Origin of the sequence: Lachnoclostridium sp. An76 (genome assembly GCF_002161355.1) — a bacterium.
Lineage (GTDB): Bacteria > Bacillota > Clostridia > Lachnospirales > Lachnospiraceae > Mediterraneibacter > Mediterraneibacter caccavium.
Genome location: NZ_NFHL01000002.1, coordinates 403700 through 460140, shown reverse-complemented (window position 1 = coordinate 460140; position 56441 = coordinate 403700). Strand labels below are relative to the sequence as shown.

Sequence of the window (56441 nt, the reverse complement as noted above, 5' to 3'; positions counted from 1 at the left end):
AGGCAAAGGGCATGGCGGATATGATCTCCCAGCTTTTATTCCTGTCGCGGGCGGATCAGGGCAGGCAGCCGCTGAGCCGGGAGCTGATCGACCTGAGCGGGCTTACGGAAATGACTGTGGAGGAAGGGCAGCTGCTCGCGGATTCCCAGAGGCGGGGGATCCGGATCGAGTCGGAGATCGAACCGGGGATCGAGGCATGGGCGGATGAAACTCTATATATCAGGATGCTTGTCAATCTGATCTCAAATGCAGTGCGGTATAGTTTTGACAATGGGACCGTAACTGTGGGGCTGAAAAGAGAGGGGGCAAATGTAGTCGGGACTGTCATGGATCAGGGAACAGGGATACCGGCGGATTCGCTGCCCCATATCTGGGAGCGCTTCTACCGGGCAGACAGTTCCAGGACAGGAGAAAACCATTCCGGGCTTGGGCTTTCCATGGTGAAGTGGATCGCGGAGGCGCACGGGGGGAGTGTGTCAGTGACGAGCCGGCCAGGGGAAGGAAGCACATTTACATTCCGGCTCCCGGCGGGAAAAAGAGAAGAAAATTGAAAAAATCCGAATTTATTAAGTTTTTTAATCTTGTTTTAATCTTTCTCCCGTATATTCATATCATCGAAAACAAAATATGTATCATAAATGAAAGAGATGGAAGGAGAAAGATGAGTATGAAAAAGAGAGTGATCGCAGGATTAGCAGCAGTGCTGGCAGTTGGAGTATTTACAGGATGCGGGGCGTTTGGCGGCAAGGATATCGGCAGGGACGCAGCTCTGGAGGCAGCGCTGGGAGATGCAGGTGTGGATGAATCAGATACAACAAGGCTGAAGGTTTCCGAAGACTATGATGATGGAAGGAAGACTTATGAGGTCCGCTTTGATGCAGACGGAAAAGAATATGATTATGAGATAGCAGCAGCGGATGGCAAGATCTTAAGTGCCGACGTGGAAGTGCTTAATAATGGGACTTCCGGGCAGGGTTCGGCAGGCGGGCAGGGATCCGGAACGCAGGCAGGCTCGGCGGATGGCTCAGCGTCGGGGAACGCGGGGAATACAGCCGGTCAGGACCAGCAGACACAGAATGGCGCGGGGAATGCAAATGTGGCGGTGACCATGGAGCAGGCGATCTCGATCGCCCTCGAGAGAGTGCCGGGAGCGACGGAGAAAGACGTGAAGATCGAGCTTGATTATGATGACGGCGTATACAAGTACGAGGGGGATATCATCCACGAGCAGCGGGAGTATGATTTTGAGATCGATGCAAATACAGGCACGATCCTCGAGTGGAGTGAGGAGAGAGCATAGGAGAGGAGGATCCATCCGATTGGGATAGGGATATGGCAGCAGGCACGGACCAGCATCTGTGCCTGCTGTCCCTGTGTATAGCTCCGGCACAAGTATATGTGGAATGTGCTTACTGCGGCTGCCGCCGCTGTTTTCCTCATAAACGGGCGCTCAGCTCATCGGACTGCCGCTCGAAAAATCATGCGAGCATGATTTCCTCTCCCGCGCAGCCCGATGGCTGAACTGTTATGTTGAAAGTGCAGAAAACGTTGAAAATACTTGACGTATGCTATAACTTTTGGTATAATCTGAAAGATTCGTGAGTAAGATAAACAGTAAAAATACTCTCAGAATGGCGCAGTAGCCAAGTGGTAAGGCGTGGGACTGCAACTCCCTGATCACCGGTTCAAATCCGATCTGCGCCTCTCAAACAGCCCGGAAAGTCAATGGTTTCCGGGTTGTTTTGTTAATACAATAAATGAATGTTGACAGCAGAAACGGAACATGCTAAAGTGTAGAAAACCTTTGAGGAAGAGCAAGTAGCTTTAATGGACGCTTTACAGAGAGCCGCAGGCGGTGGGATCGCGGTAAGCCGGACTTGGAGTGAATGGGCTTCTGAGGGCGGACTGAAAGGATGAGTAGGCGAGCCGGAGAACAGACTCCGTTATCAAAGAAAGCATATGTCAGTATGCATGAGTGGATACAGATAGAACGTATCAAGCCGGGTGGCACCGCAGGAGTTATTTTGAAATTACAGCTCTTGTCCCTGCAAATGTATTGTATGGGACGAGGGCTTTTTGTTTTGCCCGGATCCCGAAACAGAAAGGAGAAATGCATTATGAAACTGGAAAATTATGAAGTACATCTCCCGAATTATTCTATCGGGGACAGGATTTATGACAAGATCGGACCGGTCTGTGAATCCTACGGGAAGAAGGTCCTTGTGATCGGCGGAAGGAAAGCTCTGGATGCGGCTTATGAAAAGATCTGTTCTTATGTGGAGAAAACAGATCTTCAGATCATCGGAAAAGAAATCTACGGGGAGAACTGTACATATGCCACAGTGGAGCATCTGCGCAGCCTGCCGCTCTATCAGGAAGCGGACATGGTGTTCGGAGTCGGCGGCGGCAAGGCGCTGGATACGGTGAAATGTCTTTGTATCACGGATGACAAGCCGGTTTTTGCGTTCCCTACGATCGCGTCCAATTGTTCTGCGTGCACATCGGTCTCCATTATGTACAATGAGGACGGGACTTTCCTGAAACCGCACTTCTTTATCAGGCCGGTGATGCATTCTTTTATCGATACAGAGATCATCGCCAAGGCGCCTGCCCAGTATATGTGGGCGGGGATCGGGGATACCTATGCGAAGTATTATGAGGCTGTGATCTCATCCAGGGGGGAGCGGCTGGAGCATTTTACAGCTCTGGGAGCAGCGGTGAGCCGTATGTGCCGGGATCCGCTCCTGGAGTATGGCCCGAAGGCGCTGGAGGATCACCGGAACGGGCGCTGTACCTATGATGTGGAGCAGGCAGTGCTTGCCATTATCGTGACCACGGGGATCGCCTCCATCTTCCTGACAAAGGATTACACGCCGGACTATAACAGCGGTCTGGCACATGCGGTTTTTTATGCCCTGACGGCGTATCCGGTGATCGAAGAGCGGCATCTCCACGGAGAAGTGGTAGGATTTGGCGTTCTGCTGGCGCTTCTTGTGGATGGGCAGGAAGAGGAATTCGAGAAGATCTACCGGCTGAACCGCACATTAGGGCTTCCGGTATCCCTGGAAGAGATCGAGATCACAGAGAAACAGTGGGAAGAATGCAGGAAGCGGATCCCGGATATGTCGGACGTAGCCCACTATCCATACAGAGTAACGGAAGAAATGCTGACAGAGGCCATGGACAGGCTAAAAGAAAGGGTGAGAAAAGATGCAGGCAAAGAAGAATAAAAATACAGCCGTGATACTGGGGGTGGCCTTTGTATGGTTTACCACACATTTTGGCGGCGGCTTTGCCTCCGGGGCACAGATTTACAGTTATTTTGTAAAGTATGGGATCGCATGCCTGATCCTGCCGGTGCTGGCGATGGTTTACAACGGCATCTTTTTTGCCTACAGTCTCCGCTTTGCAAGAAAGCATGAAGTATATGATTACCGGTCCTATAACAATGCTTTTTACGGGCGGTTTGCCCCGGTGTTCTCCAACCTGTTTGAGGTCCTCTATATCTGTGTGATGTGTGTGGCGCCGGCGGTAGCATTTGCGACAGGCGGCGCTACGCTGAGCACCCTCACCGGGCTGCCGTATCTGCTGTGTACGTTTCTGATCGGAATTTTTATCTTTGTCGTGGCAGTGTTTGGGACAGACCTGGTACGGAAAGTGGCTTCGATCCTGTCCATATGCATCATTGCAGGCCTGCTGATCGTTTATATTCCCAATATCGTGTCGGGGATGGACGGGATTTCCAAAGCGGCAGAGAGCATGAGATCAGCAGAACTTCCGCTGGGGAGCGCGGTCTACTCCGCATTTCTGTACGGGACATTCCAGCTGTCCAACATCGCTGTGTTTGTCCAGCACGCCAGGTCTTTTGAAAAGCCTTCTGATGCAGGAAAGAGTATGGGCGCCGGCATTGTGGTGAATGCCCTGATGATGGTCATGGTCGTCCTGGGACTGATGACCGTATATACTGATCCGGGTATGGCAGACGCCAGCGTTCCCACACTCTTCATGGTGCAGAACGGCGTTGGGGCTTCTTTCATGACTCCGCTGATCTCCCTGCTGATCATCCTGGGGGCAGTGTCTACTGCAGTAAATATGGTTGCAGCCATGGTAAAAAGGATCTGCAAAGAACAGAAGGAACCAACAGGAGCTGCCCAGAAGCCAAAGATCGGGAAAAAAGAGATCGCCGCGGCGCTTATCTGCTGTATCGTAGATTTCGGCATTGCCCAGTTCGGGCTTCTGACACTGATCCAGAAGGCATACAGCCTGATCGCTTACCTCGCGATCCCGGTCATCCTGATCCCGTATATTGTCCATATGATCGCGACCAGGATGGATACGAAATCCCCCGGGAGGAAACCGGATCAGTCGTCTTCTTCCAACTGAGGCAGGATAGCAGCCATGGATGCATCAAATTCCGCATCGGAGGAATTGTGGAACAGGATCAGGTCGTGCCCTGCGTCCAGTCGTTCCAGCGGCTTCGGAATGGAGAAGTCAACGGTTTTGATATACTCATCCCAGTGCTCCAGTTTCCACGTATCCCGGTCGGAATTGCGCTCGACCATTCTCTGGTGGCAGACTTCCGGGTCTGTCACCACCCAGATGATCACAAGCTTCGCCCCTTTTGTCCGGAGCTTTGTGCGGAAACGCTCCAGAGTTTCCTCGTTGTGCACCTCTTTGGTAAAGGGAGCGTTGATCAGCACAATGTCGTCGTATTCCAGGGCTTCCACGCCGATATCCACGATGGCTTCATATTCGTAGTCCCGGATATTTTCTTCAAAGAACGGGGAACTGCGGTTTACCGGCTCATGGGCGGCTGCAAATACCCGGTTGGACAGAGGGATCAGAGTGTCTTTGTCAAGATACACCACATGTTTCAGATTTTTTGCAAGCTGTTTTGAGATATAGGTCTTCCCGCATGCAGGGGGAGAAGTGACAAGGATCATTTTTTTCATAGTTTTATCACGGCAGATCAGCCGTCTCCTTTCCTGAAAATATTTATATGGGTCACAGTTTTATACGGACCACAGGGACTTCAGGAAACGGATCCCGCTCTCTGTGCGGAAAACCGTCTTCAGCACATGGCGTACTGCTTCGTCGGAAGCATGGTCTTCCGCCAGATTGACGAGGAAATCCGCTTCTACAAGGATCTGATGATCCATGTCCTGGATATGGCCGTAAGCGTGGCGGCGTATGTGCTGATCGTGATGTTTATCGTCTTTAAGATCATTGACAAAACGGTCGGGCTGCGTGTGCCTGCCCAGATCGAGCTGGACGGCCTTGATATCCATGAGCATGGTCTGGCGTCCGCTTACTCCGGCTTTGCCATCAATGACATGACAGGGATGGATATGGACGTCAATGAGAATACAGATCTGGGAGAAGATGATTATGAGAAAGCATCGAAAGGACAGGTGGATGCGGCAGTGAAAGTCGTCCGCCAGAAGACCGTCGTAGACGGTGTGTGTGACACCGGGATGCATAAGGTCAGCATCATCTGCCGCCTGTCAAAATTCGACGCTCTGAAGACAGCGCTGAATACGCTGGGAGTGACTGGGATCACAATGACCCAGGTAATGGGCTGCGGGATCCAGAAAGGAGCAGGCGAGAAATACAGGGGCGTAGAACTTGACGCAAACTTGCTCCCGAAGGTAAAAGTCGAGGTCGTGGTCAGCAAGATCCCGGTAGATTCGGTGATCGAAGCGGCGAAGAAAGCATTGTATACCGGTCATATCGGAGACGGAAAGATATTCGTCTACAATGTGACGAGAGTGGTCAAAGTAAGGACCGGAGAAGAAGACTATGCGGCGCTTCAGGATGTAGAATAATTATATCAAAAAGGGCATCATTAGAGTGAAAATAATGTATTGCTATTGTATGGACAATCGCGTATAATGAAGAAAAAGACATGTACGAGAAAGGAGCGTTGCTTTTATGGCAAAGTCAGCAAATTTATACGCGAGAATAGAGCCTGAAATCAAAGAGCAGGCTGAAAAAATCCTGTCTGCACTGGGGATTCCTGCTTCTAACGCTATCAATATGTTTTATAAACAGATCATCTTACAGAGGGGACTCCCCTTTGAAGTGAAACTCCCGGACAGAACGCCAACGGATATAAGTATGCTGAGAGCAGAAGAACTGCACGCAGAGCTGGAGAAAGGATATGCGGATATGAAAGCAGGTCGGACCAAAGACGCAAAGACGGTTTTTGCTGATATTCGTAAAGAGTATGGCTTATGATTTTTAATGTCGTCACATCAATACAGGCTGAAGAAGATTTGCGAGGAATATTTGAGCATATCGCTTTTGAACTCTTCGTGTCATGTACAGCGGACGCAACATTGAAGAACAGTTAAGTGTCCATACAAAGCAATAAACAATTTCATATCCTGCATATAAGGCGGTTAGTCATTGAAGATTAACCGCCTTTTCTATACTCATATTATGCCTGGGCTGCCGGAGACTTTTCCAGGGTTTCTATCAGCTGTTTCACCTGATAAGTTTTCAGTTCCCTTTGCGGGTGTGTCATAAGTTGAGTTCCCCCGTAGAAGCCCGGAACTTCAGTGTTGTCCGCACATGTGTGATCCGGTAGGGTATATCCGGCTCGCTGATGCGGGAGAGCAGCATATCCGCTGCGATATATCCCATCTTTGAACTGGGGATGTCAACGGTCGTCAGGTGGGGCTCGATGATCCTAGACTCTGCCGAATTGTCAAAGCCGGTGACTTTTACATCGCCCGGCACATTTATCCCGCATTTTTTCAGGGCGCGGATCAGGTCGATGGCAACGAAATCATTTGCGCATATGAATACTTCGGGAAGCTGGAGCGTCCGCCGGACAGTCTCTTCCAGTGTTTTGGAGTCTGCGAAAACTGTCCTGCCGGTAAACTGGGCGGTACACGGATCAAGCCTGTTTGCGCTGAGTGCGTGCATAAAGCCCTGATATCTCTCGAAGAAGGAGCGGCAGTGTTCCGGATTCCCGGCAAATGCAAAGCGCCGGCATCCATTCTGGATCAGTGCATCCGTAAGGTTAAAGATGCTCAGATGATTTTCCATGAGCAGAAAATCCGCATTGATCTGTGTCATGTCAGTATCGGCGGCTGTATCGAGAAAGAGGAGCGGGATACCGAGAGTGCCCAGCATCTCGATATATTCCGGGTCAAACAGCTCGAGGCAGATGATCCCTGCTGTCTTTTCTTTATTAAAGCCCATGGGAAGGCTCAGCGAAGCGATCTCAGTGTCCCGTACCGGAAACATGGACAGCCGGTAGTTATTTTTGCTCATCCGCTCCTGAAACGTGTTCAGCGCGTAGGTTCCGAAATGGGAGCCGTAAGGCATATTCTGAGTGATAAGGGCAAGTTCTTTTACCTCTCCTTTTTCTGCGGGGGAAGGGTCCGAGATATAGATGACCCGGCGGTAGCCCATTTCCGCCGCTTTCTCAAGTATCTTCTGCCGGGTGTCCTCGGCGAGGACTCCCGTATTATTCAGTGCTTTTGATACGGTATTTCTGGAAAGACCTAAAGCGTCTGCAATGTCCTGGATCGTGATTTTCTTTTCCACTTATAGTACCTCCCAAATAATAGTAGTGATGCATTATAACAGTTCAGTACGCGCCATTCATAAAACCGCACTTCGTGCTTATTGCGGCTGTCGCCGCTGTTTTACTCATTGACAGGCGCTCGGCACATCTGATTATCAGCCGGCAGATTCTTATGCAGGCATAAATCTGCCGACTGATATCATATGGCTGGACTGTTACATTTAATGTAATGGAATTGTGCAGATTTGTCAAATGTAAAAGTGTTAAAGGCTCAATAGTGCCGGATTAAATGCGTGGAATTTTACAAAAAAATGTGAATAGTGCATTTGTAAAATAAAAATGTTATGCAAATGTAAAAACAATATTGACATTATGCACAATAAATGATACTATAATCACAACATATAACTATCTGTGCATAAAAAGATCGATCGAAAAATGCGGAGTGTGCAAATGTAAACACAGGAGGGGCTTAAAATGAGAGTTTTCCGTAAAAAGAATGCGGCGGCCGTCGTCAGGCAGACGCCGCGGGAAAAACTGAAGTATGTAAAAAAGAACTGGCAGCTGTATGTATTCTTTCTTCTGCCGGGGCTTCTGTTGACACTGATCTTCAAGTACGGTCCGATGGGCGGGATCCTGATCGCCTTTGAGGATTACAATGTGATCGAAGGCGTGCTCGGAAGTCCGTGGGTGGGACTGGAATATTTCCAGAGATTCCTTTCATCCCCGGATTTTATGAACTATCTGATGAATACGTTAAAGCTGAGTGTGTTCGGACTGTTATGGGGATTCCCCGTTCCGATCATCCTTGCGCTTCTGCTGAACCAGATCCGCAGGACAGGGATCCGGAAAAATATACAGCTTCTGATCTACGCGCCGAACTTTATCTCGGTCATCGTACTCTGCGGTATGGTCCGCATGTTCCTTTCTCCGGTGGGACCGATCAATTCATTATTCGGGATCGACACCAACTGGATGACAATGCCGGAAGCATTCCGGACGATCTACATCGCCAGCGGGATCTGGCAGACGGCAGGGTGGTCTTCCATCATGTATACGGCGGCGCTGTCCAATGCCAGCAAGGATCTGGAAGAAGCGGCGATCGTGGACGGAGCGAATATCCTGCAGCAGATCCGTTACGTGCAGCTGCCTGCGATCAAAAATATCATTGTGATCCAGTTTATCCTGCAGGCAGGAAATATCATGAGCATCGGATTTGAGAAAGCCTATGCGCTGCAGACAGATATGAACCTTCCGGCTTCTGAGATACTTTCTACATATGTATACAGGCTCGGTCTTCTCAACGGAGACTACGGATATTCGACGGCGGTGGGACTTTTCAATTCAGTGATCAACGTGATCCTTCTGATATTCGTGAACTGGGTTGTGAAGAAATTAAACGACGGCGAAGGATTATAAAAGGGGGATTTGATGATGGAAACGAGAAGAAAAATGAAACTCGGGACATCCGACAAAGTGATTCTCGGCGTCGGATATACACTGCTCGGCCTGTTCGTGCTGGCAGTCTTTGTGCCGCTTGTGTACGTAGTCCTCGCCTCCTTTATGGATCCGAACGTGCTGAACAATCAGGGGCTGAGCTTCAACTTTAAGGACTGGACGCTGGACGCTTACAGGCGTGTGCTTGAGAATGATATGATCTGGCGGGGCTTCGCCAACTCATTCTTTTATTCGGCGGCATTTACAGTGATCTCTGTATTTGTTACACTGCTCGCCGCTTACCCGATGTCCAAGAAGGAATTTGTAGGACGTAAGTTCTTTAACATTATTTTTGTGATCACGATGTTCTTCGGCGGCGGTATGATCCCCACGTTCATCCTGATCAATAACCTGCACATGGTAAATACGGTCTGGGCGATCCTTCTTCCGGGAGCGTTCAACGTGTGGAACATGATCCTCGCAAGAACATACTTCCAGTCGATCCCGACAGAGCTCAGGGAGGCGTCCGCGCTGGACGGGGCAAGCGAGATCCAGCATTTCTTCAAGATCATGCTGCCGGTGTGCAAGCCGATCATCGCCGTACTGGCGCTGTGGTCCTTCGTGGGAATGTGGAACAGCTATTTCGATGCCATGATCTACTTAAACGACGCGGATATGCAGCCGCTGCAGCTTGTGCTGAGATCGATCCTCGTACAGAATACTCCTCAGCCGGGTATGATCGCGGATATCCAGAGCACGGCGGAGATGGCAAAGGTGGCGGAGCTTTTGAAATACGCGACGATCGTTGTATCGAGCCTTCCGCTTCTGATCATGTATCCGTTCTTCCAGAAGTATTTTGACAAAGGGATCATGGTAGGTTCTGTAAAAGGTTAGGAGGCTGAGAATCGATGAAAAATAGGATCAAGAGACTGACAGGTCTTGGCCTGTCCCTCATATTGACACTGTCCCTGTTCGGGTGCAGCGGCGGGAATGCGCAGGTTGCGGATACAGATCCGGATACCCCGGTCGAAGAAGTGACATTTCCGCTCAAAGAGACGAAAGAACTTTCGTTTATCACAAGCGCTCCGGCGACGACCACGCAGGAGCCCAATGACAAGCTGATCTTCCAGAGGCTGGAGGAGCAGACCAATGTACATATTGACTGGACATGTTTTGTGGACGACCAGTTTGCAGATAAGAAAAACCTCGCGCTGGCACAGTTCGGAAACCTGCCGGATGGACTTTTCACGGCGGGCATGAACGACTATGACCTGCTCCGGTATGCAAAGCAGGGGATCATCATCCCACTGGAAAACCTGATCGACAAATATATGCCGAATCTTCAGGCTGTGTTTGAGAAATATCCGGAGTACCGGACCATGGTCACTGCGCCGGACGGGCATATCTACTCGTTCCCGTGGATCGAGCAGCTGGGCGAAGGCAAAGAAGCGATCCAGGCCATCGGCGATATCCCGTATATTAATAAGAAATGGCTGGATTTCCTCGGACTCGATGTGCCGACTACAACGGATGAACTGGAGCAGGCGCTGATCGCGTTCCGCGATAACGCGGACGCCCTTGAAGAGGAATTTGATATCGAGGGCGATGTGATCCCCATGTCGTTTATCATCAACAACGGCGACCAGGATCCCGCGATCCTGATCAACGGCTTCGGGGAAGGCTATGGTGATACCGGAGATCATTTCGCGGTGACAGACGATGGAGAAGTGATCTATACAGCAGTGCAGGAAGGCTATAAGGAAGGGATCGAGTGGCTCCACTCTCTTGTCGAACAGGATCTTGTAGACCCGGAGGCATTTACTCAGGAGTGGTCCACCTATGTGGCAAAGGGAAAGAACCACAGATACGGCCTCTGCTTTACCTGGGATATCGCCAATATCGACAACTATGAGGACTACGTGATGATGCCGGCGCTTGCGGGACCGGACGGCCTTGTCAATATCACAAGGCAGAATGGAAGCGAGACCAGCGGATTTGACCGCGGAAGATGCGTGCTCACCACAAGCTGCCGGGATACGGCTCTTGCGGCGGCATGGATCGACCAGATGTACGCTCCCCTCCAGTCTCCGCAGAACAACTGGGGCACCTACGGGGAGAAGGACGCGGATAACATTTTTGAGATGGGCACGAACGCCGAGGGCGAACCGATGCTCAAACATCTCGACCTGGGGGACGCTTCCCCGGTGGAAGTGCGCCAGGCGCAGTCTGTCAACGGCCCGCTGGCTGTGCTGAACGACTATTATGACGTCTATGTAACACAGCCGGACGATGCGAAGTGGCGCCTCGACAATATGCATGAGGTTTATCTGGACGATATGCACAGCAAGTATGTATACCCGAATGTATTTATGAGCATTGACGACACGAACAGAGTGTCGCAGCTGGATACAGATATTAAAAAGTACGCGGAACAGAAGAAAGCGGACTGGATCTTAAACGGCGGCATCGAGGAAGAGTGGGACGAGTATCTCCAGAAGATGGAAGATTACGGCCTGTCAGAATACCTCCAGATCAAGCAGAAATATTTCGACAGCTATCAGGAATCCCTTGCGGAAATGGAAGCGGGATCTGCTGGGGCTGCGGCAGAAAACTAAGCAGGAAAGGAATCGGATCGATATGACAAGTCAGACACTGCGTGAAGCAAGAAAATACGAAGAGGCATCTGAGAAAATGATAAAGCAGGAGGAACGCCCGGATTTTCATCTGTCAGTGCGGACCGGCTGGATGAACGACCCCAATGGATTCTCGTATTATAATGGACAGTACCATCTGTTTTACCAGTACAACCCATATGCACCGCACTGGGACTCCATGCACTGGGGACACGCGGTGACGAAAGACTTCCTGCACTGGGATTATCTCCCGGCAGCTCTGGCGCCGGACGAGGCTTACGACCGGGACGGCTGCTTTTCCGGGAGCGCGTTGACGCTCCCGGACGGCAGACAGCTGCTGATGTACACCGGAGTGCTGCGCGAGCGTAAGGAGAATGGAGAACACTGCGATACGCAGACCCAGTGCCTTGCCGTGGGCGACGGCGTGGATTATGAGAAGTGTGCGGGGAATCCGGTGCTGGACAAAAACGATATCCCGGAAGGAAGCAGTGTCCATGACTTCCGGGATCCGAAGATGTGGCAGGCGGAAGACGGCACCTACTGCTGCGTAGTCGGTAACCGGCCGGCGGACGGAAGCGGGCAGATCCTTTTGTACACCAGCCCGGACGGATTTCGGTGGAAGTTTAAAAGCGTGCTCGCCGCGAACAATAACCGGTTCGGCAAGATGTGGGAATGCCCGGATTTCTTCAGGCTGGACGGTAAATGGGTCCTGCTGACAAGCCCCCAGGATATGCTGCCGGAAGGGTTTGAATACCATAACGGAAACGGCACCCTCTGCCTGATCGGAGAGTATGACGAGGAGACAGGAACTTTCACAGAAGAACATGACCAGGCGATCGACTACGGGATTGACTTCTATGCGCCCCAGACAGTTCTGACTCCGGACGGCAGGCGCGTGATGATCGGCTGGATGCAGAACTGGGACGCCTGCAATCTCCGTGCTCCGGAGGAAAAGTGGTTCGGCCAGATGAGCCTGCCGCGGGAACTGTTCCTGAAAAACGGGCGTCTTTACCAGAGACCGGTGCGGGAACTGGACGAAATGAGAAGAAACAAGGTGGAATACCACAATGTCACATTCTCCGACGTGATCAGCCTGAACGGGATCAGGGGGAGAAAAGTGGACATGGAACTGACCCTGCGTCCGGCGGACGGAGAGAAGCTGTATCAGAAGTTCGCCCTGCGCTTCGCCCAGGATGAGAAGTACCAGACAGCGGTCAGCTTCCGCCCCCACGAGTCGGTCCTCAAGGTAGACCGGAAATTCTCCGGTTCCAGAAGGGCGATCATCCACCAGAGACGAAGCCTTGTGAACAGCACAAGCGGAGAGCTGAAACTGCGGGTGATCCTCGACCGGTTCAGCGTGGAAGTCTTCGTAAACGACGGCGAACAGGTCATGACAGCGACTATGTATACGGACCAGGCAGCGGACGGGATCTCGTTCTTCGCAGACGGAACAGTGAATATGGACGTGGTGAAATATGACCTGGTGTCTGAAGGATAGTCTGTATCCGACAAAGACAATTTATCATAGGAATGCTATAGGAGACTGACGAAACGGAGGCGAAAGAATATGGAGCATCTGCGCTCTGACGAAAGAACGGAGATAACTTTTATCTTACAGATGATTGAGAAGATCCTGAATGAATCAGGGGGTCTCGAAACAGCTCTGCAGCAGTTGGCAGATTTGGATGAGGCAGGAATCGAAGCTGCGGAAAAAATGATAGAACAACGGGAAATGACAATCCGGCGTATGCTCGATATTCTGGAATTATTAGTTCGGGAAAGAAATAAAAATGAGGGTGCGATCGATACCCGTGAATAAGAGAGAAAGTAACGAAGAGGTGGCAAGAATTCCCCTGCCGAAGGCGGGGGATGAATTGCCTTTAATTTTTTGTTCCCTGAAAAAAAGAACACTTGTTCTGCCTGGAGAAGTGTGGTATTCTGGGGACAGTCAGAAGGCGTTACAGTTTTATGGCAGAACAGGAAATCTTTTTGATACATACAAAATGGATCGTAGTCGTATCGATCTGCCTGACAGTTGTGGGACTGCTCGGCTTTTCTTTTGCCGGACAGTACTGGATGTTGTTTTTGTTCGCGGTTCCATATGGATTGGGAGCGGGTTCTGTTGATGCTGCGCTCAACCATTATGTTGCAAATAATTATCCGTCTTCCGTGATGAATTTTCTGCACTGTTTTTATGGACTGGGAGCGATCATCAGCCCGAATCTTATGGCGCTGGCGCTGAAATATGCGCATTGGAATGAAGGATACCGGTGGACGGCATATGTCCAGATCGGAATCCTTGCTGTCTGTATCCTTTCCCTGCCACTGACCGCTTTTTTCTCTTACTGCGCGGGAGAGACAACCAGCTTTTTGTGGACATCAAGCTATTTCGCGGGAACAAAACAGGGAATGAGCGATGGGCTTATTGCCTCGTTTGGCTCTCTGGTCTTTGGCGGGCTGCAGCAAACATTTGGCATATGGATCATGCCCCTGTATCTGGCAGTGTTTGCCTTCCTGAATCTGATCTTACTGGAGATCGCATACCGCAGGATCGACAAAGCGGACAGGGGCTGTGAATGAGCCAGGGGCGTTTCTTGACATATTGGACCGGGGTGTTATAATGCCTTTTGTAAAATAAGTTTCTTTAAAAACGGCTTCTCAGGGGAAAATCATGACAAAGACAGGGCAAAAACAGACAGAAGAAAAGCAGACAGGACGAAAACCGGCAGAAATGCAGACAGACAGTAACCGGAGCGAGAGCGGGGCAGCCCAGGATAAGGAGTTCCTGAGGACAGAGCCCCTGGGAAAACTGCTCCTTAAGCTGGCTCTGCCCACAGTGGCAGCCCAGCTGATCAATATGCTGTACAATATCGTGGACAGGATCTACATCGGGCATATCCCGGATATCGGCGCGACCGCGCTGACGGGAGTGGGCGTATGCATGCCGCTGATCATGATCGTTTCCGCATTCGCGGCGCTCGTCGGATACGGCGGCGCGCCCCGCGCGTCGATCTTTATGGGAAAGAAAGATAAGGGATCAGCGGAAAAGACACTTGGGAACTGCTTTGTACTGCAGATCATTATTTCCGTTGTATTAACTGCAGTGCTGCTGATCTGGAACCGGGATTTCCTCATGGCGTTCGGGGCCAGCGAGAACACGATCGGGTACGGTGTGTCCTATATGAATATCTATGCCCTGGGGACGATCTTCGTGGAGATCACTCTCGGGATGAATGCATTTATCACGGCCCAGGGATTTGCGAAGACAGGGATGCTCTCGGTACTGATCGGTGCGGTTGCAAATATCATCCTGGACCCGATCTTTATCTTTGGCCTTGATATGGATGTGAAGGGAGCGGCACTCGCGACGATCATTTCCCAGGCGCTTTCCTGTATCTGGGTGGTAAGCTTCCTGTGCGGGAAGAGGACGTTCCTGAAGATCAGAAAAAAGAACCTGGGGCTTACGCCGAAGATCATCCTGCCCTGCCTTGCCCTTGGTGTGGCGACGTTTATCATGCAGGCCAGCGAGAGTGTGATCTCCGTGTGCTTTAACAGCTCTCTCCAGAAATACGGCGGCGATATCGCGGTGGGAGCGATGACGATCCTTACGAGTGTGATGCAGTTTGCGATGCTCCCGCTCCAGGGACTGGGGCAGGGCGCCCAGCCGATCATCAGCTATTGTTACGGAGCCGGGGATACGGCCAGGGTGCGGTCTGCGTTTAAGCTGCTCCTGAAGGTCAGCATGACGTATGCTGCTCTTCTGTGGCTGCTTGTCATGCTGTTCCCGGGAGGATTTGCAGCCATGTTTACATCAGACGCGGAGCTGATGGACTACACCGGGACAGCGCTGAGGATCTATATGGCGTCCATGTTCCTTTTCGGGATACAGATGGCGTGCCAGATGACATTCAACGCGCTTGGAAAGGCGGTAGAGTCGATCGTTGTCGCGGTGATGAGGAAGTTTGTCCTTTTGATCCCGCTCATTTACATTATGCCGCAGATCATAAGGTCCGATCAGACGCTGGCTGTATATATGGCGGAACCGATCGCGGATCTGTTCGCTGTGACGTTTACGGCGATCCTGTTTACGGTCCAGTTTAAGAAGATCCTGGCAAAGATCCGGACGGGATCTTAAAAATAAATCCCAAAACAATATAGACGAAACGCCTGGCCATGGATTATAATGTATCAGGAATGATCAGATCAGAAACTGAAAAAGTCTGGAAAATGTAAAATTTCCCAGACTCTTTTTAATTGGTAAGGGAAACAGGATGTGGAGAAGATCATATGTGGATCGCGGATAAATTCACGGGCATGTGGTCATCGGCGCAGCCGGAGCGGCGGTGTACGCTCTGGAAAATGCGGGGCATGAGAAAGGTTTGAATGTTAAGGAAGGAGAGGCACGGGCAGGGGCCGGGTGCCGGCAGAAACAGAAGATGACGAGAAAACAGATGAAAAAGCAGGGGAAGGCATCCCTGAAAAAGCACTACTTTATTTTTGTGGCAGCCTGTCTGATCGCCGCGTTCCTGACAGCGGAGTTCAGGAGCTCGCTGAATTTTTCTTCGGCGCAGACGTATGAGCAGACATACGAACAGATCGGGGATGATCTGAGCGGCGGGGGAAGTTATAATGTGAAGACAAATATGCGCAGCATCGGCTGGGCGGATGTGCTCCGGACTATCGCGGAAGGGGATACCCAGATGGGCAGAGAGATGTCAGAGCAGATCAAGGAGAATGCGATCGAGCACGCGAACAGCGGAAATCCTGCCTTCGGGCGCACAAGAGGCGTGTTCTCAGGCATTGTGAACCAGGTCACATCCGGATCCATTATCGTGACGGCAGTGGCGGCGATCGCCTCGGTCACGGGCTCGGAAAATGCGGGCGTTATGATCCTGATCGTGCTGGGAGCGCTGCTGATGTTCTTTTTCTGGTTCCTGGTCCAGAATACGTTCCCTGTAGTTATAAGGAGAGTTTTTATGGAAGGCCTCCTCTATGACCGGGTGACAACACAGCGGTTCGTATTCCTGCTCCGGGTAAAGAAATGGATGAAAGCTTCCTGGACGATGTTTGTGAAATATGTGTTTTATTCTCTGTGGTGCCTGACGATCGTGGGGATCGCGGTAAAGCATTACTCGTATTATCTTGTGCCGTATATCGTGGCGGAGAATCCGGATATGACCGCGCGTCAGGCGGTCACTCTGTCACGGCGGATGATGAAAGGGCACAAGTGGGAGTGTTTTGTCTTTGAAATGTCCTTTCTCGGCTGGGAGTTCCTGGGCCTGCTGACGATGGGCGTTTTCAACGTGCTCTTTACCAATCCTTATAAGACGGCGGCGTTTACGCAGTATTACGCGGCGATCAGGGCGGAGGCAAAGGCGAAGGGCATCCCGGGAGCGGAACTCCTTTTCGACAGGTATCTCTATGAAAAACCGGCGGAAAGCCTGCTCAGAGAGCGGTATGCGGACGTGCTGGAAGTAGTGGCCCATGCGCCGGAAGAAAAGAACGGCCTGACCGGCTGGAGAGGGTTCCTGGCGCGGAATTTCGGTGTGCTCTTTATGCGCAGGGAGGAAGAACGGGAGTATGAACGCCGGCAGGCGGAGATGGTGAGGGTTTATGAACTCATCGATGACACACAGGGAGAGGCATATCCTGTAAGGCTCTATCCGATCCCGGAGGAGAACCGGCGGAAACTGGTGCAGTCATTAAATTACATGCGCCATTACTCTGTGTGGTCTCTGATCGTGATTTTTCTGGGGCTGTCCTTCTTCGGATGGCTGTGGGAAGTGGGGATGCACCTGGTGAGCTATGGGGATTTCGTGAACCGCGGCGCCCTGCACGGCCCGTGGCTCCCGATCTACGGGACAGGGTCTGTGCTGATCCTTACGCTCCTGTACCGACTGCGGAGAAATCCTGCGCTGGAATTTACCGCTACGATCGTGGTCTGCGGATTCCTGGAGTATATGACTTCCCTGGTCATGGAGATCGTGACAGGCGGCATGAAGTGGTGGGATTACAGCGGGTATTTCCTGAACCTGAACGGCCGGATCTGCGCGGAGGGACTCCTTGTATTCGGCATCGGAGGGCTGGCGATCACGTATGCCATCGCGCCCATGGCGGACAACCTGGTGAGCCGGGTCAGCGAAAAGCGGCTGAAGATCGTTTGCACTGCGCTCCTGGCCGTGTTCTTCGCGGACGCGGTCTATTCGCAGATCCATCCCAATGCGGGCAAAGGGGTGACGGATATCAGCGCGTCTTTCGCGTCGCCACATCCTGGAACTGAAAATAGTCCGGATGATGCCGTGACTGTGTGTATTCAAACTGGATCCCATTGTCGTCAAAGGTCTGGCTCGTGATGACGGCCATGCAGTTGTAGCCTTTCAGGTCGATGTATTTTTCGTCGATCTGGGTGACGTGCTCTACGGTGAGGGTCCGCTTGCTGGTGGCAATGGTAAGCCCCACGGTGCCTTCCAGGTACTCGTAGACAGACTGGGAGGCGATCTCCGGGGTGAGCCCGGGGACAGCGTCTTTCAGAAAATAATTGTGGTCCAGGATCAGAGGGATCCCGTTCAGGAAACGGAGCCTCTGGATATAGAGGAGCAGGGTTCCTTTGCGGAATCCTGTTTTTTTTGCGATCTTTTCGTCCGCTGTGATGTCCGTGAACTGCAGGGTCCGGGTGTAAGCCTGTTTTTTATTGCGGATGGAGGATTCCTTGAAGGACTCGATCCCGCCCACCGTGTAGGCTGCCTGCTCCACCGGCTGGAAAATATTGCGGACGCCTTTGCCGTGCATGGGCTGTACATAGCCGTCCGCCGTCAGCTCAGCGATCGCCCGGCGCACGGTGTTGCGGGAACAGCCATACTCCCGGACGAGCGTGTTTTCCGAGGGGAGCATCTCCTGGTAGGCGTACACTTCGGTCTCGATCTTTTCTTTCAGGTCTTTGTAAATATGGTCATAGATAGCTTTCGGCATAGTAAAAACCCCTTGTTTAAACATCTATTTTTATTATAAAACGATGAGAAGGAAAATCAAGAGAAAATGCTCAGAAATGATTGGGCAGTTTTACTGTAAATTGCCTGGGATTTTTGGATAAAACCGCCAAAGATGCATGGATGCGTTTTGTCCTGGTCGACTCGAAGAAGGCGAATGAGGAGGAAATCGAAAACCTGCCCAGCGTAAAAGGGACATTTACACAGGCAGGACAGTACCAGGTCATCATCGGGAATGATGTGGCTTCATTTTACAATGAGTTTACGGCTTACGCAGGGATCGAGGGCGTGAGCAAGGATGCGGTGAAGGCGGCGGCAAAGACGAACCAGAATCCGGTGCAGAAGATCATGGGCGCTCTGGGAGAGATCTTTGCACCGCTGATCCCGGCCCTGATCTGCGGAGGTCTTGTACTGGGCTTCCGAAATGTGGGGTGATCGGGAAGCTGGATTATATCAAAGAGCTTGGTGCTGACTATATCTGGCTGACGCCGTTTTTTGTATCGCCGCAGAATGACAATGGCTATGATGTGGAGGATTATTATAATATCGATCCGCGCTACGGCACGATGGCTGACGTGGAGGAGCTGATCGCCGAGGCGGATAAGCGCGGCATCGGGCTGATGTTTGATATGGTTTTCAATCATGTGTCCACGCGCCATGAGTGGTTCCGGAAAGCGATGGAAGGGGATCAATATTACAAGGATTTCTTTTTCTTCCGCAAGGGGAAACCGGACGGCCCTAACATCCATAAATATCTGAAAGAACTCCATGACATGACATTCGGCACGGACGCGGAGATCGTGACTGTGGGCGAGATGTCCAGCACATCCATTGAGAACTGCTATCAGTACGCGGGACGGGATACAGGGGAGCTGTCCATGGTATTCAGCTTCCATCACCTGAAAGTGGATTTTATGGGCAATGAGAAATGGGTGCTCGTGCCTGCGGATTTCCAGAAGCTGAAGGATATCCTCTTTGAGTGGCAGACAAAGATGGCGGAGCACAATGCATGGAATGCGGTCTTCTGGTGCAACCATGACCAGCCCCGTGTAGTATCCCGTTTCGGAGACGAAGGGAAATACTGGAAGGAATCCGCGAAGATGCTGGGAACGGTCATCCACTGCCTGAGAGGCACGCCGTATGTGTACCAGGGCGAGGAAATCGGCATGACGAACACGGATTTCACGGCCATCTCGCAGTTCCGCGACGTGGAGAGCTTAAACCATTATCAGATCCTCCAGGACAAGGGCATGTCCCCGTCAGACGCGCTGCGCATCGTGCAGGTGCACTCCAGGGACAACGGGCGCACGCCGATGCAGTGGGATGATTTCAGATACGCGGGCTTTGCCGCGGAGGACAGCGCAGAACCGTGGATCGCGGTCAACGGCAACCATGTCAGGGTCAATGCGGCTGACCAGCTGAAGGATGAGGATTCCATCTTCCATTATTATCAGAAGCTTATCGCACAGAGAAAAGAGCTGGATGTGATCGCTTACGGAGACATCGAGCCTCTGGCGGAGCATGACCCGTCTGTGTTCGCTTACCGCAGGACATACGAAGGGCATGAACTGGTCATGATCGCGAATTTCTATGGAAAGGAATATACGTGGAAAGGCGCGCCTGAGCTGGAAGGATTCCGCAAGGTGCTCGGAAATTATCAGGGAGAAGAAACGACGGAGGGCGCAGCGATGGTGCTGAAGCCTTATGAGGCCGCTGTGTGGTATAAATAAGAACAAAGTACGGGCGGTGAACTGCAGTTGGAGCTGCAGTTCACCGCTTTGGCGTAGGTTGGCGTGGGAGGATGCCGGCTCAGATGCTTATCGGGAAGTGACGGGAGAAGAGTAGGAAAGCGGGATTAACTTCAAATCTTATGCATACAAAAGGGACTGCGCGGAAACAGAAATTTCCACACAGTCCCTTTTTTGAATGTCATTTCTATCCTTATGAGAGAGGGCTTCTTTTCATAACCGGACTCTTTCAGCAGCGACCGGCTTCCCGGTCTATCCGATTTCCCGGCCTGTTATTCCGCCGCCTCTTCCTCAGTTTCTTCCGCCTCTGCATCAGCAGCCGCGCCGCGGACTTCTGTGACAGTGACAACGGTTGTCTCCAGGTCCGTGCTCAGATCTACGTCTTTATCCTTTGCGATATCAAGGTCTTTCACGCGGATCGTGTCGCCGACTTTCAGGTCGCCGATATCCAGCTCGATCTTCTCGACCAGAGCGGCGGGCAGAGCCTTAAATTCTACTTCATGGAGCATCTGCTGCGGAACTCCCGCGGCCAGCTTGTCCGCATTTACCAGGTGGATCTCAGCGGATGAGTGTACCTTCTCCGTGCTGACCAGCGCCTGGAAATCAATCTCATCAACCCAGCCTTTGAGCGGGTTGTAATCTACTTCTTTGATCAGGGCGTCATAGGCTTCGCCCTCTACCTCGAGGCGTACCCTTCCGCCTTTGCCCTCGTCTTTGAGCAGGCGTTCCACAGCGCCTTTTTCCATCTTAAGAGGGATGGACTCTTTCATCTCGCGCCCGAAAAGATTGCCTGTAACAAATCCTTCGCGTCTAAGTTTTTTGGCTTTGATCGTCATGTCTCTTTTTTCAGCTTTTAAAGTATTCATTTATCTTTTCCTCCAATCACTGAATCACGCTTAGCAGCCTTCAACTTTGCCATAACAAAGAGGTTTTGTTAAGTGTATTTCCTTGCTACACTTATACTATAGCACCGTTGTCAAGGGGTGTTGAAAAAGTTCCCGCAGTGCTGAAAAGTTCCTGCGGTGAAAAGTTCCTGCGGTTGACGCATTTTCCCGCGGCAGATATAATGGAACAAGGAAAATCAAGGAGGTTTATATAGATGAAACTTATGATCGCGTCAGATATCCACGGCTCCGCCTTGTACTGCGGACAGATGCTCCGCGCATATGAGAGGGAAGGTGCGCAGCGGCTGCTCCTTCTCGGCGATATCCTGTACCACGGACCGAGGAATGACCTGCCGGAGGGATATGCGCCTAAAGAGGTCATTGCCATGCTCAATCCCCTGAAAGAGGACCTGCTCTGCGTGAGGGGAAACTGTGACACAGAGGTGGACCAGATGGTGCTGGATTTCCCCATCATGGCGGAATACTGCCTGCTGGAACTGCCCTGCACGGCTTCCCCGGGATCATCCGGGACAGAGGACGGAGATGCCGGGCGGCACGGCCTGCGGCTGACCACGGTATTTGCCACACACGGACACGTGTACAGCCCGCATCATCTCCCGCCGCTGAAAGACGGGGATATCCTGCTGAACGGGCATACACACATCCCGGCGTGCGAGGAGATCCTGGATATGAATGGCAGGACATGCCGATATCTGAACCCGGGGTCTGTGTCCATACCGAAAGAAGGCTCCGCCCACAGCTATATGGTCTGGGAGGACGGAGCATTTATCTGGAAAAATCTTGAGGGGGAGGAATACATGACATGGAAGACCGATTCGCACTTCTGATCGACGCGGACAATGTGTCTGCAAAATATATCAAGCCCATACTGGACGAGCTGTCCAAGTACGGCAATGTGACATACAAGAGGATTTACGGAGACTGGACAAAGACGAACAATGCCAGCTGGAAGGAAGAGCTCCTGCAGAATTCCATCACGCCGATCCAGCAGTTCAGCTATACGACAGGGAAAAACGCCACGGACTCCGCGATGATCATCGACGCCATGGACATGCTCTATACGAGCGAGCTGGAAGGATTCTGCCTGGTGTCCAGCGACAGCGACTTTACGAAGCTGGCGAGCCGGTTAAGGGAGAGCGGAAAGACAGTGATCGGCATGGGCGAGGACAAGACGCCGTCACCCTTCCGCAAGGCGTGCGATATCTTTACCGTGCTGGAGCTCCTGCTCGAAGATAATACAGACAAGGACGAGAAGGAAGAAAAAGGGACACCCCATCAGCACCATGGGAAGGAACGGAAAAAGGACACTGCTGCGTCCAAGGAACAGATCGAGGAGGCTGTGGTCAAGATCATTACGGAGAACCAGAACAATGACAGGGAGACCGGGCTCGGGGAAGTCGGCAGCCGTCTGGTCAAGCTGTATCCGGATTTCGATGTGCGCCGTTACGGTTACAGCCTGCTGTCTAAATTCCTGGAGACCCTGCCCAAGCTGAAGCTCATCCAGGAAGGGACGAAAGTGTCAGTCACGCTCTACGAGGATAAGAGCAGGCAGGAGATGGTGGAGGAATATATCCTCCGGCAGATCCAGGCGAACGGGAGATACGGGATCTCTCTCGGTTCCCTGGGCAACCGGATCCGCGCCCGGTTCGGGAACTTCAAGGTTAGGGATTATGGTTTCTCCCAGTTCAAGCAGTATATCCAGAGCTTCCCGAATGTGCAGATCGTGGAAGACGGAGAGCGGACAAGGGCCGTATATATGAGCGATGAATGAGAGTCATGGATAGCAAATAAGTGAGAAAAAAGAAAAACATCCCGGCAGGCAGAGACTGCCAGAAGGCCGGGAGGAGAAAGCCGTATCAGCGGCGGGCTTCCGTAAAGGGGGACAGCGCTGGTACGGCTTTTTTGCGCAATAGTGACAAAAAGACCCTGCCCGCTGTGAAATTTTTGTAAATTCATCTGTCTTGTCACATGCAAAACCAGATGCTATAATGGGCACCATGAGTGGAAAAAGAGGTGTACATATGACGGTTAAGGAAGAGATCGAACAATTAAAAAGGGAGAAGAACGCAGTGATCCTGGCTCACTACTATGTGCCGGACGAGGTGCAGGAAATTGCAGATTATATAGGCGATTCTTATTACCTGAGCAAAATGGCAGTGGGGCTCGAACAGCAGACAATCGTGTTCTGCGGGGTGTCCTTCATGGGCGAGAGCGCGAAGATCCTGAACCCGGATAAAACGGTGCTCATGCCGGACCCGTGCGCGGACTGTGCCATGGCGCATATGGCGGACGCGGAGACGATCCGCCGCATGAGAGAGCAGTATGACGATCTGGCGGTGGTATGCTATATCAATTCCACGGCAGAGTTAAAGCGGTATTCTGACGTCTGTGTGACGTCCGCGAATGCAGTGGATATCGTGCGGGCGCTGCCGAACCGGGATATCTTCTTTATCCCGGACCGAAATCTGGCGCGGTTCGTGGCGGAGCAGGTGCCGGAGAAGCATTTTATCTTTAATGAAGGGTGCTGCCCGGTCCATGAACAGATCTCCCCGGAAGAAGTTCAGAAGGCGAAGGCAGAGCATCCGGGCGCGGAAGTGCTGACCCACCCGGAATGCACGGAAGCGCTCTGCAGGATGTCAGACTATGTGGGCAGTACATCCGGTATTATCAGATACGCGGGAGAGAGCAGTGCGGAGGAGTTTATCGTGTGCACGGAAAACGGCGTCCGGTATGAACTGGAGAAGAGATATCCTCAGAAGAGATTTTATTTTACGCAGACAGAGCCCGTGTGCATGGATATGAAGCTGATCATACTTGAAAAGGTGCTCCATGTGCTGAAGACCGGGGAAAATGAGATGGATGTCACCGGAAATGTCCGCAAGGAGGCGAAAAGGCCTCTGGCGCGGATGCTTGAACTGGCGGGAACAAAGCAGACAGCAGGACCGGCCAGAGGATAACAGATGACCGCCCCGCGGAAGCCGGCGGGGACAGTGATTATAAGAAAAGAGGCAGTAAGGATGGACACAGAAGAAAGAAAAGAATATGCGGATGTCGTGATCGCGGGGACCGGTGTGGCGGGGCTTTACAGCGCGCTGAACCTGCCGCGGGACAAAAAGATCATCATGATCACAAAGTCCGATGTGGAGAGCAGTGATTCCTTCCTCGCGCAGGGCGGGATCTGTGTGCTCAGAAATGAGGAAGATTACAGCAGTTATTTTGAAGACACGATGAGAGCCGGGCACTATGAGAACCGAAAGGAGTCCGTGGATATCATGATCCGGAGTTCCCAGTCCGTGATCCGGGACCTGATCGGATACGGTGTAGAGTTCCAGCGCGCGATGTCAGATACGGCAGGTGAGGATGAAAATAACGGGAATCTGAAAGATGGAGATCCCAAAGCCGGAGATCCGCCGGCCGGGAGCGGGCGGGAAGCGGAGCAGGATACAGAAAAAGAAGGGCTGCTCAGGGGCTATGCATTCACAAGAGAGGGAGCGCACTCAAGGCCGCGCATCCTTTTCCATGAGGATGTGACAGGAAAAGAGATCACAAGCAGGCTCCTCGCCCGGGTGCGTGAGCTTGATAACGTAGAGATCCGGGAGTATACTGCTATGACGGACATCATCGTCAGCAACGGCAGATGCAGGGGGATCATTGCGGAGGAGACGGAGAGAGGCGCGGAGAGGGAAGCCACAGGGCAGGATCACGCCGGGCAGCCTTCTGCGCGGAAGCGGATCCGGATTTATGCCAAGGATACCATCCTCGCCACCGGCGGGATCGGAGGCAGGTATGAGCACTCCACGAATTTCCCGCATCTGACCGGGGACGCCCTGACGATCGCGAAGAAGCACGGCATCCGGCTGGAACATCTGGATTATGTACAGATCCATCCGACTACGCTGTATTCGAAGAAGCCGGGGCGGAGATTCCTGATCTCTGAGTCTGTGCGCGGAGAAGGCGCAGTCCTTCTCAATAAAGACGGCGAGCGGTTCGTCAACGAGCTCCTGCCCCGCGATGTGGTGACCGCGGCGATCCGGGAGCAGATGAAAAAGGACGGTACAGACCATGTCTGGCTGTCCATGGCAGGGATCGATAAGGAAAAGATCCTGAAGCATTTTCCGAATATTTACCGGCACTGTCTGGAAGAAGGGTATGACGTTACAAAGGAACCGATCCCGGTTGTCCCGGCGCAGCATTATTTTATGGGCGGCATCTGGGTGGACAGCGACAGCCGGACGTCCATGGAACATCTGTACGCCGCGGGGGAGACGAGCTGCAACGGCGTCCACGGCGCAAACCGCCTCGCCAGCAATTCGCTCCTGGAGAGTCTTGTATTTGCCCGCAGGGCAGCGGATAAGATCTGCCGGGACAGGGGCTGGACGGTTTCGGATAAAGTACATTCAGGTGTGGAATATTCAGATACAGGACATTCAGATCCAGACACAGTACATGAAAGAGAGGATATAGCATGAATCAGATCACAATGACGCTCCAGGCGGACCACCTGATCCTGGAAGCGCTGAAGGAAGATATTTCAAGCGAGGATGTAAGCACGAATGCAGTGATGAAGGAAGCGGTCCGCGGGGAAGTGGACCTGATCTGCAAGGAGGACGGCATTGTCGCCGGGCTGGATGTGTTCCGGAGAGTATTCCAGCTCCTGGACAGCGGGACGCAGGCGGAGTTTTACTGCAAGGACGGAGACGAAGTGAAGAAGGGGCAGCTCATGGGCAGAGTGTCCGGGGATATCCGGGTGCTCCTCTCAGGAGAGCGGGTGGCGCTCAACTTCCTCCAGAGGATGAGTGGCATCGCGTCGTATACCCATTCTGTGGCATCGCTCCTTGAAGGCACAGGGATCAGACTTCTGGACACAAGGAAGACGACGCCGAACATGAGGATCTTTGAGAAATACGCGGTCCGTGTGGGCGGCGGCTATAATCACAGGTACAATCTGTCTGACGGCGTACTGTTAAAGGACAATCACATCGGCGCGGCAGGCGGAGTCGCGCAGGCGGTCAGGATGGCGAAAGAGTACGCGCCTTTTGTGCGGAAGATCGAGGTCGAAGTGGAAAACCTGGACATGGTCCGGGAAGCAGTGGAAGCGGGCGCGGATATCATCATGCTTGACAATATGTCCCCGGAAGATATGAAGGAGGCTGTGCGCATTATTGACGGGCGTGCTGAGACAGAGTGCTCGGGCAATGTGACCAGAGAGAATATCGCCGGGCTTGCGGAGATCGGAGTGGATTATATCTCGAGCGGGGCGCTGACTCATTCTGCTCCCATACTTGACATTTCCATGAAAAACCTTCATGCTGTATAGAAGAGACGGAGAAGGACCGCGGCGTGATATGGATGATATGGATCCCGTGCCGGGAGCTGTATGCGGGTCCCGGATTCCGGAAGGAGGCAGACAGATGACAGGTTCCGAGAGAAGAGATGCGATCATAAAACAGATCAGGGAGAGCAGGACTCCTGTACCGGGGAAAAGCCTGGCAGCAGCCTATGACGTGAGCCGGCAGGTGATCGTGCAGGATATCGCGCTGATCCGGGCGGCAGGGTATGATATCATGGCTACAAACCGGGGGTATATCATCAATGAACCGGCTGCGGTCAGCCGGGTGTTCAAGGTAAAGCATACGGACGCGCAGGTGGAAGAGGAGCTCAACTCAATCGTAGACCTGGGTGGATGTGTGCGCAATGTTATGGTGAACCACAGGGTGTACGGCCATATGGAGGCGGAGCTGAATATCACTTCCAGGCGGAAGACAGCGGACTTTATCCGGGATCTGCGGAGCGGAAAGTCAAGCCCGCTGAAAAATATCACTTCAGGATATCATTATCACACTGTGGAAGCGGACAGCGAGGAGACGCTGGATCTGATCGGTGAAATGCTGAGGGAGAAGGGATTCCTCGTAGAAGAGAAAAAAGAAAGAGCGTGATGGGACGGGGGACACTGTAAGCGGTAGAATAGTATAAGCCGCGGACAGTGTCTTTTTCTTGCACGGAGTCTGCTTTTGTTTTACAATGATTAGAAAAAAGGCGGCCAGCCGGCTGCGGAATGGAGTTTATCTGTATGGATGAAATATTACGGCTTCTGCCGGAAATCCTGAATATAGATCTTATCCGCGGGACTATAAGTAATCCGCGGGACAAGGAGGGCATAATAAAGATCAGGGTTCGCCCTCTTGAAAAAAAGGGGGAGCTGTACTTTCAGCTCGAATCCTTCACAAAGACACAGGCGTTTCATGAAAATCTGACAGCCAAAGATGCGTGCCGGAAGATCGCGGGGTATATGGAGCGGTTCGGGCAGATGCAGATCGAGACTGTGAGGGAAGAGTGCACGGTGCTTGTGAGCAAAAAAGGGAAGGTCACGGTACGCCGGAAGAAGAGAAAGACGGAAGCCCGGCCTGCGGACCGCTCCCATAACCGGAAGAAACATTACATCCTGGAGGAAGGCGTGCCGGTCCCGTTCCTCAGAGACCTGGGAGTGATGACAGAGGACGGGAAGATCGTGCGGACGAAGACGGACAAATTCCGCCAGATCAACCGCTTTCTGGAATTTATCGAGGATATCCTCCCCAGGCTGGAGAAGGGGCGGGAGCTTACGATCCTGGATTTCGGATGCGGGAAATCCTATCTCACATTCGCCATGTACCACTATCTCCACGAGCTGAGAGGATATGACATCCGTATCATCGGGCTGGACCTGAAAAAAGATGTGATCGATCACTGCGGGAAGCTGGCGGAAAAGTACGGGTATGACAAGCTGACCTTCCTCGTGGGGGATATCGCAGACTATGACGGCGTGGACCGGGTAGATATGGTGGTCACACTCCACGCCTGCGACACAGCCACGGACTACGCGCTGGCAAAGGCGGTGGGCTGGGGCGCGGAAGTGATCCTCTCTGTGCCGTGCTGCCAGCATGAGTTGAACGCGCAGTTTGCGGCCAGTGGCGGATGCGCCGAGGTCATGGCGCCGGTCATGGATTACGGGCTTTTGCGGGAGCGGTTTGCCGCGCTGGCCACAGACGGGCTCCGCGCGAAATATCTGGAGAGAGAAGGGTATGAGACCCAGGTGCTGGAGTTTATCGACATGGAGCACACGCCGAAAAATATCCTGCTGAGGGCAGTAAAGACGGGGAGAAAAGACGGAAGAGCAGCAGAAGAGATCAGAAAATGTATCGAGTTCCTGGGAGCCGCACCCACGCTGGGGAGACTTCTGGATCATAAAGGGGAGAATGAATAAGGATGAAAAGAAAGCTTATCAAAGCAGGTGTGCTGCTGGTCATATTTGCCGCGGCGCTTGTGGTCAGCAGTCTGGTGATAAACAGGGGGACCGGGGATGAGATCGTGGATATGGGGGCGCCGTCGCTTCCGAGGATCTCGTTTCTCCTGGATGGAAAAACAGTGAATACACTTTCCGGGTATACGGAGGAGATGGAGATCCCGTCCATGCGTGATACGATCATCCCTCTCGGGGAGGACGGGACCCTGACGATGGGGCTGGAAGAGGGGAGCGGATCTGTCAGCGGCATCCGATATGAAGTGTACTCCATGGACGGCAGTGAGAAATATACAGAAGGGAAAGCAGAGCTCCCGGCTGAGGGCGAGACAGTATCCCTCAGGCTCGGCGATGTGCTGACAGAACCGCTGGAAGAGGCGGTGCTGAAAGTAATCCTCGATACGAATGCGGACCAGACGGTCAGCTATTATACGAGGATCATCCTGCCCGATGACCTGGCGGCGGCAGAGTGCCTTGCTTTTGCCCAGGATTTCCATGCAAAGGCCATCGCCGGAGATGAGTCGGCGGAGCTGGGGCTTTACCTCGAACCCGGCGAAGAGAGCGATAACACGACTTACCAGGTGGTAAATATCCATTCAGATATCACGCACATCCTCTGGGGAGACTTAAAGCCCCAGGTGCTGGGCGATGTGGAATGGGATATTAAGGAGTGCAATTCCGTGTACACTTCCCTGCTCGCCGAATACCAGGCGGCGTGCACGGATGACAGCGGGGAGAATAAACTGTACAATGTGACGGAATTTTTCCGCATCCGGTATGTGGAGGGAACAGTATACCTGCTGGATTATAACAGAGAACTGGAAAAGGTTTTTGACGGAGACGCGGAGTCCTTTGACAGCGCAGGCATCCTGTTCGGGATCGCGCCGGAGGATATCCAGTATGAAGAAAATAAAGATGGGACGGCCGCGGCCTTCGTACAGGCTGACAATCTCTGGCTGTTCGATCCGGAGAGAGCCGAGCTTACGGAAGTGTTCAGCTTTGACAGCAGGGAAGGAGCAGACGCGAGGAGCAGGAACCGGAACCATACTGTGCGCATGCTCAGCATGGATGACAAAGGGAATATCGCTTTTGCGGTCTGCGGATATATGAACCGTGGGATCCATGAGGGACAGGTGGGCACCGCGATCTATTATTTTGACAGAGAGCAGTCCATTGTGGAAGAAAAAGCCTTTATCTCCAGCGTGAAATCGCCCGCAGTGGCAGAGGAAGAGCTGGGGAAGATGGTATATTATTCTCAGGAGCAGGATGTGCTTTATATGCTGGCGGATGGGAAACTGTACCAGACAGAGCTCGGGGAAGAAGAGCAGACCGTGCTTGCGGAAGGGCTTACGGAAGATCAGTATGCCCTGTCAGAGGACGGCAGCAGGATCGCATACCAGACTCCGGCTGCTGAGGAGGGCGGAAATGCCGGGATACAGGTCCTGGATCTGCAGAGCGGCGAGGGATATACGGTGGAAGCCGCGGACGGCGAAACTGTACGTCCTCTCGGATTTGTAAACAGCGACTTTGTGTATGGGAAATCCCGTGCCGAAGATACCGGGGCATCTCCTGCCGGTGGAGAGATCACTCCGATGTACGAGGTGGAGATCCGCAGCTCGGGCAATAAGGAACAGGCGAAATATGCCTTTGCAGATCAGGGTCTGTATATCACAGATATTACGATTGAAGGAAACCTGCTTACCCTGAACCGGGTGCAGAAGGACGGAGAACGGTATGTCACGGCGCAGCCGGAGTATGTGACGAATAATGAAGAACGTCAGGACACAAAGCTGACACTGGAAACATATACCACAGACATTGCAGGGACAGAACTCCGTCTGACGTTTGCGGACGGGATAGAAGAGCGTGAACCTGAGGTGACAGGGGCGGATCTGGTCTCGGAGAGAGAGCCTCTGGAGCTTAGCATCGGAAGCGATGGGGATACGGAGAAGTTCTATGTATATGGCATGGGGCATCTTGCCGCTGTGTGCGAAAGCGCAGGAGACGCCGTGCAGAAGGCGGAACAGGTGTCAGGTGTCGTCGTATCCTCGGAGCAGGCATATGTCTGGGAAAAGGGCAACCGGGATCTGGTATACTCGACAGAGGCGGCCGCATTTGCAAAAGAAGGGGATGAGACGTCCCTGGAAGCGTGCGAGAGGTATATGGAGCCCTATGACGCGCAGCGTGTGGATCTGACCGGATGCACCCTGGACCAGGTGCTGTATGTCGTCAACAGGGGATGCCCGCTGATCGCGCTTACCTCAGCGGACCACGCAGTGCTGATCACCGGATACAGCACGACAGATGTCACTTACATTGACCCGGACAGCGGCGCGGCGCATACCGTGGGGATCAATGAGATGGAAACAATGGCGCAGAGCGGCGGAAACGTGTTTATCGGGTATATTCGATAAAAATCTGATAAAAAGCGGGACGCAGAGACGGTAAAAAGCGGGGCGCAGAGAGCACTGTAAAAAACAGCAGCCGGAGAGGGGATAGCTCCTTTTCCGGCTGCTGTTTTTGTGATTGAGTTTTTTATGATTCAGTTTTTATTTATGAGCTTTTCACTGCGCTCCTTACTGCGCTGCCCTGCGGAAGATCAGTCCCTTATACCTGCTGAGCGCAGTGTGCAGGATCAGTCCGAGCACCGCACAGGAGATTACTTCCCCGATACCGACGGTCAGCATCATGAATGGGATCGGAAGCGGCACCATGTATCCGTACTTCAGCACAAAAGGCACGATGAGCACATTCGCGATGATGGGCGGAAGAGGGGCCAGATATTTGCTGTGGTTCCTCAGCATCCATGTAAATACCGCGCCGATCAGGGTCGCAAGGCTTCCGAAAATAATATCCGGGAGAATGCATCCGCCGAGGATATTGCTGATGAGACATCCGATAAATAGTCCTGGGATCGCGGCCGGGGTAAATACAGGAAGGATGGTCAGAGCCTCGGATAAACGGACCTGGACCTCTCCGTAAGCAAAAGGTGCGACAAGCAGTGTCACGACTACGTAGATCGCGGCGATCATCGCCGCCTGTGCCATGAAAAGCACATTGAGGTGTTTGAATACTTTCATTTTTCAATTCTCCTTTAGTTTTGTTTTACGAGTGGAAGGTCTCGAACACTCGGCACATTTAACGGCGGTGACCGCCGGCAGACCTTGAAAGACCTTGTTTTTAGACGGGTCTGCAACGTGGGATAGTATAACACGGCAGTACAGGAAAAGCAAGAAAATCGGTAGTTTTATTGAAGGGTAGAAAAATAACCTGAAAAAATATTGACAATTCCGATTTGCCATGGTATCGTAAACCACAAGTTAATACACTAAACCGATGAAGTGGAGATAACGGCGATCATGCCTTTACAGAGAGCCCGGGATGCTGAGAACCGGGTGAGAAACAAGTCGTCAAATGGACCGCTGAGGGCGCAGTCAAATGCGGGGGATATGGTATCCCGCAGAGTATTCTGCGACGTGGAGGCATACGTTAGTTGCCGGGGATATGATGGTATCCTGCTAAGCGCACGGGGGATTTCCCGTGAATTCGAGGTGGCACCGCGGATTATAATTATTTTGTATGATTCGTCCTTGACAGAAATAAAAATCTGTCAGGGACTTTTTTATTGCATAAGTAAGGCACAAAATTGAGATTTGTGACGAGATGAGATGGAACATCATCTGATAAAGAAAGATCAGCCGGATTATGGATGGCATGGCTGGAAACACCAATATCCTCTGGCAGGCGAAGAAAAGGAGGCAGAAGCGATGAAGATCTTAAAGAATGTATCCACCCACTGCTATATGCTGGAGTCAGCGCAGGCGGATGAAAAATGGGGCAGATATACCTTTCTTGGATATGACCCGAAGATGGAGATCACCTGCATGGACGGGGAGATGAATGCAGGCGGCGTCCGGTTCAGGACAGACGACCCGTCCGGGTATCTCCGCCAGATCCTCGCGGATCATAAGAGCCCGCGATTTGAGTATCTTCCCTCCTTTACCGGAGGGCTGGTAGGATATTTCTCCTATGATTATCTCGGATACAGCGAGCCTGCGGTGCGGACAGAGGCGGAGGATACAGAGGCGTTCAAAGACGTGGATCTGATGCTCTTTGATAAGGTGATCGCTTTTGACCATTTCCGGCAGAAGATCATCCTGATCGCAAATATGCGTCTCGGGGAAGAAACGGAAGGGGCACTGGAGACTGAGTACAACAGGGCGGTCATGGAGTTAAAACAGATGCGCGATCTCCTGCGTACCGGAGAGAAAAAGGAAGAACCGGGCGGGCATCTCACAGGAGAGATCACGCCGCTGTTTGACAGAGAAGCGTTCTGCTCCATGGTGGAAAAGGCGAAGCACCACATCCGGGAGGGAGACATCTTCCAGATCGTGCTTTCCAACCGTCTCGCCGCCCCGTTTGAGGGAAGTCTTCTGAACACTTACCGGGTGCTGCGCACGATCAATCCGTCGCCGTACATGTTCTATTTCTCAGGGACGGATGTGGAGGTGGCAGGCGCTTCCCCGGAGACACTGGTCAGGCTGGAGGACAGCGTGCTCCATACATTCCCGCTGGCGGGGACAAGGCCGAGAGGAAAGACGGATGAGGAAGACATGGAGCTGGAGAGGGAGCTCCTGAAGGACGAAAAAGAGCTCGCTGAGCACAACATGCTGGTGGACCTGGGGCGGAATGACTTGGGCAAGATCAGCCGGTTCGGCACTGTGCAGGTGGAGAAATTCCATTCCATCGAGCGGTTTTCCCATGTGATGCACATCGGTTCTACCGTGCGCGGCGAGATCCGGGACGGCTGCGACGCGCTGGATGCTGTCGAGGCGGTCCTCCCGGCGGGGACGCTCTCTGGAGCGCCGAAGATCCGGGCGTGCCAGCTCATCGGCGAACTGGAAAATAATAAGAGAGGCATCTACGGCGGCGCCATCGGATATATTGACTTTACAGGAAATATGGATACCTGTATCGCCATCCGCATCGCGTATAAGAAAAGATACTGTTGATCGACAATTATGACAGCTTTTCCTATAACCTGTATCAGATGGTCGGGGAGATCGATCCTGAGATCAGAGTCATTCGGAACGATGAGATGACAGTGGATGAGATCAGGGAGTTGGGGCCTGACCGGATCATCCTTTCGCCGGGGCCGGGGAGGCCGGAGGATGCGGGGATCATCATTGAGGCGGCAAAAGAGCTGGGGCGGGAGATCCCCGTTCTGGGTGTCTGCCTGGGGCATCAGGCGGTGTGCGCGGCGTTTGGGGCAAAGATCACATATGCGAAAGAGCTGATGCACGGGAGACAGTCCGAGGTACGGTTCGACAGGGAATGCCCGCTGTTCCGGGATATCCCGCCGGCTGCCCCGGCGGCGAGGTATCATTCCCTTGCGGCGGACGCATCCACGCTCCCGGAGGAACTGCTGGTCACAGCCGTCGCAGACGACGGCGAGGTGATGGCAGTGCAGCACAGAGATTACCCGATCTACGGGGTACAGTTCCACCCGGAGTCCATCATGACGCCGGACGGCAGACAGATGCTGAAAAATTTTATCGAGTAAAAGGAGACAGAAGCCATGATCAAAGAAGCAATCGTAAAAATCGTAAACAAAGAAGACCTGACCTATCATGAAGCGTATACTGTGATGAATGAGATCATGAGCGGGGAAACAACGCCCACACAGAATGCGGCATTCCTTTCCGCCCTTTCCACAAAGAGCGCCAGGGCGGAGACCAAAGATGAGATCTCCGGCTGCGCGGCTGCGATGCGCGACCATGCGGTAAAAGTGGAGACCGGGATGGATGTGTTCGAGATCGTAGGGACCGGAGGGGACAATGCCCACAGCTTCAATATCTCGACCACTTCCGCATTGGTCGCGGCGGCAGGCGGCATGAAGGTGGCAAAGCACGGCAACCGGGCGGCGTCTTCCCAGTGCGGGACAGCGGACTGTCTGGAAGCGCTGGGGGTGAATATCCGGCAGAGCCCGGAGCGCTGCGTGGAGCTGTTAAATGAAGCGGGGATGTGCTTTTTCTTCGCGCAGGAGTACCACACCTCGATGAAATATGTAGGGGCGATCCGGAAGGAACTGGGATTCCGGACCGTATTCAATATCCTGGGGCCTCTCACGAATCCCGGGAAACCGACGATGCAGCTTTTGGGCGTGTATGACGACTATCTGGTGGGCCCTCTGGCGCAGGTACTGGCAGACCTGGGCGTGAAACGGGGAATGGTGGTCTACGGACAGGATAAATTAGACGAGATCTCACTGAGCGCGCCGACGACTGTGTGCGAGATCCGGGACGGATGGATCCGGAATTATGTGATCACCCCGGAGGACTTTGGATTTGACCGCTGTACAAAGGCAGACCTTCTGGGCGGGACGCCGGAAGAGAATGCGGCGATCACAGTGTCCATCCTGAAAGGGGAGAAGGGGCACCGGAGGAATGCAGTGCTCATGAATGCCGGGGCGTCGCTCTATATCGGCGGGAAGGCGGAGTCTATGGCTGACGGCGTGAAGCTGGCGGCGGAGCTGATCGATTCCGGGAAAGCGCTGGAGACACTGGAAAAGCTGATCAAGATCAGCAACCGACCGGAGCTGGAGGATGAGCCCGGGGCGGCAGAAGCGGAGGTGCAGGGATGACGGCGGCCGGCATGGGAGCACAGGCAGAAAAAGGAAAGAGACCCGGCGGCGGGATGATCCTGGACCGATTGGCGGACCACGCCAGGGAACGGGTGGAAGAGGCGAAGCGCAGACAGTCCCTGACAGAGATCCGGCAGAGGGCATCGGATATGCCGAAAGGAAATTTCGCCTTTGAAAATGCGTTAAAAAAACCAGACATCGCCTTTATCTGCGAGTGCAAAAAGGCGTCCCCGTCCAAAGGGCTGATCGCGCCGGAGTTCCCCTATCTTTCGATCGCCCGGGAATATGAGGCGGCGGGAGCGGATGCCGTCTCCGTGCTGACAGAGCCCAAATGGTTCCTGGGAAGCGATAAATACTTGAAAGATATTGCAGAGGCAGTGTCCATCCCCTGCCTGAGAAAAGATTTCACAGTGGACGAATACATGATCTATGAGGCAAAGCTGCTTGGAGCGTCTGCTGTGCTCCTCATCTGCTCGATCCTGTCTGAGGAGCAGATAAAAGAGTACATCGGGATCTGTGACGGGCTGGGGCTGTCCGCCCTGGTGGAAGCCCATGACGGAGAAGAAGTGGAAATAGCGCTGCGCGCAGGTGCCCGGATGATCGGAGTGAACAACCGGAATTTGAAAGACTTCTCCGTAGATACAGAGAACAGCCGGAGACTGCGGCAGATGATCCCGCCGGAAGTCCTGTTCGTCTCTGAGAGCGGCGTGGGCAGCGCGGAGGATGTAAGCAGGCTGCGCGGGATTGGTGCTGACGCGGTGCTGATCGGAGAGACGCTGATGCGCGCGGCGGATAAAAAAGCAAAGCTCCGGGAGCTGAAAGGTGAAGGATAGATGATGAAGATCAGGCTCCCGGGAGCTGAAAGGAGAGGCGTAAATGACGAAGATCAAACTGTGCGGGCTGTCCCGCCCCTGCGACATCCGGGCGGCGAATGAGCTTCTGCCGGATTACATCGGATTTGTCTTTGCCCCGAAGAGCCGGAGATATGTGTCCCCGGAGAAGGCGGCGGAGCTGAAGCGGATGCTGGATCCGGGGATCCGGGCGGCAGGGGTGTTTGTGGATGAAAAACCTCAGGTCATAGAATTGCTTGTCAGCCGGGGCGTGATCGATGCAGTTCAGCTTCACGGCAGGGAGAATGAGGATTATATCCAAGACCTCAGGAAACGGCTGGGAAACACCTTGATCATCCAGGCATTTTCTATCTGCTCGGAGCGGGATGCCAAAAGAGCTGAGGAGAGCAGCGCGGACCTGATCCTGGCGGATTCCCCCGGCGGCGGGACGGGAGAGGTGTTTGACTGGACGCTGCTCAGGAAGATCCGCCGTCCGTATTTCCTGGCGGGTGGGCTGACCCCGGATAATGCCGGGGACGCGGTAAATGCGCTGTCTCCATACGGAGTGGACGTCAGCTCCGGAATAGAGACGGACGGATACAAAGACCGGGAGAAAATGGAGAAATTTGTCCTGGCGGTCAGAAGGGCGGATGCGCGGCGGACAGAAGAATAGGAAAAAGAAAGGATGAGATACAATGACAAACCCGAACGGACGCTTCGGCATCCACGGCGGTCAGTATATACCGGAGACACTGATGAACGCTGTGATCGAGCTGGAAGAAGCGTATAACCATTATAAAAACGCCCCGGAGTTTAACCGGGAGCTGGAGGAGCTTTTCAATGAATACGCGGGGAGGCCTTCCCGGCTGTACTATGCGGAGAAGATGACAGAGGACCTGGGCGGGGCGAAGATCTACCTGAAAAGAGAAGACCTGAACCATACAGGGGCACATAAGATCAACAATGTGTTGGGCCAGGCGCTCCTTGCGAAGAAGATGGGCAAGACAAGGCTGATCGCGGAGACAGGCGCCGGGCAGCACGGAGTCGCCACCGCCACCGCGGCGGCTCTCATGGGAATGGAATGCGTGGTCTTCATGGGAGAGGAAGACACGAACCGTCAGGCGCTGAATGTATACCGCATGCGTCTGCTCGGGGCTGAGGTCATCCCGGTGAAGACAGGAACAGCAACATTAAAAGATGCGGTCTCAGAGGCGATGAGAGAGTGGACATCCAGGATCAGCGATACCCATTACTGCCTTGGTTCTGTCATGGGCCCTCATCCGTTCCCCACGATCGTAAGGGATTTCCAGGCGGTCATCTCCAAAGAGATCAAAGAACAGATCATGCAAAAGGAAGGGCGTCTGCCGGACGCGGTGGTCGCCTGTGTGGGAGGCGGCTCCAATGCCATCGGGAGCTTTTACCACTTTATAGAGGATGAGGGTGTGCGGCTGATCGGATGCGAGGCGGCAGGAAAGGGCATCGACTCCTTTGAGACGGCGGCAACGGTCAACACGGGAAGAGTCGGCATCTTCCACGGAATGAAGTCCTATTTCTGCCAGGATGAATACGGACAGATCGCCCCGGTCTACTCTATTTCCGCGGGGCTGGATTATCCGGGCGTGGGGCCGGAGCACGCTTATCTCCATGACATCGGCAGAGCGGAGTACGTCCCGGTCACGGACGAGGAGGCAGTGAATGCGTTTGAATACCTGGCGAGGACAGAAGGGATCATTCCGGCGATCGAATCCGCACACGCCGTGGCGCATGCCATGAAGATCGCGCCGGAGATGGGCAGGGATCAGATCATCGTCATCACGGTCTCGGGCAGGGGCGACAAAGACTGCGCAGCCATTGCCCGTTACAGAGGGGAGGATATCTATGAGTAATATAGGAAAAGCATTTGAAAACGGAAAAGCATTCATCCCGTTCATTACCTGCGGGGATCCGGATCTGGAGACAACGGCAGCAGTCGTCCGCGCGGCTGCGGCAAACGGTGCTGACCTGATCGAGCTTGGAATCCCCTTCTCAGACCCCACCGCAGAGGGGCCGGTGATCCAGGGGGCGAACCTGCGGGCGCTGAACGGCGGAGTCACCACGGATAAAATCTTTGACCTTGTAAGAGACCTGCGCAGGGATGTGGAAGTGCCGATGGTATTTATGACCTATGCGAATGTGGTGTTCTCCTACGGTTCTGAGCGGTTTATCTCTACCTGCCGGGAGATTGGGATCGACGGGCTGATCCTGCCGGACGTCCCGTATGAAGAGAAAGAGGAGTTTCTCCCCATCTGCCGCAGGTACGGCGTGGATCTGATCTCGCTGATCGCGCCGACGTCGGAGGACCGGATCGCTATGATCGCCCGGGAAGCGGAAGGGTTCCTGTATATCGTCTCCAGCCTGGGGGTTACCGGGGTGCGGAGCGAGATCAAGACCGACCTGGGAGCGATCGTGGAGACCGTGCGGCAGAATACGGACATCCCGTGCGCTATCGGGTTCGGCATCTCCACACCGGAGCAGGCGGCGAAAATGGCAGGGATCTCGGACGGGGCAATCGTCGGGTCTGCCATCGTCAGGCTGATCGGAGAGCATGGGAAAGACGCGCCGGAGTATGTGGGAGAGTATGTGAAGAGGATGAAAGAGGCGCTGGGGTAAGCGAAAGATTTATAGAGGATTGGAAGGAATAAAAGAGCGAAAGGGCAGAAATGCCGCCGGTGATCTGCGTGCTGGCGGTATTTCTGCCCTTTGAGTTGGAGGTTTAAGTTTTGGGGCACGGTTTGCATTTTCATACTTGACAAATATATCACAAGACGATATATTATAATCAAAATATATCACTTGACGATATATCGGAATCCGAAAATACTTTCTATGAAAACACAGAGAGGAGTGATAGGATGTCAGAGAAGGAAACACCGCTGACTGAAGCGTTTTTTTATATCCTGCTGTCCCTGCGGAAGCCGAATCACGGATACGGCATCATCCAGGAGGTGGAGCATCTGACGAATGGGCGCGTAGTCCTTGGCCCGGGTACCCTTTACGGAGCACTGCAGACCATGCAGAAGCGGGACTGGATCAGGATCTACAGTCAGGATACAGAGTCGCGGAAGAAAAAGGAGTATATGATCACAGAGCTGGGGAAAGAAGCGTTCGAAGCGGAGAGGAGCCGCCTGAAAGAACTGCTGGACAATGCAAAGCTCATGGAGGAGGGAGAAGTATGATCCGATTCAGACTGTATTATGATAAGGACAAGGAGACAGAGTGGCTCAATGAGATGGCGGCTGACGGCTGGGCGCTGAAAAGTTTTTTCGCAGGATTTTATAAATTTGAGCCATGTGAGAAAGGGGAATATATCTATCAGATCGATCTTGGGGATGAGCTGTATTCAGTCAGCGACGAATACCGGGAGCTGATGGGAGAGCTCGGTGTGGAGATCGTAGTGCTGTGGGGCTTTTGGATCATACTGCGCAAGCGGGCGGAAGACGGTCCGTTTGAGCTGTATACGGATGTAGATTCGAAGATCGAACATTACCGGAAGATACGGCGGATGTTCAAGGTCGTAACGGTCATAGAGCTGCTCGCGCTTTTTTCGGAGATCTATGCGGGAATGACAGGGAATGGTGTTGGCTGGGTGTTTGCGCTCCTGATCAGCCTGTTTGTTTTCACCTGTGCGGATGCAGCGCTCCGGACCAATAAGGTCATCGCGAGACTGGAGGAACAAAAAAGCGGGATCGAGCCGGAGAAGAAGGGAGGGGGTACTTTGCCGCTGATCATCATAGACATAGGACTTCTGACCAACTGCTGTATGACGGCGGCGGAGGATTTTGCGCCGCCGATGATAAGTTATCCTGTCCACATTTTCGCTGTTATCATGATGGCCGTCGGTATCGTGCTCATGGTAAAGGAAGGGAAATGAACAGTTACAGGTGGACAGCAGCTGGCGGGTCGGTATAGAATTTTTGGGAAATGCATAAACTTGACTTTGCCTGGAGCATATGCTATATTCAGTACAGGCAAAAAGATATAAGAGTTCTAACAGGAACGGCGAGAACCCCCGGAGGTGCGATCTCCGGGGGTTCTCTATTCCATTTTTGCGGGTGGATTAAGCCCGAGGTTAGTTACCGACTATTCATCGCTGTCTAACCATTTGATGATGTAGTGGCAGGCTACACCAGCCATGACAGCGATAAGAAAAGATATAAGAATTTCCAACAGAAACACCCCCTTCCTGATACCAGTATAGGGGCGGTAACTTCTTCAGTATATCATACATCTCCGTAGCACGAAAGTACGTTACTTTCCTATTATTGCTTTAATTCCAGAGTACGGCGGATGATCTCTTCCACAGCCTCAGCGCCGATGCCTGTGTCAATTGTAAGATCGTAGTTCCCGGAATGTCCCCAGATCCGTCTTGTATAGTAATGGTAATTATCCGAACGCCTGCGGTCCATCCTGCGTACTTTCCGGCGGGCGTCCTCTTCCGACAGATCTTCCGTATCCATGATCCGTTTTACACGGTAATCTTCCGGCGCGTGGAGATAGATCTTCAGGCAGTCTTGCCGGTCACGGAGAAAATAATCTGCGCATCTGCCGAGGATGACACAGTTTCCCTGATCGGCGAGACTGTGGATGACTTCTCCCTCGGATTCGAAGATGGCGTCCCTGGGAGCTTCCCGGGTATCGGAGTAAATGTACATCTGGCTTACAAGGTCGTAGAGGAAGCTGTTCGTTATATTTTCTTCGTGCTCCTGCACGAATTTCGGTGTATATCCAGTGGAGCCTGCAGTCATCTGTATGATCTCATTGTCGTAGAAGGCAAATCCCAGTTTTTCCGCGAGCTCTTTCCCGATGTCGTGCCCGCCGCTTCCGTACTGGCGCCCGATCACGATGACCTTGTACGGCACTGGAGCTTTATCATCTGCCGAAAACGAAGAGTTATCTGAAACTGAAGTACCCTCCGAAGCCGAAGCTGCGGCAGTTTGTTCATCACTACTTTTCTCATTTGTGCGGAAGAGACGCGGTCCGAGAAAGGCGAGTCTGCGTCCGAACAGGCGGGCGATGAAACCGACGAGCAGAGCGGCGATGATCGTCCCTTCTCTGACCCCGTCCAGGCGATGGGCGAAGAGGAGAGAAAGGACTGCCGCGATGACGGCCAGCGACACGTCAAAAGCAACTTTTGTGGATCCGAATTCCGTCTTCCATGTGGAAGACACCGCACGGACGAACGATTCGCCGGGGAGCATCGCCACATCGGCGAGGACTTCTGTGTATACGCCGAATCCCAGGATCACGCACCCGATCAGCAGATAGACCACAGAAGAAAGATAGGTCTGCGGATCCACAAAAAAGAGCATGACCATGGTCAGGTCGATGAAATATCCGAACAGGATGGAGATCGGGATCTGCAGCAGATGCTCCGCCTTAAAATTCCTGCGCAGGATGACGAGCTGGATCAGTATCAGCAGAAGGCTGAACGCGATCGTGAACTGTCCCAGTGTAAACGGAAAGTTCAGGCTGAGCACATATGGGATCGATGAGATCGGGGATGTGCCCAGATCCGCCTTTGTGATCAGGCTGACGCCCAGTGAATTGATGAAAAGCCCGATCAGAAATACAATATATCGTTTTAGTTTTTCCATATTTGGATCAATCCTTTCTTGAAGAGATATTCTCATAGACCCGCAGCATCAGATCCATGAATGTTTTCCGTTCCGTTTCGGAAATGCCGCGGAATGCTTCTTCTTCCATCTCGGAGAATGCTTCTGTCACCGGCTTAAGCTGTTCTTTTCCTTTTCCAGTCAGAAAAACATAGAGACTGCGGCGGTTCCCGTTCAGCATGCGCCGCTCCACAAGTCCGGCGTCTTCCATGCGGTTCAGGATCGTGGTGAGCGTGCCCGGCTCGATATGGCATCCCCGGGCAATGTCTTTCTGCCCGGCGCCGTCGTGATCTTTCAGGTAGTCAAGCACTTTTGGCTGCCCGATCGTCAGACCGGTGTCTTTCAGTCGGTTGAGAAGTTCCTTCTGAAATATAGAATGTTCCGCCATGATCAGATAGTGAAATGAGTGGGACATCGTGTCATCTCCTTTGCGGCAGCGTCCATGGCTGCGGATTAAATCTTGATAATAATTTGAATACAAATAATTTGAATTCAAACAATAAGATTATAGAAGTGGTGCGGGAAGTTGTCAAGAAGGATCCTGATGAAAATTAGTGCCGGGAAAATTAGTGCAGGAAAAGCAGTGACATCGGATGCCGGGTCTGGCATAATGGGAGCAGGAGGAGAAATGCGTATGGATACGATCATTATTTACGGAAGCTGTTACGGGACAACGAAAATTTACGCAGAAGCGCTGGCAGAGCGGATGGGACTGCATGCAGTGCCTTATGACAGGGCGGGAAATCTGGGCGGATATCAGAAGATCATCTATCTGGGGGGACTCTATGCGGGCAGCGTTAAGGGGCTGGCAAAGACAGTGAGGAAGATTGATCCCACGGCCTGCCGGCGTTTTACAGTGATCACAGTGGGGCTGGCTGATCCGGAGGATGAAAAATATGTGAGGAATATCAGGACGTCCGCGGGGAGGCAGATACCGGAAACGCTGAGGGAAAAGTCGGAATTCTATCATCTGAGAGGCGGCATCGACTACGCGCGGCTGAATTTCATGCACCGGACCTTGATGAAACTGCTCTACGATCAGGTGAAAAAGAAGCCGCTGGAAGATCAGGGCGCAGAAACAAGAGCTATAATCGAGACTTATGGGAAGAAAGTGGATTTTATGGATATGGGACGGCTGGATGATCTGGCAAGACGGCTGGGATGAAAGCGGATCAATGAGGATCGGATCAATAATCTCAGGAATCGGGAGAGGTTTCCAGAAGCGGGAAGGGGGATTCGTATGTTTTTTAAAAGAGAGGTTCTGCTCACCTGGGATCTGAATGAGTATCAACGGACAAAGAGTCTGCTGTCGGATCCCCAGATCGAATATACCACCAGATCCAACCCGGTTACAAATCCGGGGCGGTATCACGGCGTTCCGTCTATAAATGCATCAGCGGCATATGAGTATCATGTCTATGTGGCGGGGAAGGATTATGACAGGGCTATGACCGCCTGAAAAGGATTGGCATTCCGCTTCCCAAGATGCTGGACGTTGACAAAGACAATGAACGGATCATTAAAGAGTATATAGACGGAGATACGGTTTACCAAATGGTCCTGGAGGACAGACTTCCGGAAACCTGCCTGGAGCAGGTAAAAGCAATGTGCGGTCCGCTTTATGCCGCGAATACAAATATCGACTATTTCCCCACAAATTTTATCCTGCAGGACGGCACGCTGTATTATGTGGATTATGAGTGCAATGAGTATATGGAGGAATGGAATTTTGAAAACTGGGGAGTGAAATACTGGTCCAAAACACCGGAATTCCTTAAAGATGCTGAGGAATGTTGCTTAGTCGAAGAAGAGGAGGGCGGTCTGTGCAGGATGTCATGGGCCGGAAGACCTATCACCAGGTGATGACAGAACTTTCTCCGGACGAATGGGTTTATGGAGATCTGATGACTTATGTGATCACGCACCGCGAAGAAACGTCTACTGAGAAAATCAGATTTGTTCATAAAGTGCCTTCAGATTTGATTCGGAATCTGAAAGAGACGAAGGGAAAAGATATCTGGATCTGCGGCGGCGCAAGTATTGCTGAGCAGCTGATGCAGGAGGGCATGATCGACAGGTTCTATATTTCGGTTATTCCCGTTCTTCTGGGAGCAGGCGTCAGACTGTTCGGTGAGCTCCCGGAGGAACTGGGATTAAGACTTATGGAGACGAGAAATTACAATGGGATTGTGGAACTCAGATACGAAAGGCGCTAAAATATGAATGAAATAAAGGCATTGCAGGGAGCAGGCTGAAAAACAGTGGAGGATAGGAATGGAAATAGATCTGAGCAAATTCAAATGGACAAGGGAACCGGAAAGCTGCGTCATCCAAGACGGAGTGATAGAGATCACAACAAAGCCACACACGGACCTGTGGCAGAGGACTTACTATCACTTCCGCAATGACAATGCTCCGGTATTTCAGATGGAGACAGAGGAAAAGTATTTCAGCTTTATCGTAAAGACAGATTTCCGGGAAAGCCATCACAGGTTTGACCAGTGTGGAATCGTGATGTACCTGGACAGTGAGAACTGGCTGAAAGGGTCGGTGGAATATGAGAATGAAGAGTATCAGCACCTGGGAAGCGTTGTCACGAATCAGGGGTATTCGGACTGGGCGACCACGGTGATAGATGCCTCGGTAAAATCAATGTGGTACCGTTTCAGCCGCAGAGAGGATGACTACTGTATTGAGTGTTCTTCGGACGGGATCCGTTTTCAGCAGATGCGGATCTGCCACATGCAGAAGGGGGACGGGAAGATCCGGTTCGGCATCTACGCCTGCTCGCCGGAAGATTCTTCGTTTAAGGCAGTGTTTTCTGATATGAAACTGACAGAGTGCCAGTGGAAGGCGCATGACGGGCAGCAGCCGGATGAAGTATGAAGAAGATAAAAACGAGATATAAAGTTCTCATACTGCTGTTTCTCTTTTCTGCTATATACATCGGGAAAAATGTGTTTGATATCTGTTCCTTCAGCACAGAAGATCAGAAATGCCGGGCAGATGTGGCAATCATTCTGGGAGCTGAGACTTACAATGGTGAGGTCTCACCGGTTTATCGCGAACGGATCAATCACGGCATTACCCTGTATGAGGAAGGGTATGTGGACAGGCTGATCGTGACTGGCGGGACAGCGGATGAGGCGGAGGAATCCGATGCATCGGCAGCAAAAAAATATCTTCTTTCTCAGGGAATTCCCGAGGAAGCTGTCCTGATGGAAGATCAATCTTCGATTACCCAGGAAAATCTGGAGAATTCCAAAGTTATCATGGAAGAAAACGGATACAAGACCGCGATCATCGTCAGCGATCCCCTGCATATGAAACGGGCGATGATGCTGGCGGAAGATGCGGGGATCACGGCATACAGCTCGCCGACTCCGACAACGAGGTATGTCAGTCTGAGGACGAAAATCCCATTTCTGGCAAGGGAGACCTTTTATTATATCGGGTATAAATGGTATAGGGTATTTTTCCATTAGTAAATTATACAAAGGAGATAAATAAATGATCATCGAAGGTAACCAGAAAGAGCTTGACGCAATGAAAGAATTCCACAAAGGAAACCGGCAGGAGGGACTGAGGCTTCAGGAAGAATTTGCAGCTCAGTTCCGAGAGGAATACAAGGACAAAGATCACTGTCCCTGTCAGAAAGCCTGCCGTTATCACGGCAACTGCAAGGAGTGCGTGGCGATCCACCGCGCGCATCAGGAGCATGTCCCCAACTGTATGAGACCTATTCTTAATAAAAAGATCAGGCTCCTGTCCGAGCTGACAGAGCATTCTATTGCTAATGAGATCGAGCCTCCGAAAGAGGTTCTTCGGAAAGAATTTCAAAAAGAATTTCAATAAGAAGGATGGAGAGACAAGATTATGATACAGGTGCGATTATTTACGGACAACTTTTATATTCTGGACGACGGGCGAGTGAGGCAGTTCCTGATCGTGGGAGAGAAGAAAGCGCTTCTGGTCGACACAGGATTCCCGGACAGCCATGTATATGAGGCGGTTCAGAGTATCACGGACCTGCCGGTCCAGGTGATCATGACACACGCGGATATCGATCACGCAGGCGGACTGAAGGATTTTGGGAGCTGCCGCCTCCATGAAGCGGACTGGAATATGGTAAAAGAAGATGTGCGTCTTGAGCCTCTGCGGGAGGGGGATGTCTTCGAGTGCGGCGGCTATCGGCTGGAAACGATCGAGATCCCGGGGCATACATATGGAAGCACTGCGTTTTTTGACCGGGAGAAAAAGCTGCTGCTCCCGGGCGATTCTGTACAGAAGGCGGGACCAATCTACATGTTCGGGGCGCACCGGGATCTGGATCTGTATATAGAGAGCCAGCGGAAGCTGTGCGCTCTCGCCGGTCAGGTTGAGACGATCATTCCCTGTCACCATGAGTATCCTATCAGACCGGAGTATATCGGGCGGAACCTGGAAGATGCTGCCGCGCTGAAACGCGGGGAGCTGCGGGGAGAGAAGCACCCGTACCTGCCGTGCCGGTCTTATAAGGGGAAGTGGACAGAGTTCTATTATGATAAATAACAATCACAGTGGCAAAGAATAAGTACAGGAAATTTTGAACAGGGGGCTCTGGGGCTTATGAAAAAAATATTACTGGTATCCATGTTATGTAATGTGACTGATCTGCTGAAAAGGGCAGAGCCGGATCTGAATGGAAAAACAGTGACCTACATCCCGACTGCGGCGATCGCGGAAGAGATCGAGGGGATGGCGGAAGCGGAGACAAGGATGCTGGAGGAACTGGGGCTGACTGTCGATGAGCTGGAGGTTTCAGCCGCTTCCGAAGAAACTGTCAGGGAAAAGCTGACGAAGAATGATATGATCTTTGTGGGAGGCGGGAACACATTTTTCCTGCTCCAGGAGCTGAAGCGCTCAGGCGCGGATCGGATCATTGCCCGGGAAGCGGCAAAAGGGAAGCTCTATATCGGTGAGTCCGCCGGGGCGATCGCGGCCTGCCCGGATATTGGATATTCTGCAGAGATGGATGTCCCCGGGAAGGCGCCGGAGCTGACAGATTATACGGGAATGGGGCTGGTGGATTTCTATGTGGTCCCGCATCTGGAGCACCCGGAGATGGGACCCGCAGCAAATGCGATCATTGAGAGGTATTCGTCAGAGCTGGGCTTAAAGGCCATCGATGATCACCAGGCGATACTGATCGAGGGAGATAAGGTGAGTATACTGCCGGAATAATGTGTATAGGAAGATCTATGGAGATCAGGAAAGTAGAAACAGACAAAAAAGAATACCTGCCCCTGCTTCTTCTGGCGGACGAGCAGGAGGATATGATAGACCAATATCTTGAGAGAGGGGATATGTACGTCCTGGAGGATGGCGGTGTGAAGGCAGTGTGCGTTGTGACGGATGAGGGAAACGGCGCCCTGGAGATCAAAAATCTGGCGGTCATCCCGGAATCTCAGGGGAAGGGATACGGCAGGCACATGATCCGGTTTGTGGCAGATTCATACAGAGACCTCTTTAAGGTTCTGTACGTGGGCACAGGGGACAGTCCTGCCACAGTGCCGTTTTATGAGAAATGCGGGTTCCGCAGGTCTCATGTGGTCCGGAACTTTTTCACGGATCATTACGATCATCCTATCTATGAGGGAGGCATACAGCTTGTTGATATGGTTTATTTAAAAATGAAACTGCAGGAGGCGGAAATGAAGATAGAAAAAATAGATTACGAATTTTCGGTATGCAGAGTGAAGGATTATTCTCAGACTGATCTGGGGAGCGAATACTGCTTCCTCGGTAAAACAGATGAAGAGTGTTCATTGGTATGTATTACAGACGATATACCAGGGAATGTGATCGACCACGATGACGGATGGAAGGCATTTCGGATTCAGGGAACGCTGGATTTTTCCCTGATCGGGATACTTGCGAAGCTCTCGGCGCTGATGGCGGAGAATGGAATCGGGATTTTTGCGGTATCCACTTACAATACGGATTATATTTTGACGAAGAAGGAGAATTTTGAGAAGGCGATAGAAGTACTTAGACTTGCGGGATATGAGATTTTCTGATGAAAATGAGAAGAGGGGGCTGCTGTATCGTGTAACAGCAGCCCCCTGGAGTTTATTCCAGGATCTCCCGTACCTGTTCTAAAGGAAGATCACATTTTTCGGCAATCTCTTCATCTGAGCTGCCCTGGGCAGACAGCTTGAAGATAAGTTTCGCGAGATGGATACCGCGCTCCATCCCCTTCTCATTTTCTTCCTTCAGCTCTTCCGCAAAGAGTTCTTTTAAAGCATCACACATTTTTCGATCAGCCTCCATTTCTTTCCAATTTGCCCGCGTGATCAGGTCCATCACAGCGGCATAGTCCTTTGAGTGTCTGTTCTGTTCATATTTTGCCACGATATTTTGGATTTCCCTGCCGGCTTTCAGATCCATTCGGAGATTCTTCAGCCAGAAGTTTTCTTCCTGTGTCAATTCTTGAGTGATCAGAAGCTGCATGGGAATCGCATCTCCGATCAGATAATAGATTCCTTTATCCCGGTTTTCTGCATGTATTCCGCGGACTTCTGCGAGATGCTTCAGCATTTCACGCGGATAGCGGCTGCAGGCAAATGTGATCGTCAGCTCCTCCGGATCGATTTCCTTTATCCTGTCAGTGTTGGATTGGTAAAAGCAGGTATAGCCGTACACTTTGTAGAAATCATTGATACTGAGATAATCGCCGGGAGCTTTATATTCAATAATGTTATGCTGGCGGAATATTTTGCCTATGGCTTTCTTAATGGGACGATCCCGCAGCTTTTTGACAATAAGTATATCAATCTGAGGCGGCTTTTTGCTCAGCAGATATTCTTCCTGCATTTCCAGAAATTCCATTTCATCTTTCAGGGTAATGCGGAGCGCTGCGCCAAAAGCAGGGTGCCATTGTAACTTTCTTTTCTCCATTTCTCTCCTTTTAGTATATCCAATTCGTTTTCAGGCTGCAACAATATCCGAAAGTTTTTAAGATATCAATGGAATCCCCTCCTTTTTCCTGAACTCTTGAAAATGTGTTGATTTTGTGGGTATAAATGTTGAAATCGCTCGATTACAGAGCAGGAAGTTTATCTTGGGCGGCTGATCAGGGCGAGAGCCCTGCCGTCCGGGACACTTCCAGAAGGTGTATCTGTCTGGAAAGTGTAAAGAAAGAATATCACACGGGGAGAGGAAACACAAGTGCATTTTGGACTGTGGCAAATGGAAAATGTTTTAGCGAAGCATTTCCTTTACGGACGGCAGAGGACATGCTAAGATGGGAAGGATAAAGAACAATAACAAGGGGCTGTCCCTTGTTTTCATAGACAGAGAGGAAACGGAAGGAACTATGATGCTGTATATCAGAAATGAGAAGGAGACAGATTATAAGCTCGTAGAGGATATCACGAGAAAAGCCTTTTATAATATGTATATTCCGGGCTGCGTCGAACACTATCTTGTGCATATCATGCGGGGGCATGAGGACTTTATACCGGAGTTGGATTTTGTGCTCGAGCTCGACGGGAAGGTAATCGGGAATATCATGTACACGAAGGCAGAGCTTACGGATGAAGAGGGGAGCAAAAAGGAAATCGTCACATTCGGTCCGGTCAGCGTACTCCCGGAGTATCAGCGGAATGGGTACGGAAAAATGTTGATCGAACATTCTCTTAACCGCGCGGCTGAGCTGGGGTATGAAGCTGTGGTCATCTTCGGAAGCCCGTCCAACTATGTGAGCAGCGGGTTCAAATGCTGCAAAAAGTACAATGTCTGCGTGGAAAAGGGGAAATATCCCGCGGCAATGCTGGTAAAGGAGCTTAAGCCGGGCGTCCTGGACGGGAGGATCTGGTTTTATTCGGACAGCCCTGTCATGAGTATTGACGAGGGGAAAGCGCAGGAGTTTGACGACAGCCTGGAGAAAATGGAGAAGAGATGGATGCCGGGCCAGGAAGAGTTTTATATTATGAGTCAGTCATTTGTGGAGTAAGATGGCAGGACCAGGCATAGAAAATATGCGGAAAACCCGTTGTCAAAGACCTTTGACAGCCTGAAAACCAGCGGGAATACAGGATGTCAAGGATATTTGATAGACAACATCTTTCGAAGTGGATTAAAATTTAGATCACAGGGAGACAGAAAATGGAACTGGGAACACAGATCAGAAAATATCGGAATGAAAGGACATTATCTCAGGAGGCACTGGCAGAGCAGGTCTTTGTATCGCGGCAGACGGTTTCCAACTGGGAGAATGACAAGAGTTATCCTGACGTGAAAAGCCTTATGCTGCTCAGTGAAGTTTTCGAAGTCTCTTTAGATCAATTAATCAAAGGAGATGTGGAGATCATGAAAGAACAGATCGAACAGATCGATCAGACAGATCAGAAGCGGTTTGGGCGCCTGAGCAATATCTTTACCATATTGTTCCTGGCAGTCCTTATCACGCCGGTCCCGCTTGTGCACTTCCTGTCTTATGCAGGGCTTGCCATCTGGATCGTGATACTGGGGGCTGGAAGCTATGCGGCGATGCTCGTGGAGCGGGAGAAGAAAAGGCTTGATATCCAGACGTATCAGGAAATTATCGCGTTTACAGAAGGGAAAGCCCTGAGTGAGATTGAAAAAGCAAGGGAAGAGGGGAAACGGCCGTATCAGAAAGTGCTTCTGGCGGTCGCGTCCGGCGCGGCAGGAGCGGCTGTGACAATATTTTTCATGTGGCTGCTGGGATGGATATGACATGGGAATGCTATCAATATGGCGATTTGAAAGTGAAAAATAACTTTATAAATTGAAATGTTTACATGAAAAATGATTGGTATAAGGATAAAGGAGAAGACATGAAGTTTATCATTGAACATCTGGAGAAACATTTTGATAAGAAGGAAGTGCTGAGAGATATTGACTTTACGTTTGAAGAGGGGAAAATCTACGGCCTCCTCGGGCGCAATGGCGCCGGAAAGACTACGCTCTTTAACTGTATCAACCGGGATATCCGGGCGGACGGCGGGAGCTTTTATCTGGAAGAGAACGGGAACCGCGGGGAAGTGAAGCCTGAAGACATCGGCTATGTGCTGTCAATGCCCGCTGTGCCGGAATTTTTGACCGGGCGTGAGTTCCTGAAGTTCTTTCTGGATATTAACTCTGATTCCATCAGAGAGCCGAAGAGTATTGACGAATATTTCGATTTTATGAGCATCGAACCGGAAGACAGGGACAAGCTGATGAAAGACTACTCCCATGGAATGAAAAATAAGATGCAGATGCTTGTCAATATCATTGCAGAGCCGAAGATCCTCCTGCTCGACGAGCCGCTGACATCCCTTGACGTGGTCGTGGCGGAAGAGATGAAGCAGCTCCTTCGTTCGCTGAAGGATGGCAGGATCACGATTTTCTCCACCCATATTATGGATCTGGCGCTGGACCTGTGCGATGTGATCGTGCTGCTCAGCCACGGGGAGCTGGAAGTAGTGGAGAAGTCCAACCTGGACAGCAGGGAATTTAAGGAGAAGATCATTGCTGCGCTGCGGGAGGAAGATCATGTATAAGACATTACGGATTTCTTTTTCACTGAAAAATACATACCGGGTAAACAGCATCCTCTTTGCCATCAAGCAGATCCCGCTGATCAAGAAGATCCTGCCGGATGCGCTATACGGAGTGAGAGGGCTGAAAATCTTTGCAAATATCATATCCGTTATATGGGAAGTTATTTCAGTGTTTCTTGGGAAATTTTTATATTTTATCACCATGGTCTGCGGCATTGGTATCCTGTACAAAAATGTCCCGGAAGATCAGACATTCCTTCATATCCTGCTCTTCCTGACCGTGATCGGAGCGTACATGAATACCAGTCTGTTTAATCCGACGAGGGACAAGTACTATGCCATGATCCAGCTCCGCATGAGTGCACGGGAATATACGCTGGTCAATTACGGATATATGATACTGAAGGTGATCGTGGGCTTTCTGCCGTTTTCGCTTCTGTTCGGAATGCAGAGGGGAGTGCCGGTCTGGTTCTGTATCCTGATCCCGTTTGCCGTGGCAGGGATCAAGGCTGCTGTGGCGGCGTATTCCCTGTGGGATTATGAGAGGAGCGGATATGTCTACAATGAGAACAAGATCAGGAAGCACCTCTGGATCTTCGCAGCGGTCCTTCTGGCGCTTGCCTATGGCCTGCCTGCCGCGGGGATCGTGCTTCCTGCCGCTGCATCCATGGCTGTGATGGGGCTGTTTATCCTGGCAGGGATCCTCAGCGCCCGCAAGATCATATCCTTCGGGCATTACCGTGAAGTGAACCAGGAGCTGCTCGCCCAGGTCGTCAGCCAGATGGATACAATGAAGCAGGCGGCAAGGACAGTGAGCGACAGATCCATCTCTGCGGATGCGTCCATTACAAGTAAGCGCAGCGGTTTTGAATACTTGAATGAACTCTTCATCAAGCGGCACAGGAAGATCCTGTGGAAATCCGCGGTCCGGCTTGCCGGGATCTGTCTTGTTTTAAGCTGTGCGGCGGCCGTTGCGCTGACACTGGCGCCGGGGGCGAGAAAGGAGATCAATGAAATGGTCATGACCTGGCTCCCGTATTTTACCTTTATCATGTATGCCGTCAACCGGGGGACGGGGTTTACAAAGGCATTGTTTATGAACTGTGACCACAGTCTGCTGACATATTCTTTCTATAAACAGCCGCGCTTTATCTTAAAACTGTTCCGGATCCGCCTGCGGGAGATCATGAAGATCAATGCGCTTCCCGCTGTCGTGGTCGGCGCCGGGCTGTGCGCGGTCCTGTATGCATCCGGCGGGACAGAGAATCCGTTCAACTATGTGGTGCTGTTCGTGTCGATCCTCTGTATGAGCCTGTTTTTCTCGATCCACTACCTGACGATCTATTATCTGCTGCAGCCGTACAATGCGGGGACAGAGATGAAAAGCGGCATGTACCAGGTCATCCTCTTCGTTACTTATCTGGTCTGCTTCTTCCTGATGCAGGTCAGGCTGCCGATCCTGGTGTTCGGGATCGCATGCATCACATTTTGCGTGGTCTATTCGGTTGTGGCCTGTGTTCTTGTGTATCGGTTCGCGCCGAAGACATTCAGGCTGAGGGCGTGAGAGGGAAGTGCTGCGGTTTAAGTCTGCGCCGTAGTTACGCGGACAGCAGCTGGGGCATAGAAGGGGAACTGAAGAAAAAAATCGGACAGAGGCGGTGGGAAAATCCTGTCTCTGTCCGATTTTAGATTTTATTGTTCAGCCTGGCCGGTCTTCCTTATCTGTCCTGCATCAGATCCCATACTGCTTATACAGCTCTTCACGGTATTGGGGATCGGATGCGATCTTTACAATCAGGTCGTTTTTATTTTCTTTGGAGAGGAGAAGGATCAGTCTGCTGTAACGTTCTTCCCCTTCCTCGCGTCCTTTTTCTAATGCGTCATTCCATATCATCTGTCCGAGTTTTGTCATTGCAACCGCCTCCTTGATTGATTTCAGTTCATCGTCATCGAGAAATTTAACTGCAAAAGTGTATAAAATTGCTTCCATTTTTCGGATATCGTTTTGCGGGAAAATAGTTTCTGCGTTTTTTAATACCTCTATGCATCGGAGGATGCGCTCTTTTTGTCCGAATCGTCCTCCCATGAGCGGGGAGAAGAGCAGGGGGATGATGTCTTCACGGGTCAGGTCCCCTGCGGTTTTCTCTGCAAGCTGTTTCAGCAGCCGGTCACCGTTTTCGTCTTTCAGTCGGATGAGGCTTACCCGGTATGTTCGTATTCCCGAAACCTCCGTAAATCTTCAATGGAAATGGAATCGCTCTCAAATTCAAAGTGGTAATACATGCCGTTTTCCATTTCATAGAGAAAATCCTCATACATGTGGCGGGTTTCCAGTTCCACCATCTCTGTTGGAACTGCCCGGAGCGCCCGCTCTCTGATGCCAAGCCAGTGGATCAGTTCGTCTCCGAAGTAAGCTGCCGCGGATTTGAGCGCCAGGTCTTCGGAATGTGCGGGTCCGTCTTTTCTTTTGTTTTTGTCCTGCAATAGAACCTCCGTTTCCAGCGGCACAGGACTGTCTCCATATCATTATAATATCACATCATACAGCAGTCTGCTTTTTCTTTTTGTAAATTTTCAAGGTTTTCATTGGATATCTGTCCGATACGGGCAATGATATTCAGATGAGTTCCGGATGGTATCCCTCCGGGATATGAAATAATTGGATCTGGTTAAAATCAGATATGGCGGCAACGCTGTGTCAGGACTGCTGTCTGTGGGGAATATGATACCATGAAGGAGAAAGAATAGCAAGAGAACGCTTGTGCTGAGAACACTTGAGATGAGGTTGATGCAAGAGGCGTGTTTTGAATGGAAAGGGCTGTTGAAGATGCTGAAAGTGGCTGATATAATTAGAAGAATAATAGGTTTTGTTGATACGAATACAGAGCAGTCAACTGTCGGGATGAGATATACAGCTATGAAATTCGTAAATGCCTGTATTCGGTAATGGTTTGACACCAGGAAAATGCAATAGTAGAGAAAGGAAGTGCAGACATGTTCCATTTGGCGCCGGTCAGACTGTGGAGAAATATTTCCATCGTAATGGCAGTGGCAGCAGGTATTGCAGCTTTGGCGGGAACCTTTTTCGCTGACGGAAGCATTGCCGTACACTGGAGCGGCAGCGGCGAGCCGAATGATTCGGCGGGGAAATGGGTGCTGTGGGTCATGCTGCTTCTTACTGTCCTGTCTCTGTTTACGTACAGCAGTTTTTTGAAACGCAGACCTGGGTTTCAGACGCCAATAGGAAGAGAAATGGCATGCGCTATGTCGGCAGGGCTGGTATCCATGTTTTCACTTATTGATATCACACTGGTTGTATATGATTTTTATTCTTTTGCGATGGTGCCGATAATCGGAACAACAGCGATCGTAAGCATTTTTATCATATATGCGTTGATCGCATATTTCAGAGAAGATCATGGACCTGAGGCCAGGGAGAAAAAGTAAAAGTCGAGGAGAGGGGATCGTGAGAAAATGTTCAATACGTGCAAGGAGACTGGAATGTCTGCATTTGCCATTGCGGCGGTAGGAAAAGTGTTGGAATATGAGGGATGCAGCAGTACTTGAAAAGGAAGTCTGAATATGATAAGAAAAATAAAGGCGGCAGATCTGGACATGGTCGCGCAGATCTGGCTGGATACGAATCTGAAAGCCCATGATTTTATCCCGCCGGAGTACTGGAAGGGAAAGTGTGAAACAATTACGTAGCGGATAGAGAAAAACCAAAGGTCAGCACGAAAAAGCCATCTTTCGGTGGCTTCCAAAAAGTTAATATTGATACAACAACACCTAATCAGGTGGCCGGAACAGTATCATCTTTGATGATATATCCCCTCTGTTTCAGCAGATTAAGCGCCTGCGAAGTAGTCAGTACTTTTGATTGCTTTACAGGACGATGTTCCAGAAAGCCTTCCGGAGTATACGGCTTTAAATCTGTCAGTATGTGCCAGATAGCGGTCAGGAGCATATGACAGACAGCGATGATGGCTTTCTTGTGCCCACGGCGAGATTTTATGCGTCGATAACGGGTAGTAAACTCAGGATGTTTCTTCGATTTGATCAAAGCATTTGCAATCTGCACCAATACTGGTTTAAAATAAGAACCAGCACGGGAAATCCGAGTTGATTTGACTTTTTGATTACTTTGATCATTACGAGGACAGCATCCTGCCCATGAAACGAGGTGTTTGGCTGTGGGGAAGACAGACATATCAGCACCGATTTCAGAAATGACCTGGATAGCAGTCATTGGGTTCTTATCGAATCCTGGTACGGTTCGCAGAAGATTAAGGGCTTCTTCGTATTTGTCACTGAGACGAAAGATTTCCCGTTCTATTTCTGCTTTGTGCTTTTCTAATTCATCGATGTGATCCAGACACTGTCTGAGCTTCACCGCCTGTTCTGCTGAGATAGCACCATCGACAGCAGCCTGTATCTCTTCAATAGGAGTTTTACATCTGCGGTCAACAAAAGGTGCCACATCAAAAGTTCCCCCGGGGTGTTGTAAAATTTGTTCCGTAATGGAACGGGAAGATTTTCCAAATATATCAGAGAAGACCTCGTCCAACTTAAAATTGGAGACGGTAAGACAGTTATGGGCACGATTCTTTTCACCGGTGATCATACAGGTGAGCTTGAAACGGTATCTTACCAGATCCCTTAGCTGACGGATATCAGCGGGAGGGATAAAGGAGGGCTTGACCATACCGCACATATACAGATCACAGATCCATTTGGCATCTTTGCGGTCCGTCTTATTTCCCTTCTGCGGTTTGGTATATTTGGGGTGGGAAAGAGTAACGTGGATATTATTCTTTTCGAGGATATTAAATACAGGGATCCAAAACTTGCCGGTAGATTCCATGCAGACGTCAGTACAATGATACTTTGCAAGCCAGTTACACAGCTCCTGCAGACCTTTTGTAAAGGAAGAGAAGCGAGCCTGCTTATACTCTGTACGCCCATGGGAATCTGTAATACCGATGCAGGCATAGATCCAGGTTTTGTGGATATCAAGGCCACAACAATTGTTTTTGAGAATTTTAAAAGACAATCACATAACCTCCTGATATTTATAGTCATAAGACCGACAGTGACTGGTCATCCGGCAAAATCGAGTCGACTTTGGAAGAGATAAGTGTACGGGCTACGGGAATGCGCCAATCATTGATGCCTTAACGGATGACCGACAACAAATAATTATGCGGGGTCGCCGCTATACAGCCCCACCACTCACCTCCACGT

General features: G+C 51.6%; 59 protein-coding genes, 1 tRNA gene and 2 pseudogenes (1 of these 62 cut by a window edge). 51 read left to right on the top strand and 11 right to left on the bottom strand.

Translation table 11 applies throughout. The annotated features are described in order from the left end of the window. From B5G27_RS06260 to B5G27_RS06235, 5 genes are all read left to right on the top strand, one after another. Positions 1-551, top strand: partial view of a sensor histidine kinase gene (locus B5G27_RS06260; protein WP_087178051.1) — the 3' portion only. Its footprint begins 853 nt before the window's first position; the window shows 551 of its 1404 coding nt (coding positions 854-1404); its start codon lies off the left edge, out of view; it ends in the stop codon at positions 549-551. 116 nt (positions 552-667) lie between these two features. Beyond that, a complete protein-coding gene (locus B5G27_RS06255) occupies positions 668-1300 on the top strand; it encodes a PepSY domain-containing protein (protein WP_087178177.1) in 633 nt (210 codons plus the stop codon). Positions 1301-1633: 333 nt separating this feature from the next. After that, positions 1634-1704 (top strand) — tRNA-Cys (locus B5G27_RS06245). 413 nt (positions 1705-2117) lie between these two features. Then, a complete protein-coding gene (locus B5G27_RS06240) occupies positions 2118-3230 on the top strand; it encodes an iron-containing alcohol dehydrogenase family protein (protein WP_087178049.1) in 1113 nt (370 codons plus the stop codon). Next, complete coding sequence (locus B5G27_RS06235; protein WP_087178048.1) at positions 3211-4383, top strand: YkvI family membrane protein; 1173 nt, start codon at positions 3211-3213, stop codon at positions 4381-4383. The genes B5G27_RS06240 and B5G27_RS06235 overlap by 20 nt, the downstream gene beginning before the upstream one ends. Here B5G27_RS06235 and B5G27_RS06230 read toward each other — a convergent pair. Then, positions 4362-4952 carry an AAA family ATPase gene (locus B5G27_RS06230; protein WP_087178047.1) on the bottom strand — a complete coding sequence of 197 codons (591 nt, stop codon included), beginning with the start codon at positions 4950-4952 and terminating at the stop codon, positions 4362-4364. The two genes, B5G27_RS06235 and B5G27_RS06230, sit on opposite strands and share 22 nt — an antisense overlap. 126 nt (positions 4953-5078) lie before the next feature. Between B5G27_RS06230 and B5G27_RS06225 the strand changes: the two genes are divergently transcribed. Further along, on the top strand, positions 5079-5825 hold the full coding sequence (locus B5G27_RS06225) for a P-II family nitrogen regulator (RefSeq protein WP_087178046.1): 747 nt from the start codon (positions 5079-5081) through the stop codon (positions 5823-5825). Positions 5826-5931: 106 nt separating this feature from the next. After that, complete coding sequence (locus B5G27_RS06220; RefSeq protein WP_087178045.1) at positions 5932-6237, top strand: type II toxin-antitoxin system RelB/DinJ family antitoxin; 306 nt, start codon at positions 5932-5934, stop codon at positions 6235-6237. A 285-nt stretch (positions 6238-6522) separates the two neighbouring features. Here the strand turns inward: B5G27_RS06220 and B5G27_RS06215 are convergent, their stop codons facing one another. Beyond that, a complete protein-coding gene (locus B5G27_RS06215; RefSeq protein WP_087178044.1) occupies positions 6523-7557 on the bottom strand; it encodes a LacI family DNA-binding transcriptional regulator in 1035 nt (344 codons plus the stop codon). A 457-nt stretch (positions 7558-8014) separates the two neighbouring features. On the opposite strand from B5G27_RS06215, the gene B5G27_RS06210 reads away from it, so the two are divergent. The 8 genes from B5G27_RS06210 to B5G27_RS06175 all read left to right on the top strand — a co-directional run bounded on the left by B5G27_RS06210 (position 8015) and on the right by B5G27_RS06175 (position 17960). After that, on the top strand, positions 8015-8956 hold the full coding sequence (locus B5G27_RS06210) for an ABC transporter permease (protein ID WP_087178043.1): 942 nt from the start codon (positions 8015-8017) through the stop codon (positions 8954-8956). A gap of 12 nt (positions 8957-8968) precedes the next feature. Further along, positions 8969-9868: a carbohydrate ABC transporter permease gene (locus tag B5G27_RS06205; protein WP_206608980.1), complete on the top strand. Its 900-nt coding sequence runs from the start codon at positions 8969-8971 to the stop codon at positions 9866-9868. Between the two features lie 14 nt (positions 9869-9882). Further along, positions 9883-11589 carry an extracellular solute-binding protein gene (locus B5G27_RS06200; protein WP_087178041.1) on the top strand — a complete coding sequence of 569 codons (1707 nt, stop codon included), beginning with the start codon at positions 9883-9885 and terminating at the stop codon, positions 11587-11589. A gap of 22 nt (positions 11590-11611) precedes the next feature. Further along, positions 11612-13105: a glycoside hydrolase family 32 protein gene (locus tag B5G27_RS06195; protein ID WP_087178176.1), complete on the top strand. Its 1494-nt coding sequence runs from the start codon at positions 11612-11614 to the stop codon at positions 13103-13105. A gap of 69 nt (positions 13106-13174) precedes the next feature. Next, complete coding sequence (locus tag B5G27_RS06190; RefSeq protein WP_087178040.1) at positions 13175-13426, top strand: hypothetical protein; 252 nt, start codon at positions 13175-13177, stop codon at positions 13424-13426. Between the two features lie 149 nt (positions 13427-13575). Continuing rightward, a complete protein-coding gene (locus tag B5G27_RS06185) occupies positions 13576-14187 on the top strand; it encodes an MFS transporter (RefSeq protein WP_242958248.1) in 612 nt (203 codons plus the stop codon). A 151-nt stretch (positions 14188-14338) separates the two neighbouring features. Further along, on the top strand, positions 14339-15742 hold the full coding sequence (locus tag B5G27_RS06180; RefSeq protein ID WP_087178175.1) for an MATE family efflux transporter: 1404 nt from the start codon (positions 14339-14341) through the stop codon (positions 15740-15742). A 181-nt stretch (positions 15743-15923) separates the two neighbouring features. Next, a complete protein-coding gene (locus B5G27_RS06175) occupies positions 15924-17960 on the top strand; it encodes a DUF975 family protein (protein WP_242958247.1) in 2037 nt (678 codons plus the stop codon). Here B5G27_RS06175 and treR read toward each other — a convergent pair. Next, entirely contained in the window at positions 17851-18576 is a 726-nt protein-coding gene (treR, locus tag B5G27_RS06170; RefSeq protein ID WP_087178039.1) for a trehalose operon repressor, read from the bottom strand. The genes B5G27_RS06175 and treR overlap by 110 nt on opposite strands. Positions 18577-18716: 140 nt before the next feature. Between treR and B5G27_RS06165 the strand changes: the two are divergent. Both B5G27_RS06165 and B5G27_RS06160 read left to right on the top strand, forming a co-directional pair. Beyond that, positions 18717-19022, top strand: a pseudogene (locus B5G27_RS06165) (glucose PTS transporter subunit EIIB); the annotation flags it as partial. 2 nt (positions 19023-19024) lie between these two features. Next, the gene (locus B5G27_RS06160; RefSeq protein ID WP_242958246.1) at positions 19025-20323 is read left to right on the top strand and encodes an alpha-amylase family glycosyl hydrolase; all 1299 of its coding nucleotides are present in this window, start codon (positions 19025-19027) and stop codon (positions 20321-20323) included. A 290-nt stretch (positions 20324-20613) separates the two neighbouring features. Here B5G27_RS06160 and B5G27_RS06155 read toward each other — a convergent pair whose 3' ends face one another. Then, on the bottom strand, positions 20614-21207 hold the full coding sequence (locus B5G27_RS06155) for a 50S ribosomal protein L25 (protein ID WP_087178037.1): 594 nt from the start codon (positions 21205-21207) through the stop codon (positions 20614-20616). 233 nt (positions 21208-21440) lie between these two features. Here B5G27_RS06155 and yfcE point away from each other — a divergent pair, with 233 nt between their 5' ends. The 8 genes from yfcE (at position 21441) to B5G27_RS06115 (ending at position 30939) form a co-directional block, all read left to right on the top strand. Beyond that, a complete protein-coding gene (yfcE, locus tag B5G27_RS06150; RefSeq protein WP_087178036.1) occupies positions 21441-22073 on the top strand; it encodes a phosphodiesterase in 633 nt (210 codons plus the stop codon). Continuing rightward, the gene (locus tag B5G27_RS06145) at positions 22049-23017 is read left to right on the top strand and encodes an NYN domain-containing protein (RefSeq protein WP_087178035.1); all 969 of its coding nucleotides are present in this window, start codon (positions 22049-22051) and stop codon (positions 23015-23017) included. Before yfcE ends, B5G27_RS06145 begins: the two co-directional genes overlap by 25 nt. Before the next feature lie 250 nt (positions 23018-23267). Then, complete coding sequence (gene nadA / locus B5G27_RS06140; protein WP_087178034.1) at positions 23268-24203, top strand: quinolinate synthase NadA; 936 nt, start codon at positions 23268-23270, stop codon at positions 24201-24203. 60 nt (positions 24204-24263) lie between these two features. Further along, positions 24264-25715 (top strand): FAD-binding protein, encoded by a 1452-nt coding sequence (locus B5G27_RS06135; protein WP_087178173.1) that lies wholly within the window; start codon positions 24264-24266, stop codon positions 25713-25715. Beyond that, positions 25712-26563: a carboxylating nicotinate-nucleotide diphosphorylase gene (nadC, locus tag B5G27_RS06130; protein ID WP_087178033.1), complete on the top strand. Its 852-nt coding sequence runs from the start codon at positions 25712-25714 to the stop codon at positions 26561-26563. The genes B5G27_RS06135 and nadC overlap by 4 nt, the downstream gene beginning before the upstream one ends. A 94-nt stretch (positions 26564-26657) precedes the next feature. Further along, positions 26658-27182 (top strand): transcription repressor NadR, encoded by a 525-nt coding sequence (locus B5G27_RS06125; RefSeq protein ID WP_087178172.1) that lies wholly within the window; start codon positions 26658-26660, stop codon positions 27180-27182. A gap of 134 nt (positions 27183-27316) precedes the next feature. Further along, on the top strand, positions 27317-28489 hold the full coding sequence (locus B5G27_RS06120; protein WP_087178171.1) for a class I SAM-dependent methyltransferase: 1173 nt from the start codon (positions 27317-27319) through the stop codon (positions 28487-28489). 2 nt (positions 28490-28491) lie between these two features. Further along, positions 28492-30939, top strand: coding sequence for a C39 family peptidase (locus B5G27_RS06115; RefSeq protein ID WP_087178032.1), 2448 nt, complete (start codon positions 28492-28494; stop codon positions 30937-30939). A 162-nt stretch (positions 30940-31101) separates the two neighbouring features. On the opposite strand, the gene B5G27_RS06110 is transcribed toward B5G27_RS06115, so the two are convergent. Beyond that, entirely contained in the window at positions 31102-31605 is a 504-nt protein-coding gene (locus tag B5G27_RS06110) for a QueT transporter family protein (RefSeq protein WP_087178031.1), read from the bottom strand. A gap of 588 nt (positions 31606-32193) precedes the next feature. Here B5G27_RS06110 and B5G27_RS06105 point away from each other — a divergent pair. The 9 genes from B5G27_RS06105 (at position 32194) to B5G27_RS06065 (ending at position 39908) form a co-directional block, all read left to right on the top strand. Next, positions 32194-33537, top strand: a complete 1344-nt coding sequence (locus B5G27_RS06105; RefSeq protein ID WP_087178030.1) for an anthranilate synthase component I family protein — start codon at positions 32194-32196, stop codon at positions 33535-33537. Between the two features lie 38 nt (positions 33538-33575). After that, positions 33576-34088, top strand: a complete 513-nt coding sequence (locus B5G27_RS06100; protein ID WP_242958259.1) for an anthranilate synthase component II — start codon at positions 33576-33578, stop codon at positions 34086-34088. Positions 34089-34103: 15 nt separating this feature from the next. After that, entirely contained in the window at positions 34104-35168 is a 1065-nt protein-coding gene (gene trpD / locus B5G27_RS06095; protein ID WP_087178028.1) for an anthranilate phosphoribosyltransferase, read from the top strand. A gap of 11 nt (positions 35169-35179) precedes the next feature. Then, positions 35180-36001 carry an indole-3-glycerol phosphate synthase TrpC gene (gene trpC, locus B5G27_RS06090; RefSeq protein WP_242958245.1) on the top strand — a complete coding sequence of 274 codons (822 nt, stop codon included), beginning with the start codon at positions 35180-35182 and terminating at the stop codon, positions 35999-36001. Between the two features lie 43 nt (positions 36002-36044). After that, complete coding sequence (locus B5G27_RS06085) at positions 36045-36671, top strand: phosphoribosylanthranilate isomerase (protein ID WP_087178027.1); 627 nt, start codon at positions 36045-36047, stop codon at positions 36669-36671. A gap of 22 nt (positions 36672-36693) precedes the next feature. Continuing rightward, positions 36694-37884 (top strand): tryptophan synthase subunit beta, encoded by a 1191-nt coding sequence (gene trpB, locus B5G27_RS06080; RefSeq protein WP_087178026.1) that lies wholly within the window; start codon positions 36694-36696, stop codon positions 37882-37884. Further along, entirely contained in the window at positions 37877-38647 is a 771-nt protein-coding gene (gene trpA, locus B5G27_RS06075) for a tryptophan synthase subunit alpha (RefSeq protein ID WP_087178025.1), read from the top strand. The genes trpB and trpA overlap by 8 nt, the downstream gene beginning before the upstream one ends. A gap of 242 nt (positions 38648-38889) precedes the next feature. Then, positions 38890-39213, top strand: coding sequence for a PadR family transcriptional regulator (locus B5G27_RS06070; RefSeq protein WP_087178024.1), 324 nt, complete (start codon positions 38890-38892; stop codon positions 39211-39213). Further along, the gene (locus tag B5G27_RS06065; protein WP_087178023.1) at positions 39210-39908 is read left to right on the top strand and encodes a DUF2812 domain-containing protein; all 699 of its coding nucleotides are present in this window, start codon (positions 39210-39212) and stop codon (positions 39906-39908) included. Before B5G27_RS06070 ends, B5G27_RS06065 begins: the two co-directional genes overlap by 4 nt. 388 nt (positions 39909-40296) lie before the next feature. Here B5G27_RS06065 and B5G27_RS06060 read toward each other — a convergent pair whose 3' ends face one another. Further along, positions 40297-41631, bottom strand: coding sequence for a cytidylate kinase family protein (locus B5G27_RS06060; protein ID WP_087178022.1), 1335 nt, complete (start codon positions 41629-41631; stop codon positions 40297-40299). 7 nt (positions 41632-41638) lie between these two features. Beyond that, complete coding sequence (locus B5G27_RS06055; RefSeq protein ID WP_087178021.1) at positions 41639-42064, bottom strand: MarR family winged helix-turn-helix transcriptional regulator; 426 nt, start codon at positions 42062-42064, stop codon at positions 41639-41641. A 219-nt stretch (positions 42065-42283) separates the two neighbouring features. On the opposite strand from B5G27_RS06055, the gene B5G27_RS06050 reads away from it, so the two are divergent. The 11 genes and pseudogenes from B5G27_RS06050 to B5G27_RS16855 all read left to right on the top strand — a co-directional run bounded on the left by B5G27_RS06050 (position 42284) and on the right by B5G27_RS16855 (position 47708). Further along, positions 42284-42814: a flavodoxin domain-containing protein gene (locus tag B5G27_RS06050; protein ID WP_087178020.1), complete on the top strand. Its 531-nt coding sequence runs from the start codon at positions 42284-42286 to the stop codon at positions 42812-42814. Positions 42815-42889: 75 nt separating this feature from the next. Further along, on the top strand, positions 42890-43108 hold the full coding sequence (locus tag B5G27_RS06045) for a hypothetical protein (protein ID WP_087178019.1): 219 nt from the start codon (positions 42890-42892) through the stop codon (positions 43106-43108). Between the two features lie 26 nt (positions 43109-43134). Next, positions 43135-43512 carry a hypothetical protein gene (locus B5G27_RS06040; protein ID WP_242958244.1) on the top strand — a complete coding sequence of 126 codons (378 nt, stop codon included), beginning with the start codon at positions 43135-43137 and terminating at the stop codon, positions 43510-43512. Next, positions 43473-43865: a dihydrofolate reductase family protein gene (locus tag B5G27_RS06035; protein WP_162611202.1), complete on the top strand. Its 393-nt coding sequence runs from the start codon at positions 43473-43475 to the stop codon at positions 43863-43865. The genes B5G27_RS06040 and B5G27_RS06035 overlap by 40 nt, the downstream gene beginning before the upstream one ends. Positions 43866-43923: 58 nt before the next feature. Continuing rightward, positions 43924-44535 carry a DUF1349 domain-containing protein gene (locus B5G27_RS06030; protein ID WP_330398996.1) on the top strand — a complete coding sequence of 204 codons (612 nt, stop codon included), beginning with the start codon at positions 43924-43926 and terminating at the stop codon, positions 44533-44535. Next, positions 44532-45134 carry a YdcF family protein gene (locus tag B5G27_RS06025; RefSeq protein WP_206608979.1) on the top strand — a complete coding sequence of 201 codons (603 nt, stop codon included), beginning with the start codon at positions 44532-44534 and terminating at the stop codon, positions 45132-45134. The genes B5G27_RS06030 and B5G27_RS06025 overlap by 4 nt, the downstream gene beginning before the upstream one ends. A 25-nt stretch (positions 45135-45159) precedes the next feature. Then, positions 45160-45504, top strand: coding sequence for an LPS biosynthesis protein (locus tag B5G27_RS06020; RefSeq protein WP_087178017.1), 345 nt, complete (start codon positions 45160-45162; stop codon positions 45502-45504). A 21-nt stretch (positions 45505-45525) separates the two neighbouring features. Then, complete coding sequence (locus B5G27_RS06015) at positions 45526-46200, top strand: MBL fold metallo-hydrolase (RefSeq protein ID WP_242958243.1); 675 nt, start codon at positions 45526-45528, stop codon at positions 46198-46200. A gap of 57 nt (positions 46201-46257) precedes the next feature. Next, positions 46258-46872: a Type 1 glutamine amidotransferase-like domain-containing protein gene (locus tag B5G27_RS06010; RefSeq protein ID WP_087178016.1), complete on the top strand. Its 615-nt coding sequence runs from the start codon at positions 46258-46260 to the stop codon at positions 46870-46872. Positions 46873-46889: 17 nt separating this feature from the next. Next, positions 46890-47330 (top strand): annotated as a pseudogene (locus B5G27_RS16860) (GNAT family N-acetyltransferase); the annotation flags it as partial. A gap of 12 nt (positions 47331-47342) precedes the next feature. Beyond that, positions 47343-47708, top strand: coding sequence for an ACT domain-containing protein (locus B5G27_RS16855; RefSeq protein ID WP_191375507.1), 366 nt, complete (start codon positions 47343-47345; stop codon positions 47706-47708). 52 nt (positions 47709-47760) lie between these two features. Here the strand turns inward: B5G27_RS16855 and B5G27_RS06000 are convergent, their stop codons facing one another. Continuing rightward, positions 47761-48588 carry a hypothetical protein gene (locus B5G27_RS06000; RefSeq protein WP_087178014.1) on the bottom strand — a complete coding sequence of 276 codons (828 nt, stop codon included), beginning with the start codon at positions 48586-48588 and terminating at the stop codon, positions 47761-47763. Positions 48589-49009: 421 nt separating this feature from the next. Between B5G27_RS06000 and B5G27_RS05995 the strand changes: the two genes are divergently transcribed. From B5G27_RS05995 to B5G27_RS05980, 4 genes are all read left to right on the top strand, one after another. Then, positions 49010-49645 (top strand): GNAT family N-acetyltransferase, encoded by a 636-nt coding sequence (locus B5G27_RS05995; RefSeq protein ID WP_087178166.1) that lies wholly within the window; start codon positions 49010-49012, stop codon positions 49643-49645. A 152-nt stretch (positions 49646-49797) separates the two neighbouring features. Beyond that, entirely contained in the window at positions 49798-50388 is a 591-nt protein-coding gene (locus B5G27_RS05990; protein WP_087178013.1) for a helix-turn-helix domain-containing protein, read from the top strand. A gap of 101 nt (positions 50389-50489) precedes the next feature. Continuing rightward, positions 50490-51197, top strand: a complete 708-nt coding sequence (locus B5G27_RS05985; RefSeq protein ID WP_087178012.1) for an ABC transporter ATP-binding protein — start codon at positions 50490-50492, stop codon at positions 51195-51197. Further along, positions 51190-52761 carry a hypothetical protein gene (locus B5G27_RS05980; RefSeq protein WP_087178165.1) on the top strand — a complete coding sequence of 524 codons (1572 nt, stop codon included), beginning with the start codon at positions 51190-51192 and terminating at the stop codon, positions 52759-52761. Before B5G27_RS05985 ends, B5G27_RS05980 begins: the two co-directional genes overlap by 8 nt. A gap of 168 nt (positions 52762-52929) precedes the next feature. Here the strand turns inward: B5G27_RS05980 and B5G27_RS15975 are convergent, their stop codons facing one another. Together B5G27_RS15975 and B5G27_RS05975 are read right to left on the bottom strand one after the other, a co-directional pair. Further along, positions 52930-53109, bottom strand: coding sequence for a hypothetical protein (locus tag B5G27_RS15975; protein WP_162611187.1), 180 nt, complete (start codon positions 53107-53109; stop codon positions 52930-52932). 287 nt (positions 53110-53396) lie between these two features. Then, positions 53397-53681, bottom strand: coding sequence for a hypothetical protein (locus B5G27_RS05975; RefSeq protein ID WP_206608978.1), 285 nt, complete (start codon positions 53679-53681; stop codon positions 53397-53399). Positions 53682-54191: 510 nt separating this feature from the next. On the opposite strand from B5G27_RS05975, the gene B5G27_RS05965 reads away from it, so the two are divergent. Next, entirely contained in the window at positions 54192-54644 is a 453-nt protein-coding gene (locus tag B5G27_RS05965) for a hypothetical protein (protein ID WP_087178010.1), read from the top strand. A 135-nt stretch (positions 54645-54779) separates the two neighbouring features. Beyond that, positions 54780-54905 carry a hypothetical protein gene (locus tag B5G27_RS16590; RefSeq protein WP_275533030.1) on the top strand — a complete coding sequence of 42 codons (126 nt, stop codon included), beginning with the start codon at positions 54780-54782 and terminating at the stop codon, positions 54903-54905. A gap of 85 nt (positions 54906-54990) precedes the next feature. On the opposite strand, the gene B5G27_RS05960 is transcribed toward B5G27_RS16590, so the two are convergent. Next, positions 54991-56250, bottom strand: coding sequence for an IS110 family transposase (locus B5G27_RS05960; protein ID WP_087178009.1), 1260 nt, complete (start codon positions 56248-56250; stop codon positions 54991-54993). Positions 56251-56441: the final 191 nt, after the last annotated feature.

Bases quoted from the DNA above. Each gene is read 5' to 3' on its own strand.
- B5G27_RS06255 (WP_087178177.1), top strand. From the start codon at position 668: ATGAAAAAGAGAGTGATCGCAGGATTAGCAGCAGTGCTGGCAGTTGGA.
- B5G27_RS06240 (WP_087178049.1), top strand. From the start codon at position 2,118: ATGAAACTGGAAAATTATGAAGTACATCTCCCGAATTATTCTATCGGG.
- B5G27_RS06235 (WP_087178048.1), top strand. From the start codon at position 3,211: ATGCAGGCAAAGAAGAATAAAAATACAGCCGTGATACTGGGGGTGGCC.
- B5G27_RS06230 (WP_087178047.1), bottom strand. From the start codon at position 4,952: ATGAAAAAAATGATCCTTGTCACTTCTCCCCCTGCATGCGGGAAGACC.
- B5G27_RS06225 (WP_087178046.1), top strand. From the start codon at position 5,079: ATGGCGTACTGCTTCGTCGGAAGCATGGTCTTCCGCCAGATTGACGAG.
- B5G27_RS06220 (WP_087178045.1), top strand. From the start codon at position 5,932: ATGGCAAAGTCAGCAAATTTATACGCGAGAATAGAGCCTGAAATCAAA.
- B5G27_RS06210 (WP_087178043.1), top strand. From the start codon at position 8,015: ATGAGAGTTTTCCGTAAAAAGAATGCGGCGGCCGTCGTCAGGCAGACG.
- B5G27_RS06205 (WP_206608980.1), top strand. From the start codon at position 8,969: ATGATGGAAACGAGAAGAAAAATGAAACTCGGGACATCCGACAAAGTG.
- B5G27_RS06200 (WP_087178041.1), top strand. From the start codon at position 9,883: ATGAAAAATAGGATCAAGAGACTGACAGGTCTTGGCCTGTCCCTCATA.
- B5G27_RS06195 (WP_087178176.1), top strand. From the start codon at position 11,612: ATGACAAGTCAGACACTGCGTGAAGCAAGAAAATACGAAGAGGCATCT.
- B5G27_RS06190 (WP_087178040.1), top strand. From the start codon at position 13,175: ATGGAGCATCTGCGCTCTGACGAAAGAACGGAGATAACTTTTATCTTA.
- B5G27_RS06185 (WP_242958248.1), top strand. From the start codon at position 13,576: ATGGCAGAACAGGAAATCTTTTTGATACATACAAAATGGATCGTAGTC.
- B5G27_RS06180 (WP_087178175.1), top strand. From the start codon at position 14,339: ATGCAGACAGACAGTAACCGGAGCGAGAGCGGGGCAGCCCAGGATAAG.
- treR (WP_087178039.1), bottom strand. From the start codon at position 18,576: ATGCCGAAAGCTATCTATGACCATATTTACAAAGACCTGAAAGAAAAG.
- B5G27_RS06155 (WP_087178037.1), bottom strand. From the start codon at position 21,207: ATGAATACTTTAAAAGCTGAAAAAAGAGACATGACGATCAAAGCCAAA.
- yfcE (WP_087178036.1), top strand. From the start codon at position 21,441: ATGAAACTTATGATCGCGTCAGATATCCACGGCTCCGCCTTGTACTGC.
- B5G27_RS06145 (WP_087178035.1), top strand. From the start codon at position 22,049: ATGGAAGACCGATTCGCACTTCTGATCGACGCGGACAATGTGTCTGCA.
- nadA (WP_087178034.1), top strand. From the start codon at position 23,268: ATGACGGTTAAGGAAGAGATCGAACAATTAAAAAGGGAGAAGAACGCA.
- B5G27_RS06135 (WP_087178173.1), top strand. From the start codon at position 24,264: ATGGACACAGAAGAAAGAAAAGAATATGCGGATGTCGTGATCGCGGGG.
- nadC (WP_087178033.1), top strand. From the start codon at position 25,712: ATGAATCAGATCACAATGACGCTCCAGGCGGACCACCTGATCCTGGAA.
- B5G27_RS06125 (WP_087178172.1), top strand. From the start codon at position 26,658: ATGACAGGTTCCGAGAGAAGAGATGCGATCATAAAACAGATCAGGGAG.
- B5G27_RS06120 (WP_087178171.1), top strand. From the start codon at position 27,317: ATGGATGAAATATTACGGCTTCTGCCGGAAATCCTGAATATAGATCTT.
- B5G27_RS06115 (WP_087178032.1), top strand. From the start codon at position 28,492: ATGAAAAGAAAGCTTATCAAAGCAGGTGTGCTGCTGGTCATATTTGCC.
- B5G27_RS06110 (WP_087178031.1), bottom strand. From the start codon at position 31,605: ATGAAAGTATTCAAACACCTCAATGTGCTTTTCATGGCACAGGCGGCG.
- B5G27_RS06105 (WP_087178030.1), top strand. From the start codon at position 32,194: ATGGAACATCATCTGATAAAGAAAGATCAGCCGGATTATGGATGGCAT.
- B5G27_RS06100 (WP_242958259.1), top strand. From the start codon at position 33,576: ATGGTCGGGGAGATCGATCCTGAGATCAGAGTCATTCGGAACGATGAG.
- trpD (WP_087178028.1), top strand. From the start codon at position 34,104: ATGATCAAAGAAGCAATCGTAAAAATCGTAAACAAAGAAGACCTGACC.
- trpC (WP_242958245.1), top strand. From the start codon at position 35,180: ATGGGAGCACAGGCAGAAAAAGGAAAGAGACCCGGCGGCGGGATGATC.
- B5G27_RS06085 (WP_087178027.1), top strand. From the start codon at position 36,045: ATGACGAAGATCAAACTGTGCGGGCTGTCCCGCCCCTGCGACATCCGG.
- trpB (WP_087178026.1), top strand. From the start codon at position 36,694: ATGACAAACCCGAACGGACGCTTCGGCATCCACGGCGGTCAGTATATA.
- trpA (WP_087178025.1), top strand. From the start codon at position 37,877: ATGAGTAATATAGGAAAAGCATTTGAAAACGGAAAAGCATTCATCCCG.
- B5G27_RS06070 (WP_087178024.1), top strand. From the start codon at position 38,890: ATGTCAGAGAAGGAAACACCGCTGACTGAAGCGTTTTTTTATATCCTG.
- B5G27_RS06065 (WP_087178023.1), top strand. From the start codon at position 39,210: ATGATCCGATTCAGACTGTATTATGATAAGGACAAGGAGACAGAGTGG.
- B5G27_RS06060 (WP_087178022.1), bottom strand. From the start codon at position 41,631: ATGGAAAAACTAAAACGATATATTGTATTTCTGATCGGGCTTTTCATC.
- B5G27_RS06055 (WP_087178021.1), bottom strand. From the start codon at position 42,064: ATGTCCCACTCATTTCACTATCTGATCATGGCGGAACATTCTATATTT.
- B5G27_RS06050 (WP_087178020.1), top strand. From the start codon at position 42,284: ATGGATACGATCATTATTTACGGAAGCTGTTACGGGACAACGAAAATT.
- B5G27_RS06045 (WP_087178019.1), top strand. From the start codon at position 42,890: ATGTTTTTTAAAAGAGAGGTTCTGCTCACCTGGGATCTGAATGAGTAT.
- B5G27_RS06040 (WP_242958244.1), top strand. From the start codon at position 43,135: ATGCTGGACGTTGACAAAGACAATGAACGGATCATTAAAGAGTATATA.
- B5G27_RS06030 (WP_330398996.1), top strand. From the start codon at position 43,924: ATGGAAATAGATCTGAGCAAATTCAAATGGACAAGGGAACCGGAAAGC.
- B5G27_RS06025 (WP_206608979.1), top strand. From the start codon at position 44,532: ATGAAGAAGATAAAAACGAGATATAAAGTTCTCATACTGCTGTTTCTC.
- B5G27_RS06020 (WP_087178017.1), top strand. From the start codon at position 45,160: ATGATCATCGAAGGTAACCAGAAAGAGCTTGACGCAATGAAAGAATTC.
- B5G27_RS06015 (WP_242958243.1), top strand. From the start codon at position 45,526: ATGATACAGGTGCGATTATTTACGGACAACTTTTATATTCTGGACGAC.
- B5G27_RS06010 (WP_087178016.1), top strand. From the start codon at position 46,258: ATGAAAAAAATATTACTGGTATCCATGTTATGTAATGTGACTGATCTG.
- B5G27_RS16855 (WP_191375507.1), top strand. From the start codon at position 47,343: ATGAAGATAGAAAAAATAGATTACGAATTTTCGGTATGCAGAGTGAAG.
- B5G27_RS06000 (WP_087178014.1), bottom strand. From the start codon at position 48,588: ATGGAGAAAAGAAAGTTACAATGGCACCCTGCTTTTGGCGCAGCGCTC.
- B5G27_RS05995 (WP_087178166.1), top strand. From the start codon at position 49,010: ATGCTGTATATCAGAAATGAGAAGGAGACAGATTATAAGCTCGTAGAG.
- B5G27_RS05990 (WP_087178013.1), top strand. From the start codon at position 49,798: ATGGAACTGGGAACACAGATCAGAAAATATCGGAATGAAAGGACATTA.
- B5G27_RS05985 (WP_087178012.1), top strand. From the start codon at position 50,490: ATGAAGTTTATCATTGAACATCTGGAGAAACATTTTGATAAGAAGGAA.
- B5G27_RS05980 (WP_087178165.1), top strand. From the start codon at position 51,190: ATGTATAAGACATTACGGATTTCTTTTTCACTGAAAAATACATACCGG.
- B5G27_RS15975 (WP_162611187.1), bottom strand. From the start codon at position 53,109: ATGACAAAACTCGGACAGATGATATGGAATGACGCATTAGAAAAAGGA.
- B5G27_RS05965 (WP_087178010.1), top strand. From the start codon at position 54,192: ATGTTCCATTTGGCGCCGGTCAGACTGTGGAGAAATATTTCCATCGTA.
- B5G27_RS16590 (WP_275533030.1), top strand. From the start codon at position 54,780: ATGATAAGAAAAATAAAGGCGGCAGATCTGGACATGGTCGCGCAGATC.